The sequence below is a fragment of the Mycobacterium sp. ST-F2 genome, from assembly GCF_001905655.1.
In the GTDB taxonomy this organism is placed as follows: domain Bacteria; phylum Actinomycetota; class Actinomycetes; order Mycobacteriales; family Mycobacteriaceae; genus Mycobacterium.
Window position 1 is genome coordinate 1 of the sequence record NZ_JMHT01000028.1, and the last position, 53,240, is coordinate 53,240.

Consider the following 53,240-nt stretch of genomic DNA (forward strand, 5'->3'; position numbering starts at 1 on the left):
GCGCGGGCGGCGGCAGTCCTTTGTTCGGCTCGGACGCCGGCGGGTCGGCCTCGCGGGCCCGGGCCAGCGCGTCGAGCCACACCTGGGCACTGCGCCTCTGCCGCGAGCCGCCGAAAATCGGTAGCGCCGTGAGCTTTTCGATGGTGTCCGGATTGGCGATGGCAGCCGAGATGATCGCCGCGTCGGGCAGGATGCGGCCCGGAGCGATGTCCCGCCGCTGCGCGATCAAGTCGCGGGTCTGCCACAACTCGCGCACCGCGGCCAGGGCCTGGCCATTGCGCACCTTGTGGATGCCCGACGTCCTCCGCCACCGGTCGCGCCGCGTCGGCGTGGGTTCGACGGTCCGCATGTACTCGAATTCCTGTGCGGCCCAATCGGCTTTGCCCTGCGACTCGAGTTCCGCGGCCACTGCGGCGCGCAGTTCCAGCAGCACCTCGACGTCCAGTGCCGCGTAGTTCAGCCAGTCCGCGGGCAGCGGTCGCTTGGACCAGTCCGCGGCGCCGTGGCCCTTCTTCAACCCCAGACCCAACAGCCGCTGCACCATGGCCGCGAGGTTCACCCGGTCGTATCCAGCGAGCCGCCCACCCAATTCGGTGTCGTACAGCGACGGCGGCGTCATGCCGAGTTCGGCAAGGCACGGCAGATCCTGGTCGGCCGCGTGCAGAATCCACTCGTCGGAATTCACGACTTCGGCCACCGGCGCCAGTGCCTTCAGCGGGTCGATGCCGTGGCTGACAGGGTCGATCAGGACGGTGCCCGCACCGGCGCGCCGAATCTGGATCAGATAGGCCCGGTTGGAGTAACGGAAGCCCGACGCCCGCTCGGCATCGATCGCGAACGCGCCGTGCCCGGACGCCAAGAGTTCCCCGGCACGGGCGATGTCGCTCGCATAGACGGCGACGGCAGGCACGCCGTCGGCGGGTGCCAGCAGGGGAGTGACGTCGGGATCGTCCGCAACTTCGTCGGCGGTCCCGTCAAGATCAGGTTCAGTCATGCGGTCACGCGCGCGTGCGCGAACCCAGATCGGTCACACCGGCAGGCGGCAGTCCGGCAGCGTGTTCGAGCACTTCGCAGAACGCCACCACGTGCGGCCCCAGCTCAAGTGATGTCGCGGTCCACGACGCCCGCAGCTCCAGCTGGTGGGCCCGGGGCGGGCCGGAGATGTCGCCATAGCGCACCGACGTCGTCGCGGTGACGGTGCCGCCCAATGCGGTGACGCCGTCGGCATGCGACTCGAGGGCGTCGACCAGCCAGCTCCACGCCACCTCAGGCAGCAGTGGGTCAACGGCCTCCGTGGAGTCCAGGTCGGCCTGGATATAGGCCACGAGACGCATGGTGCCGTCCCAGGCTTCAGCGCCTTCGGGATCGTGCAGCAGGATCAGCCGTCCGAAGGCGTCGCCCTCCGAGCTCTCCGGGACGATGGAGGCGTCGGGGTGACGCACCTCTGCGCCCAGCGCGTAGCTGAAGGGAGCCAGCCGCTGCGGCGGACGGATCGGGCCGAGTTCGATCTCCTGGCGCACAGTGGCGGCGTTCATTGCCGCAACGGCAGTGCGGAACTGGGCCGGCTCGGCGGAGGTCACATTCTGGGACGCTAGCCCGATCTGGGCGGTCGCGTAAGCAGGCGCGCCGATAGCCCGATATTTGGCCGCACGACAGGGTATAAGCGACCGAACTGGACATGGCAGCATTAGCAGTGATGAGCACCCGTCGTGAACTGCCGCATTCGCCCTATCTGGCTGCCGCCACCGGCCGCACCCCGGACCGGACCCCGGTGTGGATGATGCGCCAGGCCGGCCGGTCCCTGCCCGAGTACCGCGCCCTGCGCGCCACCCACACCATGCTCTCGGCGTGCTTCAACCCGGAGCTGGTCTGCGAGATCACCATGCAGCCGGTGCGCCGCCACGGCGTCGACGCCGCCATCTTGTTCTCGGACATCGTGGTGCCGCTCAAGGCCGCCGGGATCGATCTGGACATTGTGCCGGACGTCGGGCCGGTCATCGCCCACCCGATCCGGACCCCGGACGACGTCGAGGGCATCAAGCCGCTCGAGCCCCATCAGGTGGCGCCGGTGGCCGAAGCCATCGGCCTGCTGACCAGGGAACTGGGTGACGTGCCGCTGATCGGTTTCGCGGGGGCCCCGTTCACCCTGGCCTCGTATCTGGTGGAGGGCGGCCCGAGCCGCAACCACGAGAAGACCAAGGCCATGATGCTCGGCGAGTCCGCGACGTGGCACGACCTGATGGAGAAGCTGACCGACCTCACCATCGAATTCCTGAGCGCCCAGCTGGCCGCCGGCGTCGACGCGATCCAGCTGTTCGACTCCTGGGCCGGCACCCTGTCGCTCGCCGACTACCGGGACTACGTGCTGCCGCACAGCTCCCGCATCTTCGCCTCCCTGAAAGACCACGGCGTCCCGATGACGCACTTCGGCGTCGGCACCGCCGAGCTTCTGGGTGCCATGGGCGAGGCCGGCGCGACGGTCGTCGGCGTCGACTGGCGCACCAACCTCGTCGACGCCGCGGGCCGGGTCGGTCCCGGCAAGGCACTGCAAGGCAACCTCGATCCGGTCGTGCTGCTGGCCGGCTGGCGCGTGGTCGACGACGCCGTCCGCCAAGTCGTCGCCGACGGGCGCCGGGCCGTCGAGGCCGGGGCCGCCGGGCACATCTTCAACCTCGGTCACGGCGTGTTGCCGTCGACCGATCCCGGTGTGGTCACCGAAGCAGTGGCGCTGGCCCACTCGCTGTGAGCCACCGATGAGCAAGACGTATTGCGTTGTCGGCGGCGGCATTTCGGGTCTGGTCGCGGCGTACCGGCTGCGCCAGGCCGAACCCGCGGCACGCATCACCGTCTTCGATCCGGCCGACCGGCTGGGCGGTGTCCTGCGCACCGAACGGCTTGCCGGTCAGACCCTGGACGTCGGCGCCGAGGCCTTCGTGGCCCGGAGGCCCGAGGTCACCTCGCTCCTGAAAGAACTCGGCCTGCGGCAGATCGGTACCACCGGCGTCCGCCCGCTGATCTGCAGTGGCGGCCGCCTCCATCCCATGCCTGACGGCACGATGCAGGGCATCCCCGGGCCGGGTGCCAACCTGCGCGGCCTGGTCGACGACGCGACGCAGGACCAGATCGCCAGCGAGCCGACACGACCCCTGCGCTGGCAGCTCGACGCCGACCCCACCGTCGCGCAGTTGGTCGGCGACCGGTTCGGTACCCAGGTGGTGACGCGGTCGGTCGACCCGCTGCTGGCCGGCGTCTATGCCGGTTCGGCCAAGACCATCGGCATCCGAAGCGCCGTCCCGGCACTGGCCGCCGCGCTGGACCGCGGCGCGCCGAGCCTGACGGCCGCGGTCGCCTCGGTGCTTGCCGCGGCGCCACAGACAGGCGCGCCGAGCGCATCGGTGTTCGGCGCGGTCGACGGCGGGTACGCCGTGCTGCTCGACGAACTTGTCCGCCGGACCGGCGCCCAGTGGGCGCAGGTCGGTATCGAAGGGCTGGGTCCAGACCGGGGCGAGCGGAGCGACGGGAGAAACCTGGGCCGGGCCTGGCAACTGCGGGACGACGAGGGCAAGCACTGGTCGGCCGACGCGGTGGTGCTGGCACTCCCGGCGCCGCGCGTGGCGAAGCTGCTCGAAGACGTCGCACCGGGCAGCGCGGCCATGGCACGGTTGATCCCGGTCGCCTCGGCCGCGGTGGTCGCGCTCGCGCTGCCGGGTGGGACGCCGCTGCCGCAGCAGTCCGGCGTCCTGATGGCCGCGGGAGAGTCCTTGCATGCCAAGGCGATCACGCTCACGTCGCGCAAGTGGGGGCGCGGCGGCAACGTTGAACTGTTGCGGCTGTCGTTCGGCCGGTTCGGTGACGACCTGGCCCGCAACGTCGGCGACGACCGGCTGCTGGCGTGGTCGCTCGAGGATCTGCGGACGCTGTTCGGGATCACCGCCGAGCCGGTGGACTACCTGGTGCAGCGCTGGATCGACGCCATGCCGCAGTACGGCCCGGGCCACCTCGAACTGGTCGACGAGCTGCGTGCCGGGCTGCCCTCGGGGCTGGCCGTGGCGGGCGGCTACCTGGACGGCATCGGGGTGCCGGCGTGCGTCGCGTCGGGAACCCGGGCGGCCCACGAGGTGGTCGGTAGCCGCGTGGCACGATAGAGCCATGGCCAAGCTCGACTACGACGCCCTCAACTCGGTGACCAGGTACATGATGATCTCGGTCTTCGCCGTGCAGCCCGACGAGCTGCCTGCGGACGAGAAGTCGCGGGCCGCCATCGCCGCGGACACCGCGGCCTACCTCAAGAAGCGCGAGGATGCGGGCGTCGTCGTCCGCGGGCTGTACGACGTCGCCGGCTTCCGGGCCGACGCCGACTTCATGATGTGGACCCACGCCGAGCGTGTCGAGGACCTGCAGGCCACCTACACCGGTTTCCGTCGCACCGCCCTCGGCGCGGCCACCGAGCCGGTGTGGAGCGTCGTCGCGCTGCATCGCCCGGCCGAGTTCAACAAGAGTCACCTGCCGGCGTTCATCATGGGCGAGGACCCGGGCGACTACATCTGCGTCTATCCGTTCGTGCGGTCGCTGGACTGGTACCTGCTGCCCGACGACGACCGCCGCCGCATGCTCGTCGAGCACGGCATGGGTGGCCGCGAATACCCCGACGTGCGCGCCAACACCGTGCCGGCCTTCGCGCTGGGCGACTACGAGTGGATCCTCGCCTTCGAGGGCCCCGACCTGGCCCGCATCGTCGAGCTCATGTGGAAGCTGCGCTACACCGACGCGCGCCGCCACGTCCGCGAGGAGACGCCGTTCTTCACCGGGCCGCGCGTCGGCATCGAGCAGCTGGTCGCCAACCTGCCGTAGACCGGTTACAGATCGGACTGTGCGCTGACCCGACCGGCGGCGACGGCGTCGCGTAATGCCGCGTAGTCACGTTCGTTCTGGTCGGCGTACGCCTCCGCGAAGCGGGTCAGTGCCGTGTCCGCGGCGTCGCTGCTCCCGAGGTAGGCGGCGATCGCGATGCGATCGCCGGTGCGGGCGTGGGCCCGGGCCAACGCGTGGGCGCAGGCCTGTCCGTAGTCGGCCAGCAGCTTCGGGCTCGACCTCTGCACCGACACCGCACCCTTCCAGTCGTGTAGCTGGCGGACGTAGTAGTCCGCCTCGTAGCCGTCCGGCCCGACGGCGTGCAGCCACCCCAGCAGGATGTCGCTACTGGCCTGCATCAGCCGCTGTCCGACCGAAACCCGTTGGGCGGCATTCGGATACGGACTGGCACCGAGAAAGCGTTCCAGGACGGAGGGCTGGGCCTCCTTCATCTGCAGCAACAACGGATCGTCGCCGTCGCGCCCGGTCAGCAACACGATCCACGCCCGCAGACCGACACTGCCGACCCCGACCACCTTGCGCGCCATCGTCACGTACTGGAAGCGGTCGATGAGGACGCGCCGACTGTCTTCCAGGCTGTCGCGGTAGCGCCGCATGAACGGCGTCATCTGCTGCTCGTACTGGTGGGCCCGCTCGGCGCCGACCAGTTCCTCGATGGGAACCACGAGTGGGGGACGGCTGATCAGCCTGCTCTGGCCGTCGACCGTTTCGGTCAGCTTCGCGACGGCCTGGAGACTGTCGTGGGCGCGGGCCTTGGCCGCGGTCTGCTGGATCTCGCGGGCGAACTTGGTGTCGACGCTGTTCTGCAGCTCGGCATCGACGGTCGTCTGGGTGTACCACGCCGCCAGCTCGCCCATGCCGGCCAGCTCCTGCATGCGGGTGCGGTAGCCGCTGACGCAGCGGCGGATCACGTCCGCGCGATCGTCGGCCTGAAAACCGTTGTCCCGACCGGCGATTGCCAGACTCGCCACCAACCGCTTCACGTCCCACTCCCACGGCCCCGGCAGGGTTTCGTCGAAGTCGTTGACGTCGAACACCAGATTGCGTTCAGGCGAGCCGAACAGTCCGAAGTTGCACAGATGAGCGTCGCCGCACAGTTGCGCGGTCAGCCCGGTGTGCGGGCCGGCCGCCAGATCGGCCGCCATGATCAGGGCCGCGCCGCGATAGAAGGCCAGTGCCGAGGTCAGCATCCGGCCGTATCTGATCGGGACGAGTTCGGCGATCCGGGAGGTCGCCTGCGACTCCAGCAGGGCCACCGGGTCGGGGCGGTCGGCGGTGATGTGGACCTCGGCCAGCGCCGATCGGGGCAGCCTCGCACGGGCGGCGCGACCGGCGTCGCAGCGTTCCTGCACGGACTGGTTCATCAGCCGACCGCGGTCCCGAACAACAGGCCCAACGCGTACGTCACTGCCGCCGCGCCGTAGCCGATCATCAACTGGCGCAATGCCCGTCGTAGCGGCGGCCCGCCCGAGAGCAGGCCGACGACCATGCCCGTCGACAGCAGTGCCAGCCCGACCAGGACCGCCGAGACGACGACGGCCGTGATGCCGGTGAGCCCGAACAGGTAGGGCAGCACCGGGATCAGCGCACCGGACGCGAAGAACATGAAGCTCGACACCGCGGCTCGCATGCCGGTACCGACGGCCTCGTGATGCTCGGTCGACACCTCGCCCAGCGGTGAGTCGGCCAATGCACCCGCCCGCAGGCTCGCGAACACGTCCGCGGCGCGGACGGCCGCGTCCTCGGGGCTCATCCCGCGGGCCCGGTACACCAGCTCCAGCTCGTTGGCGTCGACGTCGAGCGCCTGCACCGCGGTACCTGCGGTGGCGCTGGGCGTCGAGGCCTCCAGCAGTTCCAGCTGGGAGTTGACGGACACGTACTCACCGGCGCCCATCGACAGTGCACCCGCGATCAGCCCGGCCAGGCCTGTCGCGAGGATCGTCGCGTTCGACACCCCGGTGGCGCCGATGCCCAGGACCAGCGCCAGATTGCTGACCAGGCCGTCGTTGGCGCCGAACACCGCGGCGCGGAAACTGCCCGACAGTTGGTCGCGGCCCCGGCTGGCGAGGGCCCGCACGACCTCCATGTGAATGCGTTCGTCGGCGGCCATGGTGGGTGTGGCGTCGACGTCGGTGTCGTACTCCGAGCGCGCTTCGGCACGTTGGGCCAGGGCCAGCGTGAACACCGATCCGAGATGACGGGCGAGAAACCCGAGACCCCGGGTTCGCAGGTCAGGCCGGTGCGGTTTTCCGACCTGGTCGCCCAGCAGCGTCAGCCAGTGCTTCTCGTGCCGGCCTTCCGCGATGGCCAGTTCGAGCAGGATGTCGCGTTCGGCACCGTCACGCCGCTGCGCCAGGTCCCGGTAGACGGCGGCCTCGGCCCGCTCATTGGCCAGATGCTGACGCCACCGCCGCAACTGTGCGTCGGTGGGCTGCGAGACCACGTCTCAGCTCTCGGCCGGGACCAGGCGAAGCGAGATCGAGTTGATGCAGTAGCGCTGGTCGGTCGGGGTGGGGTAGCCCTCGCCCTCGAAGACGTGCCCGAGGTGGCTGTGGCAGTTGGCACACAGCACCTCCACGCGCCGCATCCCGAGGGTGTTGTCGGCCCGCAGGATCACCGCATCCGAGTCGGCCGGGTCGAAGAACGACGGCCAGCCGCAATGGGATTCGAATTTCTCGCTGCTGCGGAACAACTCGGCGCCACAGGCCCGGCACTGGTAGACGCCCTCGGTCTTGGTGTCGGTGTATTCGCCGACGAACGGGCGTTCCGTCCCGGCCTCCCGCAGCACGTGGAACTCGGCGGGCGTCAGTTTCTCGCGCCACTGAGAGTCGGTGAGTTCAACTTTGGGCGGCGGAATGCTCATGCGCTCACGCTACCCGCGGGAGCGGGCTTGGACAACCACAACGGGTCGATGCCCTGGTCCAGCCGACCGTCCTTCTTGGCGTCGAGGTAGCGGAAGTACAGGACACAGAACACCACGACGAGCATCAGCGACCAGCCGTAGGTGATCTTGATGTACTCCAGGAACCGGCCGGTCGTCGGCCAGCGCCACATGAGCCAGCGGTCCATGGTGAGGAACCCGTACACCGCGAGCCACGCGGGCCAGCTGCGGATGGTCGACCGCGGTAGCACGACCGTCATCAGGAACGGGAACAGCATCATCGAGTAGTAACCCTGCGCCAGCGACAGCACGAGCCACGAGGTGATGAGCAGGACGCCGGAGGACGTCAGCATCCAGAAAAGCTGATCGCGCTCGCGGTAGTACCGGTACAGCAGCCACAGGCTGGCCGCGGCCAGGAGCACGAAGGCGACGCGCAGCGCCATGATCAGCCACATCGGCAGGCCGTAGTAGATGCCGTTGCCCAGCAGTGAGCTGTTGAAGTAGTCGCGGGTCTGGAAGATGTACGGCACCGTGTTGCGCACGAAGCCCATGGGGTCGGCCGACAGCGGCCAGGCTACCGCGTTGAAGACGAGCGGCACCGCGAACGCTGCCACCAGGGCGCGCCACTGGCGGTTCAGCAACGGCAGGAGCAACAGGACACCGAGCAAGGGCTTGAGCACCAGCGTGAGGCCGATGGCGGCGCCGGCCAGCCACTCATGGTTTCTCTTGCCGTCCAGCAGCCAGGTGAAGAACAGCACCTCGGCCAGCAGGATGCAGCCGTTGACGTTGGTGAAAACCAGTGTGTTGGTGACCGATTCGGTGCAGAACATGGCCAGCAGCAGGGCGGGCAGCGCCACCGATGTCAGCGAGAACTTGAACAGCCGTACCAGAAGGCACCCGGCGATGATGATCGCCACCGAGTTGATCGCAACGAACCAGAACCGCGACGCGAACTCGGGCAGGAAGCCGAACGGCGACAGCAGCAGGGTGCCGCCGGGCGGGTAGAGGTAGTGCGGGTCGACGTAGTTGAAGTGCTCGTTGTAGATGGCCCAGTGCCGCCGGAAGTTCGACACCGCGCGGTACACCGGACCGAAGTCGTCGGTGATGTACCCGTTGGTCGTCAGCACATAGCTGCGGTGGATGATCGACACGATCGCGATGGGCCACAGCGCATTGCGAACGATATTCGCGGTGCTTTGTGGGCCGGTGCGGGGACCGAAGACGCTCAGGAGCGATAGAGGGCGCGTCACCACCGAACCCTATAACGGGGGCTCGGACCGCTCGGTCAGGCCGGGCAGAACGTGTCGGTCTCCGGCAGCTTGCCGGTGTTCAGGTAGCCCTGCACGGGCGGCAGGGCGCACGCCGTGTAGACCACGGTGCCGTGGCCGGTGCCCTGCCACATGACGCGCCGGCTGTTGTTGCCCGCGTTGATCGCCATCGCCGCCACCGCGGCGATGCCGTCGCCGCCGACGATCGCGTCGTTGTGGGTGCCCAGCAACAGGATCGGCACCTTCAGCTCTTTGGGCGGCGCGGGCGACGGGCTGCTGGGCCAGCTCAGGCACGGTGCCAGGCTGAGCGCCCCGACGGCACCGAACTGCGGGTACTTCTTGGGCCACGCCACCAGCAGTTCGCGGACGCGGTCCGGCGTGGGCCGGTTGACGGCGTCGTCGCACCGGTTCACGAACTGGCCGTCGGTCTGGCGCGTGTCCTCGGCCGTCCTGCCCAGCGCGTTGAGCGCGGTGGCGTCGCCGCTGCGGGCGGCGGCCAGCGCGCCGGCGAGCGACATGGTGTTGGCCAGTCCGTCACCGCGCGGGTAGCCCAGCGCCGTGGTGATCGCTTCGACCAGGCCGGCTGTCGAGGCGCCGCCGGCGCCGCGTCCGGCACGGGCCTCGGCCAGCAGGCCGTCGATGGCGCCCTTGGGGTCGGGGCCCAGCGGGCAGTTGTTGGCGACGCACTGCGCGGCGAACGCGTCGAGCGCGGCCTGCTGGCCCTTGACCCGTTGTTCGGCTGCGGCTTCGGCGGACAGGCCCAGCGGCAAGGGGGAGTCCAGCACCAGCCGGGCGACCTTGGTGGGATGCGACGCCGCGTAGGCCAGGGCGATCTGGGCGCCGTTGCCGATGCCGAGAACGGCCAGCGCGGGCACGTCCCACGTGCTGCGCAGCCGCTCCAGGTCCTCGGCCGAGTGGGCGTTGTCGTAGGCCGACTCGCCGGGCGCGATGCTGTCGGTGCAGTCGGTGGTGGCCGAGGTGGCGACCTTCGCGAGGTTGGCGACCTGGTCGTCACCCGACAGGAACTGGGCCTGGTCCAGCAGGTCCTGGCGATCATTGCTCGACACACAGCTCAGCGGCCCGGACATGCCCATGCCGCGGCGGTCGACGGCGACGACGGGGCGTGTCTTGAGCAGTTCGACGCCGCCGCGCTGCAGCCACACCGGTAACTGCAGGGAGGTGGCGGTGTCCGATCCGGTGGTCATGACGATCGGTCCGGCGTCGGCCGGGGTCGTGGCCAACCGGGCGCGCACCACCCCGATGCTGACGGTCCCGGCGGAGCCGCCCAGGGAATCGAGGTCGGCGTCGTAGTCCGAGCAGTCGAGGATGACGCCGGGGACCGCGGGTACCGTCGCCTCGCCGAAGACGCGGGAGGTGCACTCGCGCCACGTCAGGTCCTTCTTGGGCGCGGCGATGGCCGGCGGACCCTCAGGGGCCTTGGACGTGGTGGCCGCGCCCTGCGGACGCGCACCGGAGTCGGTGACGTACCGCGGGTTGGCGGCCAGCAGCGGAGCGCATCCCGCGACGACCGTCGACAGCACGACGGTCGACAGGCTCAGGGCCGGGAGCAGCAGGCGGCGATGCATGGCCACCACAGTAGCGATGGTGGTGCGACGAGCCCGTCAGCGGACGTAGCGCGTGTACAGGTAGCCCGCGGTATCGGTGAGAACGTGGCTGCGGCGCAGGCGGGTGTGGGCCTGGCCGGGGCCGGAGGCGATCCGTCGGGCCTGTCCGCCGACCAGGACCGGGGCGATGGTCACGCACATCTCGTCGATGAGGTCGTCCTCGATCAACATGTTCAGCAGCGACGGGCCGCCTTCGGTCAGCACCCGCAGCAGCCCGCGTTCGGCGAAGATACGCAGGACCGCGCGGGGGTCGACCCGGTCGGGTGCGGCGCCGGAGGCGTCGATGACCTCGGCCAGCCCGATGAACCGGCGGCAGGTGTCGTCGATGCTGTCGCGACTGGTGAGGATCAGCGGCGGCACCTCGGTACGGGTGAACAGCTTGGCGTCGTGCGGGATGTCGGCGCTGTGCGTGATCACCGCGATCGGGGGCACCTCGGCCTGGCCCCGCAGTTGGCGGGCCTGGCGCTGTGCCGCCGACATCTGGGCCCCGGAGTAGTTCTCGATGCGGACCGTCGCCGCACCGACCAGGATGACGTCGGCGTGCTGGCGCATGAGGCCGAACAGGGCCCGGTCACCGGGACCGGCCAGGCCGCCGGACGTGCCGTCGTCGGTGGCGCCGCCATCCAGACTGGTGATCATGTTGGCCCGCACCCACGGCCGGTCCAGCGGGTCGGGGTAGGCGTACAGCGGGGTCAGCAGGGATTCATCGTTGGTGGCGGAGTCGGTCCGGAAGACAGCACCGACCGCGCTGAGCTCTGTGAGCTGCGTCGCAGCGTCGGGATCGGACACGTGAATCATTCCAGCACGCCGCTATGGTGCCTTCATGCCTGGGGCCAGCGAAGTCGCGCACCTGACCGATCGCCATCCGACCGTCACGCCGGAGCGACTGATCGCCGAGCTCGTCCCGCCACCCACCTTCGCCGACGTGAGTTTCGACTCGTACCGGCCCGATCCGAATGAGCCGTCGCAGGCCGCGGCCGTCGTCTCGGCCCGCAAGTTCTGCGAGGACGCGACGCGTCAGCGGGCCGGCAAGAAGAAGTTGTTCGGCAAGCGCGAGGCGCTGCCCGGTGTCGGGATGTACCTCGACGGCGGCTTCGGTGTCGGCAAGACGCACCTCCTGGCGTCGACCTACTACACGCTGGCCGGGGCCAACGCGGGCCCAGCCGCGTTCGCCACGTTCGGTGAGCTGACCCAGCTGGCCGGCGTCTTCGGCTTCACCGAGTGCATCGAGCTGCTGTCGCAGTACGTGGTGGTCTGCATCGACGAGTTCGAGCTCGACGATCCCGGCAACACCACGCTGATCTCCCGGCTGCTCTCGGCGCTGGTCGAGCGCGGCGTGTCGATCGCGGCGACGTCCAACACGCTGCCCGAACAGCTGGGTGAGGGACGCTTCGCCGCCCAGGACTTCCTGCGCGAAATCAACACGCTGTCAAGCATTTTCACCACTGTCCGCGTCGAGGGCCCCGACTACCGGCAGCGTGCCCTGCCGTCCGCGCCGGTGCCGCCGTCGGACGACGAGGTGCGGTCGTGGGCCGTCGGCGTCGAGGACGCCACGCTCGACGAGTTCGACGCCCTGTGCGCGCACCTCGCCACCATGCACCCGTCGCGCTATCACGCGTTGATCGAGGGCGTGCAGGAAGTCTTCATCACCGGCGTGCACATGGTCTATGACCAGGCCGTCGCGCTGCGGCTGGTGTCGTTGATCGACCGGCTCTACGACGCCGGCATCCCGGTGGTGGCGTCGGGCGAGAAGATGAACACCGTCTTCAGCGAGGAGATGCTCGCCGGCGGCTTCCGCAAGAAGTACCTGCGTGCCACGTCCCGCCTGCTCGCGCTGACCCACGAGGGCACCCAGCTCCACGCCTAGCGGCCTACAGCAGTCGCACCAGGACGTAGTCGCTCTCGGTCCGCTCACCGAGCTGAAAGGTCTTGGTGCCGCTGACCTCGAACCCGTGCTTGCGGTAAAACCGTTGGGCGCGTTGGTTTTCCTGGTTGACGCCGAGCCACACGCAGCGCGCGCCGGTATCCCGCGCGAACCTGACCGAGACGTCCATGAGCATCGCGGCGACCTTGCCGCCGTGGACGTCGGGCAGCACATAGCACTTGGACAGCTCGACCGCCGGGCGCTCCGGCACGGCGCGCTGGACGTCGGCGTCGTCGGCCACGCCGCGAATCAGCATGGTGTACCCCAGGATTCGCGCGTTGTCGTGGGCGACGAACACGGCGCGCTCGGGATCGCGCAGGTACTCGCCGAACCGATCGGCGGACAGGTTGCCGGCGATGAAGGCCGCGATGTTCTCCGGCGTCGACGACGGTGGACACGCGAGCGGGAACGTCGCGGCGGCGACGTCAGCGAGTTCGGCCACATCCTCGGCCTGCGCCGGGCGCACGGAAACCGTCATCGCGCCAACCTATCTCGTGGCGGGTGCACAAAAAACTGCCCCTCTCGAAGGAGAGGGGCAGTTTTCGTGAGGCTCAGGGCAGCTGGTCGCCAGGCTGCCAGATGTTCCACTGTGCAAGGTGGGTGCCGGTGGCCGGGTTGAGCATGACCACGTTGCTGACCAGACCGCGGTAGACGTCCCAGTAGACGACGCCGTCGACCGTGGCACCGGCGGGCGCGCTCAGCAGTTTGCGGCTCAACTCGTTCGGATCGTCGGTGTTCTTGGACACGTAGGCGTCGGCAAACGGTGTGACACCGGTGAAGGTGACGCCGTTGGCCATCCAGTAGGGGTTGGGCGTCGAGATGACGTGGACGGTGACATCTGACTTCCAGGGGCCACCCTGGTTGCGCCACCGTGGGGTGCCGTTCCAGGTCCAGCCCGGCGGTTCATCCGACGGCAGGACGTTGTGGACGGTGACGTCCGCGACCAGGCCCTTGTAGTCGACGCGGAGGGTCTGGCCGACGTCACCGATGCTCGTGTCGGCGGCTGCCGACGGCGCCAGTGCGGCGGCCAGCAGGGTCAACGCACCGAGCAAGCCCGCCAACCAGCGGTAGGTCCTGTTGCCGTTCACGCCCGTGCTCATCGCGTCCTCTCCGTTATGACTGCATCGCATGATGGCACACCGCCATAGCGGCCTCGCCCGAATGGACTAGATCTCGCCACTTCAGCGAGGTCAGTGGGCTGCTTCGTCCCTGTCAGTGGACACTCACTCTTGCCCGGACTGCTCGGCGGCCGACTGCTGGGCGGCGACGAAGTCGGTGAGCATCTGCTCCAGCTCTGTCTCGATGCGGGTCTTGTCGACCCCGAGGCGGTGCAGCGGTCCGTCGGCGTCCTCGGACTCGAGCAGTGCCAGCAGGATGTGCTCGGTCCCGATGTAGTTGTGTCCCAAGCGAAGTGCTTCGCGGAAAGTCAGTTCCAGCACCTTCTTGGCGGCGCCGTCGAATGGGATCAGGGCCTTGGGTTCGGCGGTGCCGACGGTGACGGCGGCGGCCGTGCGGATCTGCTCTGCGGTGACTCCTTGATTGCTCAACAGCACCATGGCCAGGGAGCCCGGATCGGTGAGCAGGCCGAGCAGCAGATGGTCGGGGGTGATCTCGGTGCTGCGCGAGGTGTGCGCGGCCTGCTGGGCCTCGACGACGGCGGTGCGGGCGCGCGGGGTGAACCGGCTGAATCCGTCCTTGGGATCCATGGTGTCGAGCCGGGGTTCCTTGGGGACGAAGCGCTTCTGCGCGGCCTGTTTGGTGACGCCCATGCTGCTGCCGATATCGGTCCATGACGCACCCGAGCGGCGGGCCTGGTCGACGAAGTGACCGATCAGGTGGTCGGCGATGTCGCCGAGGTGTTCGGCGGCGAGCATCGCATCGGTGAGTTGATCGAGCGGTTCGGTGTGCACCTTCTTGATCGCCTCGATCAGGTCGTCGAGGCGGATGGTGCCGGCAATCGGGTTGGGGGTCGACGTGTGCGCGGATTCAGCAGATGTAACCATGCGTCAACCGTAGGTTGACGATGCAGATCCGTCAACCACGAGTTGACGGATCACGAGTGGCGCAGCGTGTCCCAGTCGTGCTCGGTCTCCAGCTGCTCGATGGCCTTCGCGGTGCGCTCTTTGAGTACAAGGGTCACGGTCAACGCGAGCAGGCCACCCACCAGCAGGGCCACCCAGGAGAACCGGGCCAGCCACTTCTCGGCGGCCACGCCCAGGTAGTAGACGACGGCCGTGGTGCCGCAGGCCCACACGATGCCGCCGGCCGCGTTGGCGGCCAGGAAGTGCGAGTACTTCATCTTGAGCGCGCCGGCCAGCGGCCCGGCGAAGATGCGCAGCAGCGCGACGAAGCGGCCGAAGAACACGGCCCAGACGCCCCAGCGACTGAAGAGTCGGCGAGCGAGTGCGACATGGCCCGGGCCGAAATGTTTGGGGAACCGGCGGCCGAGGCGCTCGAACAGTGACATCCCGAAGCGTCGGCCGATGCTGTAGCCGATCGAATCGCCGATGATGGCGCCGGCGGCGGCCGACAGCCCGACGGCCGCCGGGTCGATGTCGAGGGTGTGCCGCGAGGACATGACCGCGGCCGTGACGAGAATGATCTCGCCCGGCAACGGGATGCCCAGGCTTTCGAGCCCGATCACGAGCCCGACCACGAGATACACCGCCACGGGTGGGATCGATTGCAGCAGTGCGTCGACGTCCATGCCGCTAAGGATGCACTACTACGGCGAAGCTGGAGGTGCGGGCGGCGCCGGTGCGGGGGCGGGCGCCGGGGCAGGAGCGCCGCCGCCTCCGCCGAGGGTGCCGAGAATCGCGATAGCGGCGCGCGCCTGCGGGGAAATGTTGGGTCCCGGTCCGGTCGAATCCGGTGCGGCATCGGTGACGTGCCACGGCTGGCAGCCGCTGGTCTTGAACGCTTTATCGGTCGCGTCGATGAGCACGACCTGGGGCTTGGCGGTCATGGCGCTGTCGATGACGTTGTTCTTGGCGTGCGGGTCCACGTTGTTCATCCGCCGCCAGTAGCAGCGCTTGTCGCCGACGGGCCCGGCCGTGGCGTACGTGCCGGGTGCGATGTCCTTGCCGACGATGTACAGCCCGTCGGCGTCGATGCTGGTCTTGGGGCCGCCGGCCGGGGCGGCAGGACCCGGAGGTGCGGGCGTGGGGTCGGCCAGGGCGACGGCCGTCGACGCGGCGCAGCTCACCACGGCCAGTGCCGCGGCCGCGGCGATCCTCGTCTTCGAGCTCATGACGTCAAAGTTTAGCTCTTCTAGCTATGTGCCGGGGTGTGATGTCTGTCGGGTGGTTCGCGGGGCTCGGGCGGCGTAGGCTATGACTGTCTGACCAAAGGAGTCATAGGTATGGCGGTGGCATTCAGCCCCGACGAACGGGACAGCATCGCGCGCGCCCTGGTCGACACTGCCGAGCGGTTGTTCGCGACCCAGGGGCTGAAGAAGACGTCGCTGGATGAACTGGTGCGCCCGGCCGGTATCGGCAAGGGCAGCTTCTATGCGTTCTTCGACTCGAAGGAGTCGCTCTATCTCGAGGTGATGCTGCGGCGGGCACCTCGGGTGGGTTCCGGCCTTGCTGCGCCGTTGAGCCGGCCTGTCGACGAGGACGGCCTCGTGGGCCTCATGCGTGGCATCACCGACGTGCTCGTCGACGACCCGTTCTACCGAAGGCTCCTCACGCACCCCGACGAACTGACGGCCGTCACCCGCCGCGTCGGGCCCGATCAGCTCGCCCGGGTCATGCCGCAGATCGTCAGCCCGGTGCTCGACTACCTGGCGGCCGGGCAGCGGGCCGGCGTCCTGGTCGACGACATCGCGCCGGACGCCCTGCTGGGCGTCATGCGGTCCGTCGGGCTGCTGGTGATGAACCGCGACCGGTTCGGCGCCGGATACGACGACGTGCTCGACGCGACCATCCGAACTCTGGCAAGGGGAATGCTCCGATGAAGCTTCTGGACAGGTACGCCCACGCGGCCGGCATGAGTGACGAGGCGTGGCGCCGCCACGCCAACCCGTGGAGCGTGTGGACGCGGTTCGCGGCCATCCCGGTGATGCTGCTGGCGATCTGGAGCCGCGTCTGGATCGGGTGGTGGGCGCTGGCGCCGATCGGCCTGGTCGTCCTGTGGCTGTGGTGGAACCCGCATGCGTTCGCGCCCGTCGACAAGCCGGTGGCCTGGTCGTCGCGCGGCATCTATGGCGAACGGCTCTGGATGCAGGTCCGGTCGCGCATGCCGGCGGGCTTCGCTGTGGTGCAACGAATTTGGGTCGTCGGTGCGCTCGTCGGCTCGTCGCTGCTGGCGTGGGGCCTCACCGCGCTGCTGCTCTGGCCGACGGTCTTCGGTGCCGTTCTCGTCGTGTACGGACAGCTGTGGCGCATCGACCGGCTGGGCATCTTCTACGACGAGGTGACGGCCGGTCGCTGACCGGATTCTTACCTCGTTTTTAGTCGCGCACGGGGGAGTGCTGCGCGACAATTCAACGATGCGCGAGATCAACGAGGAACGAGCGATCGCCGACGTTGTGACCCGTTTGACGGCGCGTTACCCCGCGCTCGATCCCGGTGAGATCGCCGCCGCCGTGCAGCGTGCGCATGCGGGTTTCGAGTCCTGCGCCGTACGGGACTACGTGCCGCTCCTGGTGGAGCGGCATGTGCACGAGGAGTTGTCGGGAAGCCTGCGCGCTGCGGTCTGATCAGCCTTCGCAGGCGATGCCGTCGCCGTCGCGATCTTGGGACGATTTGTAGTCGGGATCGCCCTGCGGGATGTTGTACCGGCCGTCGGCGTGGGCCGCCGAGCAGTTCTTGTAGCCGGAGGCCTGCGCGACGGGGGCGATGGCCACCCCGGCGGAGGTAATCAGGGCAGCAACGATCAGTGCACGCAACATTTTCGACGGGCGAATTTCCGGCGTGTCGACATCTCCGACCGGGAACAAAAGAACGTCCCGGTTCTAGAACCAGGCCAGCTCTGAAACTCTGCTGCGCGGCGGCATATCGCCTTCCCCAGCCCAGGCGATCGAGCACTGGGGCACGTTGGTTGCTCTAATCGGCGGGGAGGTTGTCGGAACCCCTTGCTAGGGTCCGACTCGTTCTGACGACGGCACCGGTGAAGGAACTCAATCGGCATGGACGCTCTCCTCGTAATCGGATTTCTCGCGCTCGCGGGATGGGGGTCCTATCGCGTCGTCCGGTACATCCTGAAAGAGCGATACTTCGCCAGCGAAGAGTTCCAGAACCATAAGGCCCGTATTGCTTCTTTTGTAGCCGAGCACAATGAACTTGCCCGTTACATTTCCGAGCTCCGTCGTGATGGAACATTCGAGCTCGGTGCCTCCGATAGCGGCTCGCAGTCGCATTTGGCCACATTCCAGAACACAAGTCACTGGAACTACCGTCGAGATCGGAACATGGCGAATTATCATGCGCCGAATGTGCATACCTGTTCGCTGCAGGTAGTGCGTAATGCCAGTCGCGATCCTCTGAAGTACGTGATGAAATATTTCAACATCAAGTCTGATGAGACGCATCTCGCCGACGTCGAAAAGCTCGGCGACGATATCGCTCGACTCCAAGCCGCTGTGCATAACCTCCAGCAACGTGAGGCGAGTATCGCTCAGGCGATCAGTCCGCCTGCTTTCATCTTGAAGCACTACGTAGACGAGTTCATGCAGCATGTCGGTGTAGAGCTATCGCCGATCGAAGTCCCCTACCCGGTGTACGTATTCGAGTATGTAAGCGCTGGTGGGAACAGCTCGCAGCGTACAACCGTTACGTTCGACTCGCCGACTATCGATGCGGTCATCGAAACCCTTTCTCAGAAGATTCGCTGGAAGAAGAGTGCTGCTGGTCAGCGCGCACTGATGACGTCGACACTGCGCAATTCCATAAAGGCGCGCGACAATCACACCTGCCGCTACTGCTCGGTGTCGCTCGCAGTGGAACCACACCTCCTCTTGGAGGTGGATCACATCATTCCAGTCTCGAGGGGTGGATTGTCGACGGCTGAGAATCTGCAGACTCTGTGTTGGAAATGCAACCGGTCTAAGTCGAACAAAGTCGCGTCCGGCGGAGATTATCCGGCAGCACGCACAACAAATCCCCAGACGCTGGCACAATCTACTAATGAATCCGGTCCCACGCCGCTGACCGTGAAGTGTTTCAAGTGCGAGCACTGGCAAGGGGTGCCGAGGGCTCTAGCAAGCATCAACTGCGAGCAGTGCGGTCAGACACTCAATACCAAACCTGGAAATGTAGATGACATCATCGTGCGGGCCGAAGCGCAGGCCAACCAAGCGGTGCAGCGGGCGAAATCCCACCTGGACGACTTAAATAGCCGCGCCAGTGTGTTTGGACGGGGCGGCAAAATGGACGTGCTTGTCGAGACTCCGCGAGAACTGCGGGAGGTCGCGGCGACGCTCACGAGGATCGCCACGATGATGCGCCTCATCATGGATGAGGCGGGAGTGGTATGTGAGCCCCCGGCGTACGCCCAGGACTCCGACGAGCCGACGCGGGTTATAGAGATAATCGCGCGGGCCGAGTCGCAAGCCAACGCGGCGGTGTGGCGGGCGGAATCCCACCTGGACATGTTCACCAGCCGGAAAAGCGCATTCGCGCGAGACGCGAGTACTGGCTTCCTGGTCGAGATGCCGAGAGAATTGGGTGAAGCGGCTTCGACTCTGGCGGAGATCGACATGATGCTGCGCCTCATCATGGATGAGGCGGGAGTCCCGTACAGACGGAAATGACGCCGGTGTGACTGCGATCTATGTGTTGGGCGATGCCCCGTCTGTGAAGGTAGGTGACATCGCTGGCTCCATGCGCATGGAGGACCGTCGTTGACACCGTGCCTGTTGGTGTTTGGGAGCCTGATCGAGCACCTACTGTACGACCCTTGTTAAGGATGGCTAGATACTAGCTCTGACCTGTGAAAATCGTGGTGTGCGATTCTGGGATTGAACCAGTGACTACGCGATGGCTAGATTGCGGCGAGTTCTTCGCCGGTGAAGTAACGGGAATGGGTCTGGCGCAGGGTCTTGAGAGAATCACTGATCAAAGCGACGATCTCCACACCTTGGTCGGTGCGTTCGGCTTCCAGCGCGAGTCGTCGTTCCATGGCTTCCCTGGCGGTCGCGAACTCGGTCACCCGGCGCTCGCCGGTCTGACGGTTGAACTCGATCACAAAGCCTGGCATTTCATTCCTCTACTTCCTCTCCATCGAGGATACGTCGAAGCTTACGAAGATATTCGCTCGTCTGGGTCAGTCGGATCTGCAAACTTGCCGCGTCTACGCCGATAGAGGTAAGCGCGTCCAGCGCCTCATCAATGAGGGCTGGGTTGGGGGCTGATGAGCTCGTAGACTCGTCGATCCTCTCGCCGGCCAGTTGGGCCATGACGCCGTTGATCCGGTCCGCGTTGGTCTCGTCCAGCGCGATCTGGGCCGACATTTTGTGCATCGTGATGACGATCGCCTGGATACGAGGGTCTGCACTCGGTTGGTTGTACCGGATTCCTCGGCCTACGAGGTCAGCGATGCCTTCGTATGTGTTGGCCCATTCACTTTGGTACAGCGTCCGAATCTGCACTTCGACCCGCCCCGCGGGGAGTATGAGCCAGATGTGAACGGCGCGATAGCCCGAGTGCGGCGCCTCGCGAATGTCTTTCGTGGTGGCTCTGTCGGGCCCGAAGTGGTCGGCTATCTCTCGAGCCAACAGAGTCTGCTGGGTAAGGGTCATGTCGGCGTCGATGCGGACGCCAGCCAGGTCCTGGACACGGTCTAGCTTTGATGGGGATCGCTCCAGCTTCTGGATCAAGGTGTCGACGGTCTTCGATCGGGCGGTCACTGCAAACTGACCCGTCGGCTTGTTTCTCCAGGGTGTGGTGCTGAGGATGCTGGCGACTTCGCCGGCCAGATCGTTGTGCCAGAGCATTACCGCGGTGTAGTCGGGGCATCCTGCGGGCGGCGTACACCGGTGGACAAGTGCGTCCCCAAGCTTGCGTAGCTGGTTCTTTGACCAAGGAGGAGAATTCTCAACGCTCACGGTGCCCCTGGCTGGTGAACCAGTGGCTGGTGAATACGTGAGGTGGCCATGCCATCCGAATCTAGTCGCGGTGATGACCACCGCGGGCGTATTGGAACGCGGCGGGTTGCATACCCCGCTTCCCGAACCTCCCGAGCTATCTGGGCCGACACTGTTCTCGGCCACGCTCAGTAGTGACGACCAACCCTGGTCAGGGGCATTGGCCCTGCACATCGACCAACGCCATCGACTAACGCGATCCGCCGCTACTATCCAGGTGATCGTCGTGCAAATAACAGAAAAGGCCCGGTTCGAAAACCGGGCCTGAACTGCTGTGATGCTTGGTGCGCGATACTGGGATTGAACCAGTGACCTCTTCCGTGTCAGGGAAGCGCTCTCCCGCTGAGCTAATCGCGCCGGGTTGAAAACTTTTGGAGGTGGAGACGGGAATCGAACCCGTGTGCACGGCTTTGCAGGCCGTTGCCTCACCACTCGGCCACTCCACCACTGGGGCTGATGCCATTCGCACCTTCGAGCGGATGACGGGATTCGAACCCGCGACCCTCACCTTGGCAAGGTGATGCGCTACCAACTGCGCTACATCCGCGTTTCGCTCCGGTTGAACTTTGTTCGTCCGTTGCGATGCAAGACATTAGTGCACGAATGCGAGCAGACACAAATCGCGTGAAAACCGCTGGTAAACAGGCCGGTTCGGGGAGCTGACCGAGCCATGGCCGATGTTTCAGGGGTTACGTCCCGTGACTCCTGAGGCGGTGCGGTGGTCGGTTCGGGCGGGCGGGGTGCGGGCGGTCGGGTACCGGCGGGGCGCGATTCCCGTTCGGGTCGCGGGACGTGTTAGTGTCTGTCGTCGCACCGATCCGGTCGGTGAGATTCCCCGGTCTCGTAGCTCAGGGGGAGAGCGTCCGCCTCACACGCGGAAGGTCACTGGTTCGATCCCAGTCGGGACCACCACACAAATCCACGCGGTGGCAATCGGTCATCGTCGGATTTTGACGGTCTCCCAGCTGCCGAACAGCTGTAAATCCAGACTCGCGGCCAGCTTCATCGATGCGGCATCGTCCGGCGGGCACCGGTACTGCGGCTCGTATCCTTCGGTGAGGGCGTGGCGAAACATCGCACGCACCAACGTCTTTGCCTGCCTGCGGCCCCGCGCGGAGCCGGTAGTGCGCACATCGACATCGGCAATGGGAAACTCGTCGTCCCACGGGGACATACTGCCGATGCCGACCAGGCGCGCGTGTTCGTCGAACGCGCCGAACACCGCCCAGTTCTCTTCGGGCGCAGCCGCTTTGAACGACGCGGTAACGCCGGCATCGGCCTCGGTGAGTTGGCGGACGTTGGGCGGGCCGGGGTCGCCGAGGATGTCGTCGGCCGCGGAGTCCGTGAGATAAAACACATTGTCGGAGTGGCTGAGGGCGACGCCCTGGCCGGCAAGTGCTGCCCGGACGTCGGTCTCCGTCGGATTGTCGAGTGCGGCAATGTCTTTGGCCAACGAGTCCGCGATGGCCGGGCTGACGGCGATGGCGACGCGGCCGTCATCGGCGCCGCGTAGGACGCTGACGCGTTCGTCGTCGTCGAGACCGGGACTGACGGTGATCGTCAGGTATCCGTTGCGGTGCAACAACTTTCCGCTGAATGCGGCGGACCAATAGTCGGTGATGACCGGGGCGAAATCGGGCACGGGAAACTCCCTGGACGGTGTGCGACGCATGGTCCGGATATGTCGCATCTTCCCGAGCCGCCGCCGGATCGGCAACGCATTTTCTTGCGCCGCGGCAGCAGGCTGATAAGTTAATGAAAACAGTTTTCATTTTCGTTAGTGGCCGGAGGGAATGCGGGATGGCAGTGCCGGTGTGGATGGCGTCGCCGCCAGAGGTGCATTCGGCCTTGCTCAGCAGCGGCCCCGGCCCCGGCCCACTGCTGGCGGCCGCAGCCGAATGGTCGTCACTGGGCGCGACCTACGCGGCGGTGGCCGAGGAGCTGCGCGCAATCCTGGCCGCCACCCACGCGGGGGCGTGGCAGGGCCCGACTGCGGAGAGCTATGTGGCCGCGCACGTCCCATACCTGGAGTGGCTGACCCAGAGCGACCTGGAAAGCACGGCCCGCGCAGCCCAGCATGAGGCCATCGCGGGCGCCTACAGCGCGGCGCTGGCCATGATGCCGACGCTTGCCGAACTGGCCGCCAACCACGCCACACATGGCGCGCTGCTGGCCACGAATTTCTTTGGTATCAACACCATTCCCATCGCGGTCACCGAGGCCGACTACGTGCGCATGTGGGTGCAAGCCGCTACCGCAATGGCGACCTACGAAGCCGCTTCCGACGTGGCGATGACGGCGGCGCCGCACTCGACCCCGGCGCCGTCGATCGTGGCGGAAGACGACCATGACCACGATCATGACCACGACCACGACCACGACCACGACGGTGACGGTCACCCGGACCACGGCGATCTGGACCCGACCCAGCTGGAGTGGTGGTTCGAAGTGGGCGCCGAGATGGGTGAGCACATCGAACTGCTGTGGAACAACTTGCTTTACGATCCGGCCGCGCTGGCGACCAACCTGCCGTTGGTGATGGCGGACGTCACCTTCCACGCCGCCCAGCTGGCATCGGTGCTCGGTCAGTTCGCTCCCGCGCTGATTCAGCCCGCATTGGGGTTGGCGATCGCCAACCTCGGCTGGGTTGCCGGGTTCGCGGGGCTGGCGGGCGTCCAGGTTTCCCCGGAGGCGATCGGCGCGGACGCGGGTCCGGCGTCGTCTGAGCCGTCGACCCCGCTTGCCGCGGCGCCCTCTGCCCCCAGCCCGGCATCGTCGTCGGCGGCCCCGGCGTCGGCGTCTTCTCCGGCAAGTGCGCCCGCATCGACCGCCCCCGGCACCGTGTCGTCGCCGGCTCCCACACCGCCACCGATGGGCGACCCGGGCTTCCCCTACGCGGTGGGCGACGGGTCGGGCATCGGCGCGAGCGCGTGGCTTCAACGGCAGGCCCGCGTTGCTGCCGGTGCGTCGGCTCGGGCGTCCACGACGGCCGAGGCATCGTCGGCCGCGACGGCGGCGGCCCGGCGGGCGCGTCGCCGCCGCGACCGGAGCAAGCAGGAAGGTGACGCTGTCGAGTACATGGACCTCGAGGCCGAACCCGCCGGCACGCAGGCGTCCGCCAGCGGCGCCGGCCCCATCGGGTTCGCCGGAGCGGTGTCCGGGGCAGGTGCGTCCGCAGCGGGACTGACGACGTTGGCCCGTGACGACTTCAACGACGGGGCGCGGGCGCCGATGTTGCCGAGCACCTGGAACCCCGACGAGGCCGGCTGAGGTCAGGCCGACTGCCAGCCGCCCCAATCCTCGCCCCGGAAGGCACGACCTTCAGGAATGTCGAAGTGCTGCAGGAAGATTTGCAGTGCCGGCTGCATCTGGAAATGCATCGCCGTCATGGCGTGCACGATCTCCGGGGTCATCGGGTCGTGGTCGGGCGGCTTCTGCGCCGGGATCAGTCCCAGCGCCAGTGCCATCTCGATCTGGTAGAAGGTGAAATCGCCGTACGGCCGTTTGGGGTCGGCGCCCGGGATGTCCTCGTCGCCGTAGGGGTCCGACAGTTCCCAGCTCATCTGCGCCAGCAGGGTCCGGTGTTGGTCGGTGAACTCGAAGTCCGTCTCGCCGGTCAGATCCGCGACGAACGGTGAGTATTCGTGATCGGCTGACGGGCGCCGGTATGGATATGTGCCGGCCGCGCACGTGCCGTGCGCGGCGGCGATCCGCAGCAGGTGCAGGTCGTCGGGTTCGGGTTCCCAGTCCGGAGGGAAGCACGGCGCACCGACCTCGGTACCGTCCCAGCCGACCCGGACGGCCCGCAGCCGGTCTGTATGGCCGTTGTTCCAGTGGATTTCCACGCTCGGCTACCGCTAGGCGGACTCGTTCTTCTCGACCTTGTCGGCCGCGGCCAACGCGTTGAGCTGGTTCTGCAGCATCTGCATCGAGGTCCGCGCGTAGATCATCTGACTGGTGATCGCCATCTGTGCCCGCCCTCGGCCCAGGAAGGTGACGAACCAGGTGAACAGTGTCGTCACCCGGTTCTTGTAACCGACCAGATAGACCAGGTGCAGCACCAGCCACGACAGCCACGCCAGCGGGCCCGCGAACTCGAGCTTCTTCTTGAACCCCGGAACCGGAACCTGCGCGACGGCGTCGAACCGCGACACGGTGGCCATGCTGCCCTTGTCCCAGTACTTGAAGGGCTCACGGTTCGCCGGGTCGTCGTGGCCGGCCAGGGATCGCTTGATGATGTCCGCGGCATAGGCGGCGCCCTGGATGGCTCCCTGCGCCATACCCGGCACGCCTTGGACGGCCATCAGGTCGCCGATGACGAACACGTTCGGGTGGCCTTTGACCGTCAGGTCCGGCTCGACCATGACGCGGCCGGCCCGGTCGGTCTGGGTGCCGTCGGACTGCTCGGCGATGAGCTTGCCCAGCGGGCTCGCCTGCACGCCGGCCGACCACACCTTGCACGCACAGTCGATGCGGCGCTCGGTACCGTCCTTGTCCTTGACGGTGATGCCCTTGTAGTCGACGTCGCTGACCATCGCGTTGAGCTGGATCTCGACCCCGAGCTTCTCCAGGCGCTTCTGCGCCTTGGCGCCGAGCTTGGCGCCCATGGGCGGCAGCACCGCGGGTGCGGCGTCCAGCAGGATCACCCGGCAGTCCTGTGGCTTGATGCTCCGGAACGCCCCGGCGAGCGTGCGTTCGGCCAGCTCGGCGATCTGCCCGGCCAGCTCGACGCCGGTGGGCCCGGCGCCGACGACGACGAACGTCAGCCGGCGTTCCCGCTCGGCGGGGTCGGTGACCACCTCGGCGGCTTCGAACGCGCCGAGGATGCGGCCGCGCAGCTCGAGGGCGTCGTCGATCGTCTTCATGCCCGGCGCGAACGTCGCGAAGTGGTCGTTGCCGAAGTACGACTGCTGGGCGCCCGCGGCGACGATCAGGCTGTCGAACGGCGTGACGGTCTCCTGCGCCATGAGCTTGGAGGTGACGGTCTGTGCCTTCAGGTCGATGTGTTCGACCTCGCCGAGGCGGACGGTGACGTTCTTCTGCTTGCGCAGGACCAGCCGCGTCGTGGGCGCGATCTCGCCTTCCGACAGGATGCCGGTGGCGACCTGGTACAGCAGCGGCTGGAACAGGTGCGTTGTCGTGCGCGAGATCAGGGTGATGTCGACATCGGCGCGTTTGAGGGCCTTGGCGGCCTGGAGGCCACCGAAACCCGATCCGATGACGACGACGCGGTGACGCGGGGACGCGAGGGTCATGTTGCTCCTTCGGGCACAACGTGAGGACCGAACGACAGGGCAAACATACGTGGAGTTGTCCAACTATGGGCGGCAACCGTGCGGGACGCCGCCCGCGGGGCGCGTTTGCGTGCCGGCTGAGTGGGAATCGCAATAGCAATGACCCACTGGCACTACGGCAATTACGCGCCACCGCACCCGCTCCAGCCGGAGCCGCCGATGGCGGATCGCGCCGACGAGACCGTCCCCGGGCACTGGCTTCTGGCCCGGCTCGGAAAACGCGTACTGCGACCCGGCGGTATCCGTTTGACGCGGAGGCTATTGGCTGACGCGGCCGTCAGCGATGCCGACGTCGTCGAATTCGCGCCGGGCATGGGGCGTACCGCGGCCGAGATTCTCGGCTGCGGCCCACGCTCCTATCTGGCGGTGGAGCTGGACGCTGATGCGGCAGAGGCTGCCGCTCTGGTGGCCGGACAGGGACCGGTGAAAGTCGGCGATGCCGCCCACACCGGCCTGCCCGACGCCTGTGCCGACGTGGTGGCCGGGGAGGCGCTGCTGACGATGCACAGCGCGGAATCCAAGCAAGCGATCGTTGCCGAGGCCGTGCGGTTGCTGCGCCCCGGCGGCCGTTACGCCGTGCACGAGCTGGCCATGTCGCCCGACGATGCGGCCGAGGCCGCGGACATCTCGGGCGGGCTGGCCGGAGCCGCACTGACCAAGGTTCAGCCGATGTCGCCGGCCGCGTGGAAGCAGCTGCTGACGGCGGCGGGGCTGACGGTCGAGCGGGTGCGGACAGCCCCGGCGTCGCCGTTGGCGCGGCGGCGCCAGTTCGTCGACGAAGGTGCTTGGGGTGCACTGTGTTTCATGGCTCGGCTGGCGGTGCGTCCGGCCGCGCGCCGGCGCGTCCGCCGGTTGCGGGCCTCGTATACCCGGCACCGCGCGAGCCTGGTGGCGGTAGCCCTGCTCGCGTCGAAACCGACAGGCTAGCGGGCGGCCGGCATCTCGATCCCCATCTGCTGCAAGGCCTTTCGCATGGAAGTGTCGCCGCGGTCCAGATAGCCGCTCAGCTGGTCGAGCGCGGCATCCGCGGTTCCGGGCGTCATCATCATGCAGACCCGCGCGAACGAGCGGAAGTTGTCGATGCTGTCGCGCAACGACTCGTTCACGTCCTCGTCGGGTGTCGGCAGGTTCTTGCCCAGACTGTCCAGCGTCCCTTGCAGTTTCGCGCAGTCCCTCGACATGGCGACGAAGTCATGGGCTGTCATCGAATCTCCCACCGTGCCGAGCATGCCGCCCAGGTTCGCCACCGAATCGGTGATGGGCCGCTGCCAGGAGAGCTCCGCCGGTGCGCCCGCTTCGCCCGGCACCGTCTGTGTGCAGGCACTGAGCAGCGCGCCTGCCACCGCCAGTGCCGCTACTCGACGCATACAGCCAGCGTAGGTGAGTCCGCGGCCGCGTGAGAGCCTGGCGGAATGAGGCGCACAGTGATCAGCAGCGCGATCGCGGCGGTCGTCGGCCTGGCTGCGGCGTGCAGCCCGCCACCGTCGACATCCCCGGGCCAGGTATTGAAGGTGTGCAGTACCGGCGATTACCGCCCGTTCACCTACCGCGACGCCGACGGCCAGTGGAGCGGCATGGACATCGACCTGGTCCGGGATTTCGCCCGGGAGTCCGGCGCGGAACTGCAACTCGTGCCGACCACCTGGCCGACGCTGATGGCCGACCTCGGCCACAAATGCGAGCTCGCGGTCGGCGGCATCACCGTCACCCCGGACCGCGCCGCCAAAGCGCTGTTCTCCGACCCGTATCTGCGCGACGGCAAGGCGGCTGTCATCCGTTGTGCCGACGCCGCGAAATACCGGTCGCTGGCCGATATCGACCGCGGGGGAGTGCGGGTGGTGGTCAATCCCGGTGGCACCAACGAACAGTTCGACCGGGCCAACCTGCATCACGCGACGATCGTCGGATATCCCGACAACAACACCATTTTCGATCAGGTCATCGAGGGCAAGGCCGACGTCATGATCACCGATGGCAGCGAAATCCGTTGGCAGGTAACGCAACACCCGCAGCTGTGCGGGGTGTCGACCGACCAGCCGTTCACCGTCGCGCAGAAGGCCTACCTCGTGGCCAAGGGCGGGGCGGCCCTGCAGCAGCGAATCAACCAGTGGTTCAGCACCATTCGCGGCAATGGTGGTTATGCGGCCGTCAGTCGTAAGTGGCTGGGTGCGCCCTAACGCAGCGCGCCGTTGATCACCGGTTTGTCGATGACGCCCATCTCCACACCCCATTTGGTGGCGATCTGCCGGTACTCGCCGGTTTTCATCAGGTGGTTCAGCGCCGCCTGTAGCGCGGAGGCGAGCGACGAGCCTTTCGGCACGGGCCACCCGTACGGCTGCGGGTCGACGATCCCGCCTGCCGCTTCGAGCTTGCCGCCGCTGAGCTTGATCGCGTAGCCGGTGACGGGGGAGTCGGCCGCCATCGCGTCGACGGTGCCGGCCAGCAGTGCCGCCGTGACGCCGTCCTGTCCGGCGATGGGCACGATCTCGATGGGCGCCACCCCGGCCGCGACGCACGCCGCGCTGCGGCCCGGCAGGTGGTCGGTCTGCTCGACAGAGCCGAGGTGCACGCCGACGCGCAATCCGCACGCGGCATTGGGGTCCACACTCGATCCGGCCCGCCGCGCCCACAGGACGCCGGCCTTGAAGTACGTCACGAAGTCGGCCGACTTCTCGCGCTGTTTCGTGTCGGTGGTCGACGAAGCGCCGACGGAGATGATGCCGTCGCGGACCGAGGCCACGATCTTGGAGATGCCGATCTCCTTGAACTCTGGTTCGAGTCCCAGTACCCGGCTCACCGCGGTCATCAGGTCGACGTCGAAGCCCGTGAACTTGCCGTCGGGCCCCTTGAATTCGTTTGGCGCATAAGGAATGTTGACGCCCACCACGAGTCGGCCCGAATCCTTGATGTCCGCGGGCAGTTTGTCGGCGATCGATGGGACGGATCCCGACGGCCCGACCTGGTACTGCCGCGACCAGTAGAGCCAGGCGGTCGCGGCGCCGGCGGCCAGCACGACCACGGCGCCGACCGCGACGATGATCCGCCGGGTGCGGCGCTTCGGTTCGGCTGTCTGTACGGCGTGGCGCCCTGATCCCGATCGTGAGCCGGCGCGGGTGCCTGTCCGCCCCGAGAGGCGGATCTGCGCCGTCAGTGCGGCGCGGGCGGCGGCAGCGAGCTCGCCGGCGTGCTGGTAGCGCTTGCCGGGTTTCTTGGCCATGCCTTCGGCGATCACCTCGTCGAAGGCGGCGAGCCGCGGGTCGGTGTCCGACGGCTTCGGCGCCGGCGCGCTGACGTGCCCGGCGATCTGGTGCTCGAGGCTGTCGGCCGGATAGGGGCGCTTGCCTGTGAGGCATTCGTACAGCACGCAGCTCAGCGCGTAGATGTCCGAGCGCGGGTCGGCCTGGCCGCCCTCGAACCGCTCGGGCGCCATGTACGCCAGGGTGCCCAGAGTGCTTCCCGCCGTGGTCAATCCGTGCTCGCCGGCGGTGCGGGCGAGGCCGAAGTCGATGAGGTAGGCGAAGTCGTGGTCGGTCACCAGAATGTTCGAGGGTTTGATGTCCCGGTGGATCAGCCCGGTTGCGTGCGCGGCGTCCAGGGCCGCGGCGATCTGCTCGATGATCCCGACGGAGAACTCGGGGCTCGGACGGTGCTCGGTGTCCGCCAGAATTTCGGCGAGGGTACGGCCCTCGATGAGTCGCATGTCCAGGTAGAGCTGGCCGTCGATCTCGCCGAAACCGTGAATGGGGACGACGTGCGGCTCGTTCAGGCCGGCCGCGGCCTGGGACTCACGCTTGAACCGTTCCTGGAACACGGGGTCCTTCGCGAGATGCGGCGGCAGCACCTTGAGCGCGACGGTCCGCTGGGTGTTGGTGTCGAAGGCGATGTACACCTCGCCCATGCCGCCGCGGCCTATCAGTTCGCGCAGCTCGTAGTGCCCGAATCGTGTCGGCTCCACCCAGCACTCCTTGGCCGTGTCAGTTTCGTGTGAAAGCTACAACACGTGGTCAGCGGTGTCGGCGCGAATGAAACCGCTGCATTGTTCAGACCGCGCGCAGATAGCGCTGGGTGATCACCCGCTGTGCCGCCCGCGCGACGGGCGAACCCAGCCGGCTCCACCAATTGGCCGGCCGCGAGAATGCACTGATCTCGGCGTAGACCGCATCGGTCGTCGGATCGTGGCGTACGAAGAACAGCTCCTCGCCGGACTCCGGATGGCCGGGCAGCGTCCCGTACGCGAACCCGCGGCGGTCGGGCTCGTCGACGACGTACACCACGCGGCACGGCACCCGCAGGGGCCCGAGGCGGCCCAGCATGTCGGTTCCCGGTGCCGCGGTCACGGTGGTCGCCTCCACCTTCATCCCGACACCCCGCTGCATGCCCCAGCGCAGCAGCGCGTCGGCGGCTGCGTCGAATCGCGCTCGGCCGGTCCCGATCTGGGCCGACGCCCGCACGTGGTGATAGTCGCTCGGCAGCTCACCGGCGGTGGCTCCCACGTCGGGGTAGGTAAATGCCAGTCCCGCCAGGTCGGTCAGTCGCATGAGGCCACCTTGCCACCGTGATAAGAGAAACAGGTGGACAAGCATGCAGGCGGCGGATTCAACCCGCCCGAACCCACCGCCCACGGCGGCCCGGACTACGGCCGGTTCGTCGAGTCCGTCCGCATGGCCGGCGACAACGCCCGCGGCGCCGACGCACCCGACGACGTCATCACCGAGGCTGCCAACCTGATCGAGAAGGCCAACGCCCTACTGGCGCCGTACCGCGCCGACGAGTGGCACTCGCCGTCGGGCCGGCGCCTCGACCTGCCCAACCGCGGCAACATCCTCAACGTGCCGTCGGATCTGAAGGTCACCGACGACGGCCGTATTGCCGGTCCGGTCCGGTTCCGCCGCTTCCATCTGGGTCGCAACGGAGCAGCGCACGGCGGGGCCATCGGGCTGCTGTTCGACTCGGTGCTGGGGCACGCCGCCTACCGGCTCACCGACAGCCCATTCCAGCGCACCGCCTATCTGCACATCAATTACCGGCAGATCGTCCCGGTCGAGCGGGATCTGCAAGCCACCGCCACTTTGGAGCGCGTCGAGGGCCGCAAGATCTTCATCACGGGCGCGCTGCTGGACGGTGACACCGTCCTCGCTGACGCCGAAGCCCTCTTCGTGAAGCTCAAGCCGGGTCAGCCCTGAGGTGGCGCTGCGCCGCGACGCGATGACCGGTGCCGATAGCATGGTCGCGATCGTCACCTAACCATTAGGAGTGTCTCGATGACCGCCGTCGCCAGCCCCGCACCAGCAGCCCCGATCCGGGTCGCTGCCGGGACTACCGCCGGCGCCGCGGTCCGCGAGGCCGGGCTGCCGCAGCGTGGCGAGGTCGACGCCATCGTCGTGGTCAAGGACGCCGACGGCCGGCTGCGCGACCTGTCGTGGATCCCGGACGTCGATGTCGAGGTCATCCCGGTGGCCGCGAACACCGAAGACGGCCGCAGCGTCATCCGCCACTCGTGTGCCCACGTGCTGGCCCAGGCCGTGCAGGACCTCTTCCCGGAGGCCAAGCTCGGCATCGGCCCGCCGATCACCGACGGCTTCTACTACGACTTCGACGTCGCCGAGCCGTTCACGCCGGAGGATCTGGCCAAGCTCGAGAAGCGCATGCAGAAGATCGTCAAGGACGGTCAGTTGTTCGACCGCCGCGTGTACGCGTCCAAGGAGCAGGCCCGCGAGGAGCTGGCCAAGGAGCCGTACAAGCTCGAACTGGTCGACGACAAGTCCGGTGACGCCGACATCATGGAGGTCGGCGGCGACGAGCTGACGGCTTACGACAACCTCAATCCCCGCACCCGCGAACGGATTTGGGGTGACCTGTGCCGTGGCCCGCACATCCCGACCACCAAGCACATCCCGGCGTTCAAGCTCACCCGCAGCAGCGCGGCGTACTGGCGCGGCGACCAGAAGAACGCCAGCCTGCAGCGTGTCTACGGCACCGCCTGGGAGTCGCAGGAGGCGCTGGACAAGCACCTCGAACTGATCGAGGAGGCGCTGCGCCGCGACCACCGCAAGCTGGGCGTCGAGCTGGACCTGTTCAGCTTCCCCGACGAGCTGGGTTCGGGCCTGCCGGTGTTCCATCCCAAGGGCGGCATCATCCGGCGTGAGCTGGAGGACTACTCGCGGCGCAAGCACCAAGAGGCCGGCTACGAGTTCGTCAACACCCCGCACATCACCAAAGAGCAGCTGTACGTCACCTCCGGGCACCTGGAGTGGTACGCCGACGGCATGTACCCGCCCATGCACATCGACGCGGAGTTCAATGAGGACGGCACGCTGCGCAAGCCGGGGCAGAACTACTACCTCAAGCCCATGAACTGCCCCATGCACCACCTGATCTTCCGGTCGCGGGGGCGGTCGTACCGCGAGCTGCCGCTGCGGCTCTTCGAGTTCGGCAGCGTGTACCGCTACGAGAAGTCCGGCGTCGTCCACGGCCTGACCCGGGTGCGCGGCATGACGCAGGACGACGCGCACATCTACGTCACCCGTGAGCAGATGCGCGACGAGCTGACGACGCTGCTGCAGTTCGTGCTGGACCTGCTGAGCGACTACGGCCTGGACGACTACTTCCTGGAGCTGTCGACCAAGGACCCGGACAAGTATGTCGGCTCCGACGAGCTGTGGGACGAGGCCACCGAGACACTGCGCGAGGTCGCCGAGGCCTCCGGCCTGGATCTGGTGCCGGACCCGGGCGGCGCGGCCTTCTACGGCCCCAAGATCTCGGTGCAGGTCAAGGATGCGCTGGGCCGCAGCTGGCAGATGTCGACCATCCAGCTGGATTTCAACATGCCTGACCGGTTCGAGCTGGAGTACACCGCGGCCGACGGCAGCCGTCAGCGCCCGGTGCTGATCCACCGCGCCCTGTTCGGGTCCATCGAGCGGTTCTTCGGCGTGCTCACCGAGCATTATGCCGGCGCGTTCCCGGCCTGGCTGGCCCCTGTCCAGGTGGTCGGCATCCCGGTCGCCGATCCGCACCTGGACTACCTGTATGACGTTGCAGCCCAATTGAAGTCGCGCGGCGTCCGGGTCGAGGTCGACAGCAGCGACGACCGGATGGCGAAGAAGATCGTCAACCACACCAACCAGAAGGTGCCGTTCATGTTGCTGGCGGGGGACCGTGACGTGGAGTCATCGGCGATTTCCTTCCGGTTCGGTGACCGCACCCAGATCAACGGGGTGCCGCTGGCCGAGGCCATCGACATCATCACCGGATGGATCGGCCGCCGCGAAAACGCTGTCCCGACAGCCGAATTGGTGAACGAAGCGCGGGGCGCGCAGGCGTGACCGAGGATCGGAGCATGGTGGACCCCGGCGGCGGAGACGCCATAGTGGACCGGGGTGTTGGCGACGTCGACTATCTGCAGCGGCTGTGGACGCCGCACCGGATGAGCTACATCGTCGACGCTCCGATGAAGGGTGGCGAGGGCACGTCCGCGGGCTCGAAGCAGCCTTTCATCGACATTCCCACGATGTCCGACGAGGAGGGCCTGATCGTCGCGCGCGGCGAGCAGGTCTATGCGGTGCTCAACCTGTACCCGTACAACCCGGGGCACCTCATGGTGGTGCCCTACCGCAAGGTGTCCGAGCTCGAAGACCTCACCGAGGCCGAGAGCGGCGAGCTGATGGCGTTCACCCAGAAGGCGATTCGGGTGATGAAGGCCATCTCGAACCCGCACGCGTTCAACGTCGGGCTCAACCTGGGTACGTCAGCCGGCGGCTCGCTGGCCGACCACCTGCACATGCACGTCGTGCCGCGCTGGGGCGGCGACGCCAACTTCATCACCGTCATCGGCGGCACCAAGGTGATCCCGCAACTGCTGCGCGACACCCGCAAGCTGCTGGCCGACGAATGGGCGGTGCAGGACAGGGCCGGGGCGAGCGCAGCGACGGGAATGGCTGAGGACGCCCCGTGAGCGACTTCTACCTGATGACCCGGGCGGCCTACACGAAGTTGAGCCGCCCGCTGGCCCGGGGAGCACTGCGCATCGGTCTGACGCCGGACAGCGTCACCGTCATCGGTACCACCGCGTCGGTTGTCGGCGCGCTGACGCTGTTCCCGACGGGGCACCTCTGGTACGGCGCCCTCGTGGTCTGGTTCTTCGTGCTGGCCGACATGCTCGACGGCGCCATGGCCCGCGAACGCGGCTACGGCACGCGACTCGGGGCGGTGCTCGACGCGACATGCGACCGCATCGGCGACGGCGCGGTGTTCTGCGGCCTGTTGTGGTGGATCGCGTTCGAGATGCACGACAAGCCGCTGGCCATCGCCACACTCATCTGCCTGGTCACCTCGCAGGTGATCTCGTACATCAAGGCCCGGGCCGAGGCCAGTGGACTGAACGCCGACGGCGGCTTCATCGAACGCCCCGAGCGGCTGATCATCGTGTTGGTGGGTGCTGGGTTCTCGGACCTGCCGATCCATCCGCTGCCGTTGGCGCTGCCCATCGCGATGTGGGTGCTGGCCGTCGCCAGCATCATCACGCTGGGCCAGCGTGTCGCCTCGGTGCGCCGCTCGCCGGGCGCCGATGAGCCGCTGCCGTCGAGCTCGCCCACGAAGGAGCCGTCATGAGCGTTCCCACCGGCGGTGTTCCGTCCTTCGGGGGCTTCGACGTCCCGATGGGCGAGCAGATCAAGGATCTCGGCTACGCCGCGGGCTGGGGGCTGATCCGGACCATGCCGGAGTTCGCGGCCCGCAACATGTTTGACGCGGGTGCGCTGTATGCGGCCCGTGGCGGCGGTCCCGAGCAGTTGCGCAAGAACCTGGCCCGGGTGCTGGGCGTCCGGCCCGCCAAGGCGCCGGGCCGCATCATCCGCGCCTCGCTGGCGTCGTACGGCCGGTACTGGCGGGAGGCGTTCCGGCTGCCGTCGATGAACCAGCGCACCCTCGGCGAGCGGCTCCGGCACTGCCTGGTCGGGAGCGAGAACATCGCGCAGGGCCTCGAGCGTGGGAAGGGCGTGATCCTGGCGGTGCCGCACAGCGGCAACTGGGACATGGCCGGTGTCTCGGTGGTGCACCAGTACGGGAAATTCACCACGGTCGCCGAACGCCTCAAGCCCGAGTCGCTCTACAACCGGTTCGTCGAGTACCGCGAGTCGCTCGGATTCGAGATCCTGCCGCTGACCGGGGGAGTGCGCCCGCCGTTCGAGGTGCTGACCGAGCGGTTGCAGCAGGGCCGCATCGTCTGCCTCATGGCTGACCGCGATTTGTCCCGAAATGGCGTGCAGGTCAATCTCTTCGGCGAGCCGACCCGCATGCCCGCGGGCGCGGCCAAACTCGCCGTCAACACCGGTGCGACGCTGCTGACTGTGCACTGCTGGAACAAGCCCAACGACTGGCAGTTCGACGTCTCGTCGCCGCTCGACACGTCCAGCGGCGACGTCGCGGCCATCACCCAGGATTTGGCGACACGCTTCGAGGCGGGCATCGCCGCGCACCCCACCGATTGGCACATGCTGCAGCCGCAGTGGTTGGCCGACTTGTCCGAGGAACGTCGGGCCCGGTTGGCCGGGAACGACTGATGCGCATCGGCATGGTGTGCCCGTACTCGTTCGACGTACCGGGTGGCGTCCAGGCCCACGTGCTGCAACTGGCCGAGGTCATGCGCGGCTACGGCCACGAGGTCAGCGTGCTGGCACCGTCGTCGGCGGAGACGCACGCCGATCTGCCCGACTATGTCGTCTCCGGCGGAAAAGCCGTGCCGATCCCGTACAACGGGTCGGTCGCCCGGCTGCGGTTCGGCCCGGCCACCCGCCGCATGGTCAAACGCTGGATCGTCGAAGGTGACTTCGACGTGCTGCACCTGCACGAGCCCAACGCGCCCAGCCTGTCGCTACTGGCGCTGATGGTGGCCAGTGGCCCGATCGTCGCGACGTTCCACACGTCGACCACGAAATCGTTGACGCTCAACGTGTTTCAGGGAATTCTGCGGCCCTGGAACGAGAAGATCATGGGCCGCATCGCGGTGTCCGACCTGGCGCGGCGCTGGCAGATGGAGGCCCTGGGTTCGGACGCCGTCGAGATCCCCAACGGCGTCGACGTGTCGGCGTTCGACGATGCGCCGCTGCTGCCCGGCTACCCGAGAACGGGCTGTACTGTCCTTTTTCTAGGCCGGTTCGACGAGCCGCGCAAGGGCATGCAGGTGCTCGTCGGCGCGCTGCCCAAACTGGTGGCGGCCTGCCCTGACGTCGAGGTGCTGATCGTCGGCCGTGGTGACGAGGACGCACTCAAGGAGTCGGTCGGCGAGCACGCCGGGCATCTGCGCTTCCTCGGCCTGGTGAGCGACGAGGAGAAGGCGTCGGCCATGCGCAGCGCCGACGTCTACTGCGCCCCGAACACCGGCGGCGAGAGCTTCGGCATCGTGCTGGTCGAGGCCATGGCGGCGGGCACCGCCGTGGTGGCCAGCGACCTCGACGCCTTCCGGCGCGTGCTCAACCAGGGGGAGGCCGGCCGGCTGGTGCCGGTCGACGACGCCGAGGCCCTGGGCGACGCGCTGGTCGAGATGTTGTCGGACGATGCCGCCCGGCGCCGCTACGCCGACGCGGCGACCCAGGCGGTGCGCCGCTACGACTGGTCGGTGGTCGCGCAGCAGATCATGCTGGTCTACGAGACGGTGGCCGGGTCGGGGATGAAGGTCCGGGTGGAGGCCTAAATGCACTGGCTGTTGATCGTCGCGCTGGTCTGGCTGGCGGTGACGGTCCTGATCACCGTGGTGTGGGCGTACCAGACGGCGCACCGGCTGGACCGGCTGCACGTTCGCTACGACCTGTCCTGGCAGGCCCTCGACGGGGCACTGGCCCGGCGCGCGGTGGTCGCCCGCGCCGTCGCCGCCGACGCATACGGGTCCCGGCCGGCGGGCCGCCGCCTGGCCGCGCTGGCGGACGAAGCCGAACGGGCCCCGCGCGCGGCCCGCGAGGCCGCGGAGAACGAACTGTCGGGAGCCCTGGCGCAGGTCGATCCGGCGTCCATCCCGGTGACCCTGGTAGCCGAGCTCGCCGACGCCGAGGCCCGCGTGCTGCTGGCCCGCCGCTTCCACAACGACGCGGTGCGCGACACCCTCGCGCTGCGTGAGCGCACGCTGGTGCGCTGGCTGCATCTCGGCGGAACCGCCGCCATGCCAACGTATTTCGAGATCGTCGAGCGGGCGTCGCGGCATGAGCCGGGTGCGGTGGGACGACGGCGGTCGGCCCGCGTCGTGCTGCTGGACCAGGACGGGCAGGTGCTGCTGTTCTGCGGCAGCGACCCGGCCGCCGACCCGCTGATGGCGCCGCGGTGGTGGTTCACCGTCGGGGGAGCGGTCGAACCGGACGAGTCGCTGCCGGACGCCGCCGCCCGCGAGATCGCCGAGGAGACCGGGCTGAAGGTCGACCCGGCCGACTTGACCGGCCCGGTGTGGCGCCGGGAGGCGGTGTTCGAGTTCAACGGGTCTGTGATCCGCAGCGAGGAATTCTTCTTCGTGTACCGCACGACACGCTTCGAGCCGGTGACCACCGGCCACACCACCGTGGAACGGCAGTCGATCCACGCGCACCGCTGGTGTGACGCGGCGGTCATCGCCCGGCTGGCCGCAGATGGTGAGACTGTCTACCCATTGCAGCTCGGTGAATACCTTTCCCTCGCAGGCGAATTGGCCGACGGGACGCGTCCGGCGGTGACGGCGGGCGGGGAGCCGCAGCCCATCCGCTGACCTGCGCGGATAACCGATTTGGTCCGGCCACTAGACTTGGCGGGTACCAAATTCTTGAGGGAGATTGCAGTGGATACCGCAGCGGATAACAGCGGTCAGACGGGCACCGCCCGGGTCAAGCGCGGCATGGCCGAGATGCTGAAGGGCGGCGTCATCATGGACGTCGTAACACCCGAGCAGGCGCGCATCGCCGAAGGCTCAGGCGCCGTCGCCGTCATGGCGCTCGAGCGCGTTCCCGCCGATATCCGCGCGCAGGGCGGCGTCTCGCGGATGAGCGACCCGGACATGATCGAGGGCATCATCGACGCCGTCACCATCCCGGTGATGGCCAAGGCCCGTATCGGCCACTTCGTCGAGGCGCAGATTCTGCAGAGCCTCGGCGTGGACTACATCGACGAGTCCGAGGTGCTGACCCCGGCCGACTACACCCACCACATCGACAAGTGGAAGTTCACCGTGCCGTTCGTGTGCGGCGCCACCAACCTGGGTGAGGCCCTGCGCCGGATCAACGAGGGCGCGGCGATGATCCGCTCCAAGGGTGAGGCCGGCACCGGGGACGTCTCCAACGCCACCACCCACATGCGCAAGATCGGCGGCGAGATCCGTCGGCTGACGTCGCTGTCGGAGGACGAACTGTACGTTGCCGCAAAGGAATTGCAGGCGCCGTACGAGCTGGTGGTCGAGGTCGCACGGGCCGGCAAGCTGCCCGTGACGCTGTTCACCGCCGGTGGCATCGCCACCCCGGCCGACGCCGCGATGATGATGCAGCTGGGCGCCGAGGGTGTGTTCGTCGGCTCGGGCATCTTCAAGTCCGGTGACCCGGCGGCCCGCGCCGCGGCCATCGTCAAGGCCACGACGTTCTACGACGACCCCGACACGCTGGCCAAGGTGTCGCGCGGTCTGGGTGAGGCCATGGTCGGCATCAACGTGGAGGATGTGCCGGAGCCTCATCGGCTCGCCGAGCGGGGCTGGTAAAACCAACCCGTGGCAATCGAGCAGATACTCGACCTCGAGCAACTCGAGGTCAACATCTACCGCGGCAGTGTTTTCAGCCCGGAATCGGGCTTCCTGCAGCGCACTTTCGGTGGCCACGTAGCCGGTCAGTCGTTGGTATCGGCGGTGCGCACCGTGGAGCCGAAGTACCAGGTGCACTCGCTGCACGGGTACTTCCTGCGTCCCGGTGACGCCCGCGCACCGACGGTGTACATGGTGGAGCGCATTCGCGACGGTGGGTCGTTCTGCACCCGCCGCGTGAGCGCCATCCAGCACGGCGAGACCATCTTCTCGATGTCGGCGTCGTTCCAGACCGACCAGACGGGCATCGAGCACCAGGACGCCATGCCGGTGCCGCCGCCGCCCGACCTGTCGAAGGGCTTCCGGTCCGCCGGAGCGTTCGACGACGCCGGCTTCGCCCAGTTCGCCGAGTGGGACGTGCGCATCGTGCCGCGCGACCAGGTGGCCCGGGTGCCCGGCAAGGCGTCGCAGCAGCAGGTGTGGTTCCGGCACCGCGACCCACTGCCCGACGACCACGTCCTGCACATCTGCGCCCTGGCCTACATGAGCGACCTGACCCTGTTGGGCTCGGCGCAGGTGAATCACCTTGAGGTACGCAAACATATGAACATCGCCTCGCTGGACCACGCGATGTGGTTCATGCGGCCGTTCCGGGCCGACGAATGGCTGTTGTACGACCAGTCGTCGCCGTCGGCAACCGGGGGCCGGGCGCTGACGCAAGGCAAGATCTTCAACCAGTACGGCGAGATGGTAGCCGCTGTGATGCAGGAGGGGCTGACCCGCTACAACCGCGGCTTCGTCCCGCCGGCGGAGTGAGCCCGCACGTCGGTGTCCTCGCGCTGCAGGGGGACACCCGAGAGCATCTGGCCGCCCTGCGCGAGGCGGGCGCCGAGGTGTCGACGGTCCGGCGCCTCACGGAGCTGAATGCCGTTGACGCCCTGGTGATCCCGGGCGGTGAATCCACCGCGATGAGCCACCTGCTGCGCGAGCTCGAGCTACTGGAGCCGCTGCGTGACCGCCTGGCGGCGGGCATGCCGTGCTACGGATCGTGCGCCGGCATGATCCTGCTCGCCACCGAGATCAACGACGCGGGCGTGCCGGGCCGCGAGGCGCTACCGCTACGCGGGATCGATATGACGGTGCGGCGCAACGCTTTCGGTCGTCAGATCGACTCGTTCGAAGACGACCTCGATTTCGTCGGTCTCGACGATCCCGTGCACGCGGTGTTCATCCGGGCGCCCTGGGTCGAGCGCGTCGGGCCCGACGTCGAGGTGCTGGCCAACGCGGCCGGACATCCCGTCGCCGTCCGTCAGGGCCGCATGCTCGCCACGTCGTTCCACCCCGAGGTCACCGGCGACCGGCGCGTCCACAAGCTCTTCGTCGACTCCCTCTGATCGCGACAACCAGACGCGCAGACGCGCGTAGATCCGCTCATCGTTGAGCAGCGTGAAGTGGTGGGCCTCCGGCAGGTGCAGGCGATTGCCGCGGTCAAAGCCCATGTCGCGCTTGCGGCTTCGGCCCTGCGCGCTGCGCACCTGTACCAGCCCGTCGCCGAGTACCCAGCCGATCGGGTTGGCCGGCGTGCGGGCGATTGTCGCGGTGACGCAGTAGTACGACACCCCAGCGAGCAACGGCACGTCGATCGGCGGCTCCGCGCGCAGGGCATCGGGCTCCCGGTCGCGCCAGTCGCGTTCGTCGAGTGAGCCGAAGCGCAGGTCGCGAATCCCGGTGCTGCGCCGGCGCAGCAGGCTGCCGAACGGGCGCGTCTCGGGCAGCGCGCTGAGCGCGGCCGACCCGTAGTGCACGACCTTCTCCAGCGGTGCGCCGGTGTGTGGCGTGCCCAGCGTGACGACGGTGCGCACCCGGTCCAACCATGACCTGCCGGGCACCGCGCACGCTGACCGGATCACCAGTCCGCCCATCGAATGGCCGACCAGCGAGACCGACGTGACCGGCACCGGCCAGGCGGATACCAATTGGTCCAGCAGTTCGGAGAGGAGCAGGCCGTTGTCGGAGATGTGCAGGCCGGTGTTGTAGCGGATCTCGACGCCGGTGATGCCGATGTCGGCGCCGAGCCGCTGGCCGTAGGTGGGCCGTTTGCCGAGCGCCCAGAAGGCCTCGGTCTCGATCAAGCCGTGGACGAACACCACGACGTCGCCCGTGGCGGCCGGGTAGGCAGCCCGCAGGCTGTCGGTGTCGAGGTCCACCGGCCGGCCGTCGACGCGCACCGACATCGTAGTCGCCAGCACCGAACCCTGCTCGTGGAGCTTGTCGCCGATCAACCCCTGCAGCACCGCGAGCACTCGGGCACCGCCGGCCTGGTCGGACAGCTTGCCGGCAGTCTGGTCGTGCACCGCCTTGCCGGCGATGGGCGCGGCGGTTGTCGCGACGTGACTGATGGTGGAGTAGACGCCGTCGGTGATGGCGTCATACACGACCTTCACGGGCTTGGCGGCGGGGCCGACTCCGAGGCCCACCAGCCGGAACACCCGCTCAGAGATGGCGCGCTGCACCTTGTGGATGCCGTCGACGGCGGTGCCGAGCTCGTTGAGGCCGAGCTCGGTAAGATCCGCGGCTTCGCTGGCGAGGGGGTCGTCCATGAGTTGAGTGTACGACTGTTCACTGGATTGTCTCCTGTGGATCCGCTGATTGTGAGCAGTTTCATCGCATGTCCACGTCATAGCGGCGGCTCGCCCGCTTCACAGCCAGGCCATAGCTGGGGCTGCCTTAATGGTCGGGTGACTACGACATCCGCCGCCGTCCTGGACGCCCCGATGGCCGAGCCGGAAATCACGGCAACCACCAAGACCCGCGAGCGCGTGGCGCTGGCCCTGCTGCTGACGGTCACCGCGGTCGGCTACCTGTGGAACATCACGGTCAACGGCATGGGCAACCAGTTCTACGCCGCCGCGGTGTGGGCCGGCTCGCGCAACTGGGAGGCGCTGCTGTTCGGGTCCATCGACCCGAACAACGTCATCACCGTCGACAAACCGCCGCTGTCGCAGTGGGTGATGGCCTTGTCCGGCCAGATTTTCGGCTTCAGCAGCGCGAGCATGCTGATCCCCGAGGCGTTGATGGCCGTCGGCTCGGTCTGGCTGCTCTACGCCGCGGTACGACGGATCAGTGGTCCACAAGCCGGCCTGCTCGCCGGTGCGGTGCTTGCGCTGACACCGGTGTCCGCCATGATGTTCCGCTTCAACAACCCCGACGCGGCCATGGTGCTGCTGATGACGCTGGCGGCCTACTTCACCGTCCGCGCGCTGAACGACAAGGGCGCCAAATGGATGGCATTGGCCGGTGTCGCACTGGGATTCGCGTTCCTGGCCAAAATGCTCGAGGGTCTGATGGTGATGCCGGCCCTGGGCCTGACGTATCTCGTCGCCGCGCCCGTCGCGCTGCGCAGCCGGCTGTGGCACCTGCTCGGCGCGCTCGGCGCGCTGCTGGTCTCCGCGGGGTGGTTCGTGGTGCTGACCATCCTGTGGCCGGCGTCCTCACGGCCGTACCTGGCCGGCTCGACCGACAACAGCTTCATGAATCTGGTGTTGGGCTACAACGGCTTTGGCCGGGTGCTCGGCAAGAACCACATGGGCAAGAGTGACCCCGACAAGCCGTCGATGGTGCACACCCTGACCGGCGAGCACGCCGGGCATGCGGCCGGTGAGGCGATGAAAACGGCAGGGCATCACGGCGGCTTCGGTGATCAGGTACAAGGGCTGCCCCGCTTGTTCACCGGCGAATTCGGCTTCGAGATCGGCTGGCTGGTGCCGGCGGCGCTGCTGGCCACCGTGCTGGTGCTCGTCTCGCGGGGGCGGGCGCCCCGCACCGATCTGGTCCGCGCCGGCGCCATCCTGTTCGGCGGCTGGCTGGTGAGCGTGGGCCTGGTGCTGAGTTTCATGAAGACCAACGTGCACCCGTATTACTGCCTCGCGCTGGCCCCGGCCATGGCCGCGATGTTCGCGATGTTCGTCGTCGAGTTCTGGCGTCGCCGGGACTCGCGATTCCACCGGTTCGGTTTGGCGACAGTGCTTTTGGGCAGCGGCGTGTGGGGCTTCGTGATCCTCGGCCGCAACGCCGGCTGGCTGCCGGCGCTGCGCTGGGTGCTCCTCGGCGCCGCTGTCGTCGGGGCCGCGGCTCTCATCTGGTCCGACCGCAACCGCAGGCGCATCGCGGCACTGGCGCTGAGCCTGGCGATGTTCGGCGCGGTCGGGGGATCGGTGGCCTACTCGCTCGCGACGTTCGGCCAGCCGCACGTCGGTGGCGGCCCGTCCGTCGGCCCCGCGGACAAGGACGACAAGGGCCACGGCGGCTTCGGCCAGCGCGACGACAATCCCCGACTGAACGCGCTGCTCAAGGCCACCACCACCAAGTGGTCCGCGGCCATCGACCGGTCGTCGCCGGCCGCCGGCCTGGAACTGGCCACCCGCACGCCCGTCATCGCGATCGGCGGGTTCGGCGGCAGCGATCCGGCGCCGACGTTGCAGCAGTTCCAGTCCTACGTGGCCGGCCACGAGGTGGCGTACTACATCGTCTCTGACAACAAGGGCTACTGGGGCGCCGAGGCGCACAGCGACATCGCGGACTGGGTGAGCGCCAATTTCACGCCGCGCAAGGTCGGGTCCGACACCGTCTACGACCTGACGCAGCCGTCACCTAAGGATTGAACGCCGTACTGCCCTCGACGGGGTGTGTGGTGCTGACCAGCTTGGCGTAGCAGTGGTCGCGATCCAGATTGTGGCTGCGGCACCACGACAGGGCGCCGTCCGCGTCGCCGAAGGTGACTCCGGCGATGGTGATCCAGAAGTTCGGTGCCGAGAAGGTCGACCAGTCGCCGGACCAGAGCAGCCGCACTTCCGGGTAGTCCAACCGGAGCTTCAGGTGCTCCCGGAGCGTTGCGGCGTTGTTCCAGGTCATGCCCTCAGCGACCAAACCGGGGCGCTTGCTGCTGAGCTGTGGCACCCAACGGTCGGCCAATTGACTTGTCACGAAAGGCTTGTCGGAGTTGGCGAGCGCGCGGAGCGCATCGAAGCTCGCCGACTCGTCATCGCCGGAGGCCGGCGCGGCAGGCCCGGTGGCGGTGCTCGACGACGATCCGTCGGAAGCCTGCGCGCTCGACTTGCCCGACCCGTCCTGATCGCACGCGACGACCAGAGTGGTGACGTCGAGGTCGACGGCGCCCTGTTGCGTCGCGCCGCCCGTCGGTGCCGCCGAGGTGGAAACCGGTATGCGCCAGAAGGATCCGACCGGGAACCGGAAATCGTGGGTCACCTCGGGGTCGTCCGAGCTGCCGCTGCCGTTCGGCGCCACCACGATGGGCGTGGCGGACAGGTCGAAGGTGCCCGCGGCGATATTGGCCCCGCCGGAGGTGACGGTGACGCGAGTTGTGGGGGAGGACAGCACATCTCCGCCGGGGCAGTGCGCGACGATCTTCATGCGGATGACCAGCGCCCCGGAGTCGGTGCGGATCGACTCCGGCTTGAATTCCGGTGTGCGACCGCATTTGGTGACCAGTTTGGTCCCGCCCGAACCCGAGTCCTGCGACTTGCTGAACTCGTCACTGTCGCCGGCGAGACCGACGTAATAGACCTGCGCGACGCGTTGTGAGGTCAGATGGCCGTTGGCGGGGCCGACCGTGACGGACCAGCCATCCTTGTTCTTGGTGATGCCGGCCGGGGTTCCTCCGGGCGCGTCGGACCGCGGCGCCCATATGGCCAGCGGGTCGGCGAGTCCTTCCGAGTCGCACCAGTAGTAGCCGACCCAGTCGGGATGTTCCACCGGACTACTCCACGCGCCGCCGATCCTCGCCTGGCAATGCAGTCCGTTGTCGAGAATCAGACCAAAGGGGGAGTACGGGCGTTCCGGAGCGTGGCGCGGACTGCTCAAGCCTGCGGCAGGCACCCGGTCGACGACTTTGCGGAACGCGTCCCGTACGCACAACACATGGCTGCTGTCGGCGGCCGGCCAGCAGGCGTCGGCGGAATCAGCCGTCCCACCACAGAACCGCACCGAACTGCCCACGTCATAGGGGGACGGACTGCCGAACGAACAGTCGATCGGCGAGTTGTCGCGGGACTGGGTATTCACCTGCCAGCCACTCTGCACGTTCCCTTGCGCGTCGACCGGCCGCAGCACGGTCACCTCGGGGTCGTTGCTCGTGTTGCCGTGCCGGACCGTGACGATCGTGACGATGGTGGCAACCAGGGCGACGGCAAGCACTACCCCGCCGACAATCCACGGGAGTGCGCGGCGCGGTTTCGGCGCCCCGGGATCGACCTCCAGGGCCCGCGGATCCCAGCCGGGCGGTGTTTGCCAGCCCTGCCAGTTGGGTGGTGGATTCATCGAACCGTCCGGCACCTGCGTAACTTAGCGCCGCCCGCGGCGCTGCAACGCCCAAGTGATGTCGGTCGTTCGGATGAAAATTCGCGTGCGCAGCGCCCAGCGGTGGCACATTCGTGGCGGGGTCAGGGCCGACGGAGGGCCCACGTAAACTGGTCAGTCGAAGTTTCACCAGAAAGAGGGCGTACACGCATGAGCGGCCATTCCAAGTGGGCGACAACCAAGCACAAGAAGGCCGTCATCGACGCCAAGCGCGGCAAGATGTTCGCCAAGCTGATCAAGAACATCGAGGTCGCGGCCCGCGTCGGCGGTGGCGACCCGGGTGGTAACCCGACCCTCTACGACGCCATCCAGAAGGCCAAGAAGAGCTCGGTTCCCAACGACAACATCGAGCGGGCCCGCAAGCGTGGCGGCGGTGAAGAAGCCGGCGGCGCCGACTGGCAGACCATCATGTATGAGGGCTATGGCCCCAACGGTGTCGCGGTGCTCATCGAGTGTCTGACCGACAACCGCAACCGTGCCGCCGGCGAGGTGCGCGTCGCGATGACCCGCAACGGCGGCAACATGGCCGACCCGGGTTCGGTGGCCTACCTGTTCTCCCGCAAGGGCATCATCACGCTGGAGAAGAACGGCCAGACCGAGGACGACGTCCTGATGGCGGTTCTGGACGCCGGCGCCGAAGAGGTCAACGACCTCGGCGACTCCTTCGAGGTCATCTGCGAGCCGACCGACCTGGTCGCGGTGCGCACCGCGCTGCAGGATGCCGGCATCGACTACGACTCGGCCGAGTCGGGTTTCCAGTCGTCGGTGTCGGTCGAGGTCGACCTCGAAGGCGCCCGCAAGGTGTTCAAGCTGGTCGACGCGCTCGAGGACAGCGACGACGTGCAGAACGTCTACACCAACGTCGAGATCCCGGACGACGTCGCCGCGCAGCTCGACGAGGAATAGCACCCGCGGGCTAGACCAGAGGGCCGACGAACGGCACGAGGCGCGCCAGCCAGAGCCACGGCGGACCACCCGTCACGTGCAGTGTCGATGCGACGCCGTAGTGATCCGATGCCCACAGGGGCGGCGGGGACTGCCGGAACGGTTCGGTGCCGGTGAGCGCGGCCGAGTCGGCTGTCACTCCGCGGACGAGGACGTGGTCGAGCCGCAGCAGCGTCGACGACTTCGGGTTGTCCAGCAACGGGGCCTGGCAGCACGACCCCCTGAAGTCCAACGGGTGGGTCGACCACCACGCATCGCCCAGTCCGGCACGCAGAATCCAATAGGCCGGCGTCAGCGGGATGTTGTCAGGGGAGTTCAGATCGCCCATGACCACCACGGAGTGCGGGCTCGCATAGACCCGCAACAGGAGCTCGACAGCCTGCAGTGTCTGCGCCGGTAGCGACAGCGGTGTGACGATCGGCTCGAGGTGGGTGGAGAAGACGCGGACCGTGTGGGTGTCGTCGACGCGGTAGTCCACCGCTGCCCAGCTCCGGTCGATCATCCGTACTCCGTTGGGCGAGAACGCAATCGACTTGGCCAGGTACTGGCCACTTTGCGGGTTGCTGATCCTGTCCGCTTGGTCGGCGCGCACGAGGATCACGTCGCTGCTGGTTCGTCGGATGTCGGTGTAGCCGTTGGGTGAATCCGGATTGATCCGGGCGCCTTCGATGTCGGAGGTCGTGTGATGGGCGGCCACGACATAGGGGGTGCCACCGGCGGCCAGGTCCGCCTGCAGGAGCGTGACCTGGTCGTACACCACGTGGTCGGCGTTCGGGGTCGTCGTCCCCGTTACGCGGTCGCTGACCTGCTGATCGCGCCACACTGTGGCCTCCTGCAACCCGATGATGACCGGATCGGTCTGCCCGATCTGGTTGGCCAGGGCTTTGGATCGGGTCGGGAAATCGGTGGCTACCACGCTGTTCCACAGCTGGGTGTTCGCCTGGTAGGACTGCTGAGCCGTTGAAGCCCGCATGGTCGGGCCCACGTCCCCGCCGACGTAGAGATTCTGGGTCATCACGGTGAATGGGGCACCGGTGCCTTGGGTGGCGGTGGCGAGCTGCCGGCTGGGCGCGGGTATGTGCACGCCGAGGGCGTGCTCGAATTCGCGTCGGGCCCAGGCCAGCACCACCCAGTGCGCGATCGGTGCGAATGGTGACCGCGGTGCGGGAGTTACCTTGGCCGGCTTGACGACAGGCTTGGCGGTGGCCGGGAATCGGATGACGGGACGGTGTGCCGTCTTCGGCCGGGGGTTCGTATGGGTGATCGACTGTTCGCTCGATCCGGTGGTTCCGGCAGATGCGTCGGCGGATGCAATCGCTGGATTCGTGGCAATGAACGCCCCGACTCCGAGTGCCACGGCGAGCGCGCCGACCCGGCCGATCCCTGAAATGACGAACGGTTGCATCATGGCCTCCGCTGGTTCGGTCCCCGTGGCTCACATTGTTGGTTCATCGGCTGCCGATCAGTTCAGTAGTCGACCACTGAACTTTGAATTCGCTGCGCGGCGCCCGTGTCGTCACCGAACTTGTCGGCGGCTCCGGTTAGGCTTTCGCACAAATGTTCTGTCGAAGGAGCTTGGTGTGCGGGTGATGGGCGTCGACCCCGGTCTGACGCGCTGTGGCCTCTCGATGATCGAGGGCGGCACAGGGCGCAAGGTCACGGCGCTCGATGTCGATGTGGTGCGCACCCCGTCCGATGTCGAGTTGCACCGGCGGCTGCTGACCATCAGTGACACCGTCGAACACTGGATGGACACCCACCGCCCCGACGTCATCGCCATCGAGCGGGTGTTCGCCAACCAGAACGCCAACACCGCCATGGGAACGGCGCAGGCCGGAGGGGTGATCGCCCTGGCCGCGGCACGGCGGGGGATCGACGTGCACTTCCACACACCCAGTGAGGTGAAGGCCGCGGTCACCGGCAACGGTCGCGCGGACAAGGCGCAGGTCACCACCATGGTCACCAAAATTCTTGGGCTGCAACAGAAGCCGACCCCTGCCGACGCCGCCGACGCCCTGGCACTGGCCATCTGCCACTGCTGGCGGGCGCCCATGATCGCCCGGATGGCCGAGGCAGAGGCGAAAGCGGCGGAGTTCAAGAAGCAGTACGCAGCGAAAGTGAAGGCGGCACGCGCATGATCGCATCGGTCCGTGGCGAGGTCATCGACATCGCCCTCGATCACGCGGTGATCGAGGCCGCCGGGGTCGGCTACAAGATCATGGCCACGCCCGCCACGTTGTCCACGCTGCGCCGCGGCACCGAGTCGCGACTGATCACCGCGATGATCGTCCGCGAGGATTCCCAGACGCTGTACGGCTTCGCCGACTCCGATGCCCGCGACCTGTTCAACGTCCTGCTCGGGGTGTCCGGCGTCGGCCCCAAGATCGCGCTGGCGACCCTCGCCGTCTATGACGCCCCGGCGCTCCGGCAAGCCCTGGCCGACGGTGACGTCACCGCGCTGACCCGGGTGCCCGGCATCGGCAAGCGCGGTGCCGAACGCATGGTCCTCGAATTGCGCGACAAGATCGGTGCGACGGTCGGTGGCGGCACTGGTGTCGCCGGAGGGCATTCGATCCGCGGGCCCGTGGTGGAAGCCCTTATCGGACTTGGTTTTCCGGCCAAGCAGGCCGAGGAGGCCACCGACAAGGTGCTTGCCAACGACCCCGAGGCCAACACCGCCACCGCACTGCGGGCGGCCCTGTCGATGTTGGGTAAGAAGTGAGCCGGTTCGAAGACGAGGGTGTAGAGGGCGCGGCGCCCGACGTCCGCGAGGTCACACCCGCGCTGACCGTCGGCGAGGGCGACGTCGACGCCAGCCTGCGGCCCAAGTCGCTGCGCGAGTTCATCGGCCAGCCCCGGGTGCGCGAACAGCTGCAACTGGTGCTCGAGGGCGCCAAGAACCGCGGTGGGACACCCGACCACATCCTGCTGTCGGGACCGCCCGGCCTCGGCAAGACCTCGCTGGCCATGATCATCGCCGCCGAGTTGGGCTCGTCGCTGCGCGTCACCTCCGGCCCCGCTCTCGAGCGGGCCGGCGACCTGGCGGCCATGCTCAGCAACCTCGTCGAGGGCGACGTCCTGTTCATCGACGAGATCCACCGCATCGCCCGGCCCGCCGAGGAGATGCTGTACCTCGCCATGGAGGACTTCCGGGTCGACGTGGTGGTCGGCAAGGGTCCCGGGGCGACATCGATTCCGCTGGAGGTCGCGCCGTTCACCCTGGTCGGTGCGACAACCCGCTCGGGTGCGTTGACCGGCCCGCTGCGCGACCGGTTCGGTTTCACCGCGCACATGGATTTCTACGAGCCGCCCGAGCTCGAGCGGGTACTGGCGCGCTCGGCGGGCATCCTGGGCATCGAACTGGGCGCCGAGGCCGGCGCCGAGGTGGCGCGGCGGTCCCGTGGCACGCCACGGATCGCGAACCGGCTGCTGCGCCGGGTGCGTGACTATGCCGAGGTGCGCGCTGACGGTGTCATCACCCGCGACGTCGCCAAGGCGGCGCTGGCGGTCTACGACGTCGACGAACTCGGCCTGGATCGCCTGGACCGGGCCGTGTTGACCGCACTGACGAAGAGTTTCGGGGGCGGTCCGGTCGGCGTCTCGACGCTGGCCGTCGCGGTCGGGGAGGAAGCCACCACCGTCGAGGAGGTGTGTGAGCCGTTCCTGGTGCGGGCGGGCATGATCGCCCGGACCCCGCGGGGACGCGTGGCGACACCCCAGGCGTGGACGCATCTGGGTCTGCAACCACCGATAAACGGACTTGGGCAGGCCGGGCTGTTTGAATAGAACCCATGCTGACTGCAGGGTTGATCGTTGCCGGCCTGGCCGCGCTGCTGCACGTGTACATCTTCGTGATGGAGTCGCTCACCTGGACCTCGCCGCGGACCAGGGCCACCTTCGGGCTCACTGAACAGCAGGCGGTGGACACCAAGGAGCTGGCCTTCAACCAGGGCTTCTACAACCTGTTCCTCGCCATCGTCACCGCGATCGGCATCGGCGCAATTGCGTTGGGCCACTGCGGAATTGGTGTCGCGCTAATCTTCGCCGGGGTCGGTTCGATGCTGGCCGCCGCGTTGGTGCTGCTGGTCTCGTCCCCGGACAAGGCGCGCGCGGCCATCACCCAGGGCATCTTTCCGGCCATCGCTGTCGTGCTGCTGGTGATCGTGGTTGTCAGGTGATCCGCCGCTGCGCGACCGTCGTTGCTGCCGTCGTCCTGGCAGTCACGGGGTGCGGCACAGCGGCTGCCGACCCCGGCCCGGACCCGGCGCAGCTCGCCGAGGCGCTCGTCGCCGATGAGCAGACGGTGCGTGATCCCGCGGCGCCGGAACCGGCGCTGATCGCTGCCGCGCACCGGCAGCAGGCGGCGTACCGCGACATCGCCCGGCATCCGGAATGGGACGCGCTCATCGCGCCGCGCATCCCGCCCGCCCTGGCCGCGGCCTACAACCACAACGTCGATGCCGGCCGTCAGCTGTTCGGGATGACGCCGCCGCGCGACACCGTCCCGCCGTGGACCATCCAACCGCCGGCGCCCGCCGACGAGCTGCTCGGCTACTACCGCGAGGCCCAGGCGGCTTCCGGGGTCGACTGGACCTACCTGGCGGCCATCAACCTCGTCGAGTCGCGGTTCGGCCGGATCAACGGCGACAGTTCGGCCGGGGCGCAGGGGCCCATGCAGTTCCTGCCGTCGACGTTCGCCGCCTACGGCTCCGGCGACATCCGCTCACCCCGCGACTCCATCCTGGCGGCCGGCCGCTACCTGGCCGCCAACGGTTTCGCCGCGGACCCCGACGGGGCCCTGCACCACTACAACCATTCCGGCGCCTACGTCCGTGCGGTTGACGACTACGCGGCGGTCCTGGCCGCCGATCCCGCCGCATTCGCGGGCTACTACCAATGGCAGGTGTACTACCGGACCACGGTCGGGGACCTCGTGCTGCCCACCGGATACTCCGCGTCGAGTCCTGTCCCGGCCGCCGAGTACCTGGCGTCCCATCCTCAGTAGCCGCCCGGCCGATCAGGAAGCAGTCAGATCTACCTGGCATGCCGTCGAGACAGTGGTGACCTGATTCCCGCCGGCGCGTTTGGCTGAGTACATCGCCAGGTCCGCGGCTGCCAGTAATCCGTCGATCAGCAGTGGTGAACCGGGCGGTGCCTGCGCGATGCCGACGCTGGCCGTCGTGCTCCAGGGTTTCGCGGCAACATCCCGGCGTACCTGTTCGGCGAACCGGAGCGCATCGCGATGACGGCCACGGACCGCGACGACGAACTCTTCGCCACCGATCCGGGCGGCCACCGCATCATCGGGGAGCGCTTCCATGATGATCTCGGCGACGCCCATCAGCACCCGGTCGCCCGCGGCGTGCCCGAGAGTGTCGTTGACGCGTTTGAAGTTGTCGAGGTCGATGAAGATGACGCTGGTCTCCGCGTTCTCCCGGGGATCGGTCAGCATCGGCTGCATCTCATGTTCGAAACCTCGGCGGTTGGGCAGCCGGGTCAACGGATCGAGATGCGCCACCACAGAGTCGCTGCCCAACATCACCACCAGCACATGGACGGCGATCGGGAGAATCAGCGTGTTGGCCGACAGCCCGAGGAACATGGCGACGGCCAATTGCGGATTACCCAGCTCCGCCAGTCGCACGCCGCAGATGCCCGCGGCCACCACCGCCGTCAGGGCCACCGACGCCAGATATTTCGGGGTGTGGAAGAACGCCACATAGCCGGCCAGGCAGGCGAAGACGAAGCCCCCGAGGGCGCCCGCCTCGGGATCCCGCTGGACCAGACAGACGCTGGTGACGCAGAAGTCGAGCAGGACGACCAGCACGGTGGATACGTTGCGCCGTGGCCAGTGCGTGAGCCAGACGAGCGAGCACAGCGTGGTGATGACTGCGGCGAGGATCGGGATGGCAACGGCGGCGTCACTCGTCGGACCTGTGGGGCTCCAGATCGTGGTGAGCCCGGTCGCGCCGCCCCCGAGCACGATCAGTCCGATGCCGATCCGGGTATAGGGCTGCAGGCCGCGGTTCTCCAGATACTCCGACAGCCACTCGTAATGGTCGGGCCTGTGCCACCATCGCCGAATCCGCTGCCAGATCAAAGGTCCCGTCCTCCCCTGAGCGCTCAGGAAAGAACTTAGCTCACAATTAACTGCTGGTCGCCAAAAGTCAGCGTAATCCCATTATTTCGGCACATTTTCATACGTTCGGATGATTGCCAGCCACTTGTCGGCATCGGGCCCGGCTGCCCCGCCGCGGCACGGCCCCCGGATGGGGCTCGCGCCGGTTGTGGGCGCTGACGCCCGTGATGGCACACTGGTCAGTACCGCGGCACGGCGATCGGCTGGTCCGGCTCGCGTGCCTGTTCGCAGACTCAACAGAACGAAAGATTTTCGCTGTCATGGATTTGGTTGTCTTCCTGCCGCTGCTCCTGGTCATGGGTGCCTTCATGTTCTTCGCGTCGCGGCGCCAGAGGAAGCAGATGCAGGCCACCATCGACCTGCACAATTCGCTGACAGTCGGCGATCGCGTGCACACCACCTCCGGTCTGCTGGGCACCATCACCCGCATCGACGACGACAACGTGGACCTGGAGATCGCTCCCGGCGTCGTCACCACGTGGATGAAGCTGGCCGTGCGCGATCGCATCGAGGCCACTGAGGACGCGGCCGAGGCCGGCGACGAATTGACCTCGGCTGCCGTCGAAGAAGGCGCGCCGAAGACCGAAGGCTGACATTCCCGCACCAACACGTACCCTTTGCGGGGCTGACGTACCGATCTCAAGGAGACCCTAGAACCGTGGCATCGTCTTCGGCGCCGGTGCACCCATACCGCTATTTGTCGTTGTTTCTGGTGCTGCTCGTCGGCGCCTACCTTCTGGTGTTTCTCACCGGCGACAAGCAGGCCAAGCCCAAGCTGGGCATCGACCTGCAGGGCGGTACCCGGGTCACCCTGACTGCACGTACCCCCGACGGCTCGACGCCCACCCGCGAGTCGCTGATCCAGGCCCAGGAGATCATCGGCGCCCGGGTGAACGGCCTCGGTGTCTCCGGTTCTGAGGTCGTGATCGACGGTTCGAACCTGATCATCACCGTGCCGGGTCAGGATGGCAGCGAGGCCCGCAACCTGGGCCAGACCGCGCGGCTGTACATCCGGCCCGTCGTCCACGTGATCCCGGCACAGGGTGCGCAGCCTGCCAAGCCGGCCGCGCCCGCGGCTCCCACCATTCAGGGGCT

The 53,240-nt window shown here is 67.7% G+C and carries 53 protein-coding genes, 4 tRNA genes and 4 pseudogenes; 31 read left to right on the top strand and 30 right to left on the bottom strand.

What is annotated here, in order from left to right; genetic code table 11:
• Both EB75_RS11675 and EB75_RS11680 read right to left on the bottom strand, forming a co-directional pair.
• The coding region (locus tag EB75_RS11675; protein ID WP_073695561.1) for an HRDC domain-containing protein at positions 1–994 on the bottom strand (994 nt) is incomplete at its 3' end.
• A gap of 4 nt (positions 995–998) precedes the next feature.
• The gene (locus EB75_RS11680) at positions 999–1,535 is read right to left on the bottom strand and encodes a DUF3000 domain-containing protein (protein WP_286150156.1); all 537 of its coding nucleotides are present in this window, start codon (positions 1,533–1,535) and stop codon (positions 999–1,001) included.
• A 161-nt stretch (positions 1,536–1,696) separates the two neighbouring features.
• Between EB75_RS11680 and hemE the strand changes: the two genes are divergently transcribed.
• From hemE to hemQ, 3 genes are read left to right on the top strand one after another with little or no spacing between them, the layout of a single operon-like run.
• Positions 1,697–2,746, top strand: coding sequence for a uroporphyrinogen decarboxylase (hemE, locus tag EB75_RS11685; protein WP_073695563.1), 1,050 nt, complete (start codon positions 1,697–1,699; stop codon positions 2,744–2,746).
• A gap of 7 nt (positions 2,747–2,753) precedes the next feature.
• Positions 2,754–4,145: a protoporphyrinogen oxidase gene (locus tag EB75_RS11690; RefSeq protein WP_073695564.1), complete on the top strand. Its 1,392-nt coding sequence runs from the start codon at positions 2,754–2,756 to the stop codon at positions 4,143–4,145.
• A gap of 4 nt (positions 4,146–4,149) precedes the next feature.
• Entirely contained in the window at positions 4,150–4,851 is a 702-nt protein-coding gene (hemQ, locus tag EB75_RS11695; RefSeq protein ID WP_073695565.1) for a hydrogen peroxide-dependent heme synthase, read from the top strand.
• Between the two features lie 5 nt (positions 4,852–4,856).
• Here the strand turns inward: hemQ and EB75_RS11700 are convergent, their stop codons facing one another.
• The 6 genes from EB75_RS11700 to EB75_RS11725 are packed head-to-tail and all read right to left on the bottom strand — an operon-like array spanning position 4,857 to position 11,444.
• Complete coding sequence (locus tag EB75_RS11700) at positions 4,857–6,236, bottom strand: DUF2252 domain-containing protein (protein WP_073695566.1); 1,380 nt, start codon at positions 6,234–6,236, stop codon at positions 4,857–4,859.
• Positions 6,236–7,315 (bottom strand): VIT1/CCC1 transporter family protein, encoded by a 1,080-nt coding sequence (locus tag EB75_RS11705; RefSeq protein ID WP_073695567.1) that lies wholly within the window; start codon positions 7,313–7,315, stop codon positions 6,236–6,238. The genes EB75_RS11700 and EB75_RS11705 overlap by 1 nt, the downstream gene beginning before the upstream one ends.
• Before the next feature lie 3 nt (positions 7,316–7,318).
• The gene (msrB, locus tag EB75_RS11710; RefSeq protein ID WP_073695568.1) at positions 7,319–7,735 is read right to left on the bottom strand and encodes a peptide-methionine (R)-S-oxide reductase MsrB; all 417 of its coding nucleotides are present in this window, start codon (positions 7,733–7,735) and stop codon (positions 7,319–7,321) included.
• Complete coding sequence (gene aftC / locus EB75_RS11715; RefSeq protein ID WP_073695607.1) at positions 7,732–9,003, bottom strand: arabinofuranan 3-O-arabinosyltransferase; 1,272 nt, start codon at positions 9,001–9,003, stop codon at positions 7,732–7,734. The genes msrB and aftC overlap by 4 nt, the downstream gene beginning before the upstream one ends.
• A gap of 35 nt (positions 9,004–9,038) precedes the next feature.
• Positions 9,039–10,607, bottom strand: a complete 1,569-nt coding sequence (locus EB75_RS11720; protein WP_217267694.1) for an alpha/beta fold hydrolase — start codon at positions 10,605–10,607, stop codon at positions 9,039–9,041.
• 36 nt (positions 10,608–10,643) lie between these two features.
• Entirely contained in the window at positions 10,644–11,444 is an 801-nt protein-coding gene (locus EB75_RS11725) for a pyrimidine reductase family protein (protein WP_073695570.1), read from the bottom strand.
• 25 nt (positions 11,445–11,469) lie between these two features.
• Between EB75_RS11725 and zapE the strand changes: the two genes are divergently transcribed.
• Positions 11,470–12,513 carry a cell division protein ZapE gene (gene zapE / locus EB75_RS11730; RefSeq protein WP_073695571.1) on the top strand — a complete coding sequence of 348 codons (1,044 nt, stop codon included), beginning with the start codon at positions 11,470–11,472 and terminating at the stop codon, positions 12,511–12,513.
• Positions 12,514–12,517: 4 nt separating this feature from the next.
• Here zapE and EB75_RS11735 read toward each other — a convergent pair whose 3' ends face one another.
• The 6 genes and pseudogenes from EB75_RS11735 to EB75_RS11755 all read right to left on the bottom strand — a co-directional run bounded on the left by EB75_RS11735 (position 12,518) and on the right by EB75_RS11755 (position 15,820).
• Positions 12,518–13,048: a GNAT family N-acetyltransferase gene (locus EB75_RS11735; protein WP_073695572.1), complete on the bottom strand. Its 531-nt coding sequence runs from the start codon at positions 13,046–13,048 to the stop codon at positions 12,518–12,520.
• A 73-nt stretch (positions 13,049–13,121) separates the two neighbouring features.
• Complete coding sequence (locus EB75_RS11740; protein ID WP_073695573.1) at positions 13,122–13,670, bottom strand: hypothetical protein; 549 nt, start codon at positions 13,668–13,670, stop codon at positions 13,122–13,124.
• 123 nt (positions 13,671–13,793) lie between these two features.
• Positions 13,794–14,042 (bottom strand): annotated as a pseudogene (locus EB75_RS30285) (Clp protease N-terminal domain-containing protein); the annotation flags it as partial.
• Positions 14,043–14,066: 24 nt separating this feature from the next.
• A pseudogene (locus EB75_RS11745) lies at positions 14,067–14,573 on the bottom strand (Clp protease N-terminal domain-containing protein); the annotation flags it as partial.
• Positions 14,574–14,623: 50 nt separating this feature from the next.
• Positions 14,624–15,277 carry a DedA family protein gene (locus EB75_RS11750; RefSeq protein WP_073695575.1) on the bottom strand — a complete coding sequence of 218 codons (654 nt, stop codon included), beginning with the start codon at positions 15,275–15,277 and terminating at the stop codon, positions 14,624–14,626.
• A gap of 18 nt (positions 15,278–15,295) precedes the next feature.
• On the bottom strand, positions 15,296–15,820 hold the full coding sequence (locus EB75_RS11755; RefSeq protein WP_073695576.1) for an Rv1352/Rv1906c domain-containing protein: 525 nt from the start codon (positions 15,818–15,820) through the stop codon (positions 15,296–15,298).
• A 111-nt stretch (positions 15,821–15,931) separates the two neighbouring features.
• On the opposite strand from EB75_RS11755, the gene EB75_RS11760 reads away from it, so the two are divergent.
• The 3 genes from EB75_RS11760 to EB75_RS11770 are packed head-to-tail and all read left to right on the top strand — an operon-like array spanning position 15,932 to position 17,272.
• Positions 15,932–16,528 (top strand): TetR/AcrR family transcriptional regulator, encoded by a 597-nt coding sequence (locus EB75_RS11760; RefSeq protein WP_073695577.1) that lies wholly within the window; start codon positions 15,932–15,934, stop codon positions 16,526–16,528.
• On the top strand, positions 16,525–17,004 hold the full coding sequence (locus EB75_RS11765; protein ID WP_073695578.1) for a DUF6653 family protein: 480 nt from the start codon (positions 16,525–16,527) through the stop codon (positions 17,002–17,004). Before EB75_RS11760 ends, EB75_RS11765 begins: the two co-directional genes overlap by 4 nt.
• A 58-nt stretch (positions 17,005–17,062) precedes the next feature.
• Positions 17,063–17,272, top strand: a complete 210-nt coding sequence (locus EB75_RS11770) for a three-helix bundle dimerization domain-containing protein (protein WP_073695608.1) — start codon at positions 17,063–17,065, stop codon at positions 17,270–17,272.
• On the opposite strand, the gene EB75_RS11775 is transcribed toward EB75_RS11770, so the two are convergent.
• Complete coding sequence (locus EB75_RS11775; protein ID WP_502689363.1) at positions 17,273–17,512, bottom strand: excalibur calcium-binding domain-containing protein; 240 nt, start codon at positions 17,510–17,512, stop codon at positions 17,273–17,275.
• Positions 17,513–17,701: 189 nt separating this feature from the next.
• Here EB75_RS11775 and EB75_RS28455 point away from each other — a divergent pair, with 189 nt between their 5' ends.
• On the top strand, positions 17,702–19,324 hold the full coding sequence (locus EB75_RS28455) for an HNH endonuclease (protein ID WP_083612177.1): 1,623 nt from the start codon (positions 17,702–17,704) through the stop codon (positions 19,322–19,324).
• 230 nt (positions 19,325–19,554) lie between these two features.
• Here EB75_RS28455 and EB75_RS11785 read toward each other — a convergent pair whose 3' ends face one another.
• The 5 genes from EB75_RS11785 to EB75_RS11805 all read right to left on the bottom strand — a co-directional run bounded on the left by EB75_RS11785 (position 19,555) and on the right by EB75_RS11805 (position 21,203).
• Positions 19,555–19,770 (bottom strand): hypothetical protein, encoded by a 216-nt coding sequence (locus tag EB75_RS11785; RefSeq protein WP_073695580.1) that lies wholly within the window; start codon positions 19,768–19,770, stop codon positions 19,555–19,557.
• 1 nt (position 19,771) lies between these two features.
• Positions 19,772–20,506, bottom strand: coding sequence for a RelA/SpoT domain-containing protein (locus EB75_RS11790; protein ID WP_073695581.1), 735 nt, complete (start codon positions 20,504–20,506; stop codon positions 19,772–19,774).
• A 432-nt stretch (positions 20,507–20,938) separates the two neighbouring features.
• A tRNA-Val gene (locus EB75_RS11795) sits at positions 20,939–21,013 on the bottom strand.
• Between the two features lie 15 nt (positions 21,014–21,028).
• Positions 21,029–21,102: transfer RNA gene (locus tag EB75_RS11800), tRNA-Cys, on the bottom strand.
• A 28-nt stretch (positions 21,103–21,130) separates the two neighbouring features.
• Positions 21,131–21,203, bottom strand: a tRNA-Gly gene (locus EB75_RS11805).
• Positions 21,204–21,493: 290 nt separating this feature from the next.
• On the opposite strand from EB75_RS11805, the gene EB75_RS11810 reads away from it, so the two are divergent.
• Positions 21,494–21,568, top strand: a tRNA-Val gene (locus EB75_RS11810).
• 25 nt (positions 21,569–21,593) lie between these two features.
• Here the strand turns inward: EB75_RS11810 and EB75_RS11815 are convergent.
• Complete coding sequence (locus EB75_RS11815; protein ID WP_083612180.1) at positions 21,594–22,298, bottom strand: hypothetical protein; 705 nt, start codon at positions 22,296–22,298, stop codon at positions 21,594–21,596.
• Positions 22,299–22,456: 158 nt separating this feature from the next.
• Here EB75_RS11815 and EB75_RS11820 point away from each other — a divergent pair, with 158 nt between their 5' ends.
• On the top strand, positions 22,457–23,926 hold the full coding sequence (locus tag EB75_RS11820; protein WP_073695583.1) for a PPE family protein: 1,470 nt from the start codon (positions 22,457–22,459) through the stop codon (positions 23,924–23,926).
• 2 nt (positions 23,927–23,928) lie between these two features.
• Here EB75_RS11820 and EB75_RS11825 read toward each other — a convergent pair whose 3' ends face one another.
• Together EB75_RS11825 and EB75_RS11830 are read right to left on the bottom strand one after the other, a co-directional pair.
• Complete coding sequence (locus EB75_RS11825; protein ID WP_073695584.1) at positions 23,929–24,501, bottom strand: hypothetical protein; 573 nt, start codon at positions 24,499–24,501, stop codon at positions 23,929–23,931.
• Between the two features lie 12 nt (positions 24,502–24,513).
• Positions 24,514–25,911 carry an NAD(P)/FAD-dependent oxidoreductase gene (locus EB75_RS11830; protein WP_073695585.1) on the bottom strand — a complete coding sequence of 466 codons (1,398 nt, stop codon included), beginning with the start codon at positions 25,909–25,911 and terminating at the stop codon, positions 24,514–24,516.
• 138 nt (positions 25,912–26,049) lie between these two features.
• Here EB75_RS11830 and EB75_RS11835 point away from each other — a divergent pair, with 138 nt between their 5' ends.
• Entirely contained in the window at positions 26,050–26,877 is an 828-nt protein-coding gene (locus EB75_RS11835) for a methyltransferase domain-containing protein (RefSeq protein WP_073695586.1), read from the top strand.
• Here EB75_RS11835 and EB75_RS11840 read toward each other — a convergent pair.
• A complete protein-coding gene (locus tag EB75_RS11840) occupies positions 26,874–27,317 on the bottom strand; it encodes a hypothetical protein (protein ID WP_142239561.1) in 444 nt (147 codons plus the stop codon). The genes EB75_RS11835 and EB75_RS11840 overlap by 4 nt on opposite strands.
• 45 nt (positions 27,318–27,362) lie before the next feature.
• Between EB75_RS11840 and EB75_RS11845 the strand changes: the two genes are divergently transcribed.
• Positions 27,363–28,127, top strand: coding sequence for a transporter substrate-binding domain-containing protein (locus EB75_RS11845; RefSeq protein WP_073695588.1), 765 nt, complete (start codon positions 27,363–27,365; stop codon positions 28,125–28,127).
• Here the strand turns inward: EB75_RS11845 and stpK7 are convergent.
• The gene (stpK7, locus tag EB75_RS11850; RefSeq protein WP_073695589.1) at positions 28,124–29,905 is read right to left on the bottom strand and encodes a serine/threonine protein kinase StpK7; all 1,782 of its coding nucleotides are present in this window, start codon (positions 29,903–29,905) and stop codon (positions 28,124–28,126) included. The genes EB75_RS11845 and stpK7 overlap by 4 nt on opposite strands.
• 85 nt (positions 29,906–29,990) lie before the next feature.
• Positions 29,991–30,488 (bottom strand): DUF1990 domain-containing protein, encoded by a 498-nt coding sequence (locus tag EB75_RS11855; protein ID WP_073695590.1) that lies wholly within the window; start codon positions 30,486–30,488, stop codon positions 29,991–29,993.
• A 33-nt stretch (positions 30,489–30,521) separates the two neighbouring features.
• Here EB75_RS11855 and EB75_RS11860 point away from each other — a divergent pair, with 33 nt between their 5' ends.
• From EB75_RS11860 to pdxT, 10 genes are all read left to right on the top strand, one after another.
• On the top strand, positions 30,522–31,133 hold the full coding sequence (locus tag EB75_RS11860) for a PaaI family thioesterase (RefSeq protein ID WP_073695591.1): 612 nt from the start codon (positions 30,522–30,524) through the stop codon (positions 31,131–31,133).
• A gap of 78 nt (positions 31,134–31,211) precedes the next feature.
• The gene (gene thrS, locus EB75_RS11865; protein ID WP_073695592.1) at positions 31,212–33,272 is read left to right on the top strand and encodes a threonine--tRNA ligase; all 2,061 of its coding nucleotides are present in this window, start codon (positions 31,212–31,214) and stop codon (positions 33,270–33,272) included.
• Between the two features lie 14 nt (positions 33,273–33,286).
• On the top strand, positions 33,287–33,901 hold the full coding sequence (locus tag EB75_RS11870; protein WP_073695609.1) for an ATP adenylyltransferase: 615 nt from the start codon (positions 33,287–33,289) through the stop codon (positions 33,899–33,901).
• On the top strand, positions 33,898–34,557 hold the full coding sequence (gene pgsA / locus EB75_RS11875) for a phosphatidylinositol phosphate synthase (protein WP_073695593.1): 660 nt from the start codon (positions 33,898–33,900) through the stop codon (positions 34,555–34,557). Before EB75_RS11870 ends, pgsA begins: the two co-directional genes overlap by 4 nt.
• A complete protein-coding gene (locus EB75_RS11880; RefSeq protein WP_073695594.1) occupies positions 34,554–35,507 on the top strand; it encodes a phosphatidylinositol mannoside acyltransferase in 954 nt (317 codons plus the stop codon). The genes pgsA and EB75_RS11880 overlap by 4 nt, the downstream gene beginning before the upstream one ends.
• Entirely contained in the window at positions 35,507–36,637 is a 1,131-nt protein-coding gene (locus tag EB75_RS11885; protein ID WP_073695595.1) for a glycosyltransferase family 4 protein, read from the top strand. Before EB75_RS11880 ends, EB75_RS11885 begins: the two co-directional genes overlap by 1 nt.
• Positions 36,638–37,672, top strand: coding sequence for an NUDIX hydrolase (locus EB75_RS11890; protein WP_073695596.1), 1,035 nt, complete (start codon positions 36,638–36,640; stop codon positions 37,670–37,672).
• A 69-nt stretch (positions 37,673–37,741) separates the two neighbouring features.
• Positions 37,742–38,647 (top strand): pyridoxal 5'-phosphate synthase lyase subunit PdxS, encoded by a 906-nt coding sequence (pdxS, locus tag EB75_RS11895; protein WP_020101778.1) that lies wholly within the window; start codon positions 37,742–37,744, stop codon positions 38,645–38,647.
• 9 nt (positions 38,648–38,656) lie between these two features.
• Positions 38,657–39,502: an acyl-CoA thioesterase II gene (gene tesB, locus EB75_RS11900; protein WP_020101777.1), complete on the top strand. Its 846-nt coding sequence runs from the start codon at positions 38,657–38,659 to the stop codon at positions 39,500–39,502.
• Positions 39,499–40,080 carry a pyridoxal 5'-phosphate synthase glutaminase subunit PdxT gene (pdxT, locus tag EB75_RS11905; RefSeq protein ID WP_073695597.1) on the top strand — a complete coding sequence of 194 codons (582 nt, stop codon included), beginning with the start codon at positions 39,499–39,501 and terminating at the stop codon, positions 40,078–40,080. Before tesB ends, pdxT begins: the two co-directional genes overlap by 4 nt.
• Before the next feature lie 354 nt (positions 40,081–40,434).
• Here the strand turns inward: pdxT and EB75_RS30165 are convergent.
• Positions 40,435–41,367: pseudogene (locus EB75_RS30165) on the bottom strand (esterase/lipase family protein); the annotation flags it as partial.
• A gap of 93 nt (positions 41,368–41,460) precedes the next feature.
• On the opposite strand from EB75_RS30165, the gene EB75_RS11915 reads away from it, so the two are divergent.
• The gene (locus EB75_RS11915) at positions 41,461–43,347 is read left to right on the top strand and encodes an ArnT family glycosyltransferase (protein WP_502689364.1); all 1,887 of its coding nucleotides are present in this window, start codon (positions 41,461–41,463) and stop codon (positions 43,345–43,347) included.
• Here EB75_RS11915 and EB75_RS29585 read toward each other — a convergent pair.
• The gene (locus EB75_RS29585; protein ID WP_174557657.1) at positions 43,337–45,022 is read right to left on the bottom strand and encodes a hypothetical protein; all 1,686 of its coding nucleotides are present in this window, start codon (positions 45,020–45,022) and stop codon (positions 43,337–43,339) included. The two genes, EB75_RS11915 and EB75_RS29585, sit on opposite strands and share 11 nt — an antisense overlap.
• A gap of 189 nt (positions 45,023–45,211) precedes the next feature.
• Here EB75_RS29585 and EB75_RS11925 point away from each other — a divergent pair, with 189 nt between their 5' ends.
• On the top strand, positions 45,212–45,967 hold the full coding sequence (locus tag EB75_RS11925; protein ID WP_020101773.1) for a YebC/PmpR family DNA-binding transcriptional regulator: 756 nt from the start codon (positions 45,212–45,214) through the stop codon (positions 45,965–45,967).
• A 10-nt stretch (positions 45,968–45,977) separates the two neighbouring features.
• On the opposite strand, the gene EB75_RS11930 is transcribed toward EB75_RS11925, so the two are convergent.
• Entirely contained in the window at positions 45,978–47,411 is a 1,434-nt protein-coding gene (locus EB75_RS11930; protein ID WP_168176031.1) for an endonuclease/exonuclease/phosphatase family protein, read from the bottom strand.
• A gap of 175 nt (positions 47,412–47,586) precedes the next feature.
• On the opposite strand from EB75_RS11930, the gene ruvC reads away from it, so the two are divergent.
• The 5 genes from ruvC to EB75_RS11955 are packed head-to-tail and all read left to right on the top strand — an operon-like array spanning position 47,587 to position 51,011.
• The gene (ruvC, locus tag EB75_RS11935; RefSeq protein ID WP_073695602.1) at positions 47,587–48,144 is read left to right on the top strand and encodes a crossover junction endodeoxyribonuclease RuvC; all 558 of its coding nucleotides are present in this window, start codon (positions 47,587–47,589) and stop codon (positions 48,142–48,144) included.
• Positions 48,141–48,728 (top strand): Holliday junction branch migration protein RuvA, encoded by a 588-nt coding sequence (gene ruvA, locus EB75_RS11940; RefSeq protein ID WP_073695603.1) that lies wholly within the window; start codon positions 48,141–48,143, stop codon positions 48,726–48,728. The genes ruvC and ruvA overlap by 4 nt, the downstream gene beginning before the upstream one ends.
• On the top strand, positions 48,725–49,792 hold the full coding sequence (gene ruvB, locus EB75_RS11945) for a Holliday junction branch migration DNA helicase RuvB (RefSeq protein WP_073695604.1): 1,068 nt from the start codon (positions 48,725–48,727) through the stop codon (positions 49,790–49,792). Before ruvA ends, ruvB begins: the two co-directional genes overlap by 4 nt.
• A 5-nt stretch (positions 49,793–49,797) precedes the next feature.
• The gene (locus EB75_RS11950; protein ID WP_073695605.1) at positions 49,798–50,184 is read left to right on the top strand and encodes a DUF1304 domain-containing protein; all 387 of its coding nucleotides are present in this window, start codon (positions 49,798–49,800) and stop codon (positions 50,182–50,184) included.
• A gap of 35 nt (positions 50,185–50,219) precedes the next feature.
• Positions 50,220–51,011 (top strand): lytic transglycosylase domain-containing protein, encoded by a 792-nt coding sequence (locus EB75_RS11955; protein WP_286150158.1) that lies wholly within the window; start codon positions 50,220–50,222, stop codon positions 51,009–51,011.
• Positions 51,012–51,023: 12 nt separating this feature from the next.
• On the opposite strand, the gene EB75_RS11960 is transcribed toward EB75_RS11955, so the two are convergent.
• The gene (locus tag EB75_RS11960) at positions 51,024–52,106 is read right to left on the bottom strand and encodes a GGDEF domain-containing protein (RefSeq protein WP_083612184.1); all 1,083 of its coding nucleotides are present in this window, start codon (positions 52,104–52,106) and stop codon (positions 51,024–51,026) included.
• 299 nt (positions 52,107–52,405) lie between these two features.
• Here EB75_RS11960 and yajC point away from each other — a divergent pair, with 299 nt between their 5' ends.
• Both yajC and EB75_RS11970 read left to right on the top strand, forming a co-directional pair.
• Positions 52,406–52,738, top strand: coding sequence for a preprotein translocase subunit YajC (yajC, locus tag EB75_RS11965; RefSeq protein WP_073695611.1), 333 nt, complete (start codon positions 52,406–52,408; stop codon positions 52,736–52,738).
• Between the two features lie 65 nt (positions 52,739–52,803).
• A pseudogene (locus EB75_RS11970) lies at positions 52,804–53,240 on the top strand (protein translocase subunit SecD); the annotation flags it as partial.

Coding starts and splice junctions, on each gene's coding strand:
- EB75_RS11680 (WP_286150156.1), bottom strand. CDS start 1,535: ATGAACGCCGCCACTGTGCGCCAGGAGATCGAACTCGGCCCGATCCGT.
- hemE (WP_073695563.1), top strand. CDS start 1,697: ATGAGCACCCGTCGTGAACTGCCGCATTCGCCCTATCTGGCTGCCGCC.
- EB75_RS11690 (WP_073695564.1), top strand. CDS start 2,754: ATGAGCAAGACGTATTGCGTTGTCGGCGGCGGCATTTCGGGTCTGGTC.
- hemQ (WP_073695565.1), top strand. CDS start 4,150: ATGGCCAAGCTCGACTACGACGCCCTCAACTCGGTGACCAGGTACATG.
- EB75_RS11700 (WP_073695566.1), bottom strand. CDS start 6,236: ATGAACCAGTCCGTGCAGGAACGCTGCGACGCCGGTCGCGCCGCCCGT.
- msrB (WP_073695568.1), bottom strand. CDS start 7,735: ATGAGCATTCCGCCGCCCAAAGTTGAACTCACCGACTCTCAGTGGCGC.
- EB75_RS11720 (WP_217267694.1), bottom strand. CDS start 10,607: ATGCATCGCCGCCTGCTGCTCCCGGCCCTGAGCCTGTCGACCGTCGTG.
- EB75_RS11725 (WP_073695570.1), bottom strand. CDS start 11,444: ATGATTCACGTGTCCGATCCCGACGCTGCGACGCAGCTCACAGAGCTC.
- zapE (WP_073695571.1), top strand. CDS start 11,470: ATGCCTGGGGCCAGCGAAGTCGCGCACCTGACCGATCGCCATCCGACC.
- EB75_RS11735 (WP_073695572.1), bottom strand. CDS start 13,048: ATGACGGTTTCCGTGCGCCCGGCGCAGGCCGAGGATGTGGCCGAACTC.
- EB75_RS11740 (WP_073695573.1), bottom strand. CDS start 13,670: ATGAGCACGGGCGTGAACGGCAACAGGACCTACCGCTGGTTGGCGGGC.
- EB75_RS11750 (WP_073695575.1), bottom strand. CDS start 15,277: ATGGACGTCGACGCACTGCTGCAATCGATCCCACCCGTGGCGGTGTAT.
- EB75_RS11755 (WP_073695576.1), bottom strand. CDS start 15,820: ATGAGCTCGAAGACGAGGATCGCCGCGGCCGCGGCACTGGCCGTGGTG.
- EB75_RS11760 (WP_073695577.1), top strand. CDS start 15,932: ATGGCGGTGGCATTCAGCCCCGACGAACGGGACAGCATCGCGCGCGCC.
- EB75_RS11765 (WP_073695578.1), top strand. CDS start 16,525: ATGAAGCTTCTGGACAGGTACGCCCACGCGGCCGGCATGAGTGACGAG.
- EB75_RS11770 (WP_073695608.1), top strand. CDS start 17,063: ATGCGCGAGATCAACGAGGAACGAGCGATCGCCGACGTTGTGACCCGT.
- EB75_RS28455 (WP_083612177.1), top strand. CDS start 17,702: ATGGACGCTCTCCTCGTAATCGGATTTCTCGCGCTCGCGGGATGGGGG.
- EB75_RS11785 (WP_073695580.1), bottom strand. CDS start 19,770: ATGCCAGGCTTTGTGATCGAGTTCAACCGTCAGACCGGCGAGCGCCGG.
- EB75_RS11790 (WP_073695581.1), bottom strand. CDS start 20,506: ATGCTCTGGCACAACGATCTGGCCGGCGAAGTCGCCAGCATCCTCAGC.
- EB75_RS11820 (WP_073695583.1), top strand. CDS start 22,457: ATGGCAGTGCCGGTGTGGATGGCGTCGCCGCCAGAGGTGCATTCGGCC.
- EB75_RS11830 (WP_073695585.1), bottom strand. CDS start 25,911: ATGACCCTCGCGTCCCCGCGTCACCGCGTCGTCGTCATCGGATCGGGT.
- EB75_RS11835 (WP_073695586.1), top strand. CDS start 26,050: ATGACCCACTGGCACTACGGCAATTACGCGCCACCGCACCCGCTCCAG.
- EB75_RS11840 (WP_142239561.1), bottom strand. CDS start 27,317: ATGCGTCGAGTAGCGGCACTGGCGGTGGCAGGCGCGCTGCTCAGTGCC.
- EB75_RS11845 (WP_073695588.1), top strand. CDS start 27,363: ATGAGGCGCACAGTGATCAGCAGCGCGATCGCGGCGGTCGTCGGCCTG.
- EB75_RS11855 (WP_073695590.1), bottom strand. CDS start 30,488: ATGCGACTGACCGACCTGGCGGGACTGGCATTTACCTACCCCGACGTG.
- thrS (WP_073695592.1), top strand. CDS start 31,212: ATGACCGCCGTCGCCAGCCCCGCACCAGCAGCCCCGATCCGGGTCGCT.
- EB75_RS11870 (WP_073695609.1), top strand. CDS start 33,287: ATGGTGGACCCCGGCGGCGGAGACGCCATAGTGGACCGGGGTGTTGGC.
- EB75_RS11880 (WP_073695594.1), top strand. CDS start 34,554: ATGAGCGTTCCCACCGGCGGTGTTCCGTCCTTCGGGGGCTTCGACGTC.
- EB75_RS11885 (WP_073695595.1), top strand. CDS start 35,507: ATGCGCATCGGCATGGTGTGCCCGTACTCGTTCGACGTACCGGGTGGC.
- EB75_RS11890 (WP_073695596.1), top strand. CDS start 36,638: ATGCACTGGCTGTTGATCGTCGCGCTGGTCTGGCTGGCGGTGACGGTC.
- EB75_RS11915 (WP_502689364.1), top strand. CDS start 41,461: ATGGCCGAGCCGGAAATCACGGCAACCACCAAGACCCGCGAGCGCGTG.
- EB75_RS29585 (WP_174557657.1), bottom strand. CDS start 45,022: ATGAATCCACCACCCAACTGGCAGGGCTGGCAAACACCGCCCGGCTGG.
- EB75_RS11925 (WP_020101773.1), top strand. CDS start 45,212: ATGAGCGGCCATTCCAAGTGGGCGACAACCAAGCACAAGAAGGCCGTC.
- EB75_RS11930 (WP_168176031.1), bottom strand. CDS start 47,411: ATGCAACCGTTCGTCATTTCAGGGATCGGCCGGGTCGGCGCGCTCGCC.
- ruvA (WP_073695603.1), top strand. CDS start 48,141: ATGATCGCATCGGTCCGTGGCGAGGTCATCGACATCGCCCTCGATCAC.
- EB75_RS11950 (WP_073695605.1), top strand. CDS start 49,798: ATGCTGACTGCAGGGTTGATCGTTGCCGGCCTGGCCGCGCTGCTGCAC.
- yajC (WP_073695611.1), top strand. CDS start 52,406: ATGGATTTGGTTGTCTTCCTGCCGCTGCTCCTGGTCATGGGTGCCTTC.